The following is a 56972-nucleotide window of genomic DNA, read 5'->3' on the forward strand; positions in this document are numbered from 1 at the left end:
CGCACGAAGGCGTAGTTGTCGAGGATGTCCAGGATGCCGGCGATCGGGATCAGGACGTCGTCCTCGCCGATGACCGGCTCGTTGCTCTCGAAGCGGTCGCGCCCGCGGCGGCCGCGCTCGCGGAAGCGGCCACGGCGCCCGCGGCCGTCCTCGCCCTGCTGGTCGCCCTTGCCGTCGGCGCGGCTGTCCGTACGGCTGTCGCCGCGCCCGTCGGAGCGGCCGTCACGGCCGTCGGCGCGGTTGTCGCCGCGGCCCTGCTGGTCACGACGGCCCTGGCCGCCGTCCCCGGCGTCGGCGGCGCGCTGGTCGCCGCGCTGGTCGCCGCGGCCGTCGCGCTCGCGGCCCCTCTCGCCCCGCTCACCGCGCGTGCGGCGCTCGCGGCGGTCGCCGCGCTCGGGCCGCTCGGCGCGGGTCTCGGACTGGGCGGCCTCGGCCTGCGGCTCGGCGACGGCGGCGACGCCGTTCTGCGTGGCGTCGGCGGCCACGACGGGCGCTGCCTCGACCACGGGACGCTCCTCACGAGCCGCGACGACGGGCTCGGCAGCGGGCGTGGCGGCGGGCGCGGCCTCGGACGCGGGCGCCGCGGCGGCGCGGGAACGTTCCCGGCGGCCACGGGCGGGGCGCTCGGCGACGGCGGGCGCTTCGGCGGCGGCCTTCGGCTCGGCCGCGGCCTCTCCCGATCCGCCCTGCTTCTCCTGGATGGCCGCGATGAGCTGGCTCTTGCGCATCCGTCCGGTCCCCGTGATGCCGAGGCTGGTCGCCAGGGCCTGAAGCTCGGGGAGCACCATGCCAGCCAGGCCGGTGCCGGAGCGACGTCGCGGACGGGCCGGGGCGGAAGTGGGGGTGTCGCCGGCGGCCTGGCCGTCGGAGAGGAGTTCGGTGGTGTCGCTCAACTAAGGGTCCTTCCCAGGGGTCGGGCGCCAGAATCGTGCGTCCAGGCGTCCCGGTGATGCGACCCGGCGGGACAGACCGGGTCGGGCTTCGCGAATCTCATGTGTCGATGACCCTCGGGATTCGCGAGCGGTAGGTGCCCGGGGGCGATCCCCCGGATTGCCGCCACCGACCAGATGTCTTGGTGGTTCGAACGCGCATGTCTCCGAGAACGCCGCCTCCGGCCATGCCACCCGAGGGTGTGCCGACTGGAGGAAACGGTTTCGGGGAAATCGCCCTGCCCGCGTCGAAGGACGCGAGGCGAAGTGCAGCGATGTGCGAATGACAAGCACGCACCCAACACGGGGGCACCTGGTGCGGCTATCAGCCTAACATCACCAGCGCGCACAGCTATTCCCTGAAGGTCGAAGAAGCATCAGCGTGTCTCGGGAAACCGAACGTACGCACCAAGCGGGTCGACGTTCATTGGCTGGATGTGCCAGTCATTACCCACTTCTGGCGCGATCAAATCCTTGGTGTCCCGTGTCGTCAACGCGAGAACCGTCGGACCGGCCCCCGAGACGACGGCGGGCACCCCGGCCTCGCGGAGCCGTCGCACCAGTTCGGCGGTGCGGGGCATCGCGGGCGCGCGGTACCTCTGGTGCAGGCGGTCCTCGGTGGCGGCGAGCAGGAGATCCGGTTCCGGTCTCTGTGTCAGCGCCGCGACGAGCAGAGCCGCCCGCCCCGCGTTGGCCGCCGCGTCCGAATGCGGTACGTCCTTCGGCAGCAGCCCCCGAGCCTCCTCCGTGGACAACCGGAAATCCGGGATCAACGCCACCGGCCGGACGTCCTCGTGCGGAGTCAGTTTCACCATACTCGCCGCTCCGGACTGGTCCGTCCAGGCGATGGTGAGACCGCCCGCCAGGCACGGGGCCACGTTGTCGGGATGCCCCTCCAGCTCCGTGGCCAGCGCGAACACCTCGGCGTCCGGCAGGTCCCCCGCGCCCCGCGCGCGTACGAGGGCGCGGGCCGCGAGGATGCCGGCGCAGATCGCCGCCGACGACGAGCCGAGCCCCCGCGCGTGCGGAATCCGGTTGCGGCAGCGCAGCGCGATGCCGTCCGGCTGGGCGAATCCCATGCGGTCGAACGTCGCGCGCATGGTCCTGACGACGAGGTGGCCCTCGCCCTCGTCCAGCTCACCGGCACCCTGGCCCTCCACGGCGATCCGCACGCCGGGAGAGCCGGAGATCTCGGCCTCCACCTCGTCGTACAGGTCGAGCGCGAGACCGAGGCTGTCGAAACCGGGGCCGAGGTTGGCGCTCGTCGCCGGCACGCGGACGACGACGCCCTGACTGTCCGTCAATTCGTCACCTGAACCCTTTGATGGGCGGGAATGAGGGGGCCGGTCAGGCGAGTCCCAGCGCGGCCGCGGCGGCGTAGGCGTCGATCGGGATCGTCACGGGCGCCGGGGCGCCGGAGATGGCCCAGTCGGGGTCCTTCAGGCCGTTGCCGGTAACGGTGCACACGACCCGCTGCCCCGGCGTGAGCAGGCCCTGCTCGTGCGCCTGGAGCAGGCCGGCGACGCTCGCGGCGGAGGCGAGCTCGACGAACACGCCCTCCTCCTGCGCGAGCAGCTTGTACGCCGCGGCGATCTGGCGGTCGGTGACGGCCTGGATGTCGCCGCCGGACTCGTCGCGCGCGGCCTCGGCGAGCCGCCAGGAGGCGGGGTTGCCGATCCTGATCGCCGTGGCGATCGTCTGCGGGTGGGTCACGGGGCTGCCGCCGACCAGCGGCGCCGCGCCGCTCGCCTGGAATCCCAGCATTCGCGGCCGCTTGGTGGCCACGCCGTCGTCGGCGTACTCCTTGTAGCCCATCCAGTAGGCCGAGATGTTGCCGGCGTTGCCGACCGGGATGCAGTGGACGTCGGGCGCGTCGCCGAGCGCGTCGACGATCTCGAAGGCCGCCGTCTTCTGGCCCTGCAGGCGGTGCGGGTTCACGGAGTTGACCAGCGCGATCGGGTAGGTCTCCGCGAGCTTCCTGGTCATCTCCAGGCAGTCGTCGAACGAGCCCTCGACCTGCAGCAGCTTGGCGCCGTGCACCAGCGCCTGGGCGAGCTTGCCCATCGCGATCTTCCCGCGGGGCACGAGGACGGCGCAGGTCAGCCCGGCCCGTACGGCGTAGGCGGCGGCCGAGGCGCTGGTGTTGCCGGTGGACGCGCAGATGACCGCCTGGGCGCCCTCCTCGACGGCCTTGCTGATCGCGACGGTCATGCCGCGGTCCTTGAAGCTGCCGGTCGGGTTGAGGCCCTCGACCTTGAGATGGACGTCACAGCCCGTGATCTGGGACACCCGCTTGGCCGGGACGAGCGGCGTGCCGCCCTCGAGCAGGGTCACCACGGGCGTCGTCGTGGAGACCGGCAGACGGTCGCGGTACTCCTCGATCAGGCCACGCCAAGCCCTGAACATTGGTCGCTCCTCCCACGCGCGCATACGCGTGTCACCAGGGGTATCGGTCACCGAGTCTACGGCCAACCGTTTGACGTGCGGACTTCGTTGTCCACCAAATGGACATATTGGGCGCCACCTTAGGGAACTGTCAGCGGGTTTCGCTACTGTGGAGCGGCCCTTTGACCATCGCTGTAGAGGACGAGGATTGGCCCACCTGACGGGCGTGGAGCCCCGGCCGAGAATTCGCCACAACGACTACTCTCCGCTCACGCCGCCGCCCATCGGCGGCTGGACGCCCACGCTCAGCGCGAGTGTCGTCATCCCCGCGCACGGCGGACAGCACCGCCTCGATCTGACGCTGGCCGCACTGGCCGCGCAGACCTATCCCGCGCACCTCACCGAGGTGATCGTGGTGGACGACCGCAGCGACCCTCCGCTGCGCCTGCCCGATCTGCGGCCGGACAACACCCGCGTCGTCGTGGTCCCGCCCGGCGGATGGGGCGCCGGGCATGCGATGAACGCCGGCATCGCGGCGGCCGAGGGCGAGATCGTGCAGCGTCTCGACGCCGACATGGTGATCTCGCGGGAGCATCTGGAGGCGCTGTTCCGCTGGCACCACCTCACCGACTACCTCGTCACGATCGGCGGCAAGAAGTTCGCCGAGGAGCCGGCCCTCACTCCCGCGCAGGTCCACGAGGCCGTACGGCACGGCTCTCCCGAGGACCTGTTCGGCCCGTCGGCGCTGGTGTCCAGCTCGACCGAGGAGACCATCCGCCGCCTCGACGGCCTGCGGGCCAGCAAGAACCCCTACCAGGTGTGCACCGGTCCGACGGTCTCCCTGCGGCGGGCCCTGCTCGACGAGGTCCGGGGCTTCGATCCCGAGGTGGTGCGCGGCCAGGACACCGAGTTCGCCTACCGGCTCGCGCAGGCGGGGGCGGTGTTCGTCCCCGACATGGAGGCCCGCGCCGTGCATCTCGGCCTGCCCGCCCAGCGCGGTGAGCACGGCAAGTCGATCGTCCGTCTCGTCGAGGCCCATCTGGCCCACCGGGTCCCGCTCCGCCGCGACCTGCGCAAGGAGCCCGGCCGGCGCTGGCTCGTGCCGTACGTCGAGGTCGTCTTCGACGTGACGGGGGCGGACGAGCGGCGGATCGTCGCGGCGGTCGACGCGGTGCTGCGCGGCACGCTCACCGACGTCGCGGTGACGCTGGCCGGCCCCTGGTCGCCGCTGGAAGGCGGACGCAGGTGGGCGCCGGGGACCGAGGCGTTCGACCTCGCCCTGGTCAGGGCGGCGTTCGGGCACGACGCGCGCGTGCGGTTCGCGGAACAGGCGGCGCCGACCGCCGCGCCCGTCCCCTTCCGCTACACGGCGCCCGTCGACGCCCCTCCGGCTCCGGCGCTGCTCGAGCGAGCGGTCAAGGCGATGCTGGAGGAGCGGATCGGCCTGCTGATCCTGGACCTGCCCGGCGGGGGCACGGCCACCCTGGAGCGGACCGAGGCCGTCGCGCGTGCCCGCCGCCTCACCGCGCCGGGCGAGGACCCGGCCGACGTGATCGCGCAGACCCACGGCGTGCGGCACGCCGCGGCGAGCGAGTTCGAGGAGCTTCCCAAGGCTCCGGCGAGACCGGCCGCCCCCGCCGCGCCGCAGGGCGGCCGTAACCCGGACGTCGCACAAACCCCGGAACCGGCCACCGCGCGAACGCCGAAACCGGCCGCGGCGCAGGCCCCGGAGCCGGAGGCCGCGCCGCCGCGCCGCCGCGGCCTGTTCCGCCGCTCCTGACCATCCGACGGCCGGCCCCCGTCCCGCGACTCCTGTCGCGCGACGGCGGGCCCGGCCGGTCAGGTCTTCTTGCCCGTCAGGTCTTCTTGAACGTGAAGGGCCGGGTGATGCCCCGGGCGATGCCACGCAGGCCCCGGGCGCGATGCAGCGCCGAGACCTGACCGCGCAGCACCGAGACCTGCCGCCGCAGGGTGCCGATCTCCCGGCGGAACTCGACGGCGGACTTGCGCCACCGCGCCGCCTCGTCGCGCCATCTGGTCACCTGCCCGCGCAGCCGCTCGACCTCCTTGGTCAGCCGCTCGACCTCGGCCTGCGCCTGCACCCGCTTGCGATAGGCGGTGCGCGGATTCATGTAGGCCGGGGCGTCCGCGGCGGCCCGGAAGCCGAAGGTCTCGCCGTCGACCCAGTACGTGCCGAACATCTCGTCCACGGCGTCGTCGAGGTCCTCGCCCTCCTCCGCGACGAGGACGGCGCGGGAGAACGCCTCGGTGCGTTCCAGGCGGGCGGCGGTGACGCCTTCCGCGTCCTCGGCCAGGAGCACGCTCACCAGTCCGAGCTCCCGACCGCGCAGCACCTCGATCAGCCGGCCGAGGCTGTCCTCCTCCGGCACCCAGCCGGGCGGGATGCGCAGGCGGTACGGCGAGTGGGTGTCGGATGCCGCCGTGGCCAGCCGCACCCGGCCCTCGTGGGTGTAGTGGGCCCGCAGCAGCACGAGATCGAGACGCGGGTCCTTGAGCGGCGCGCGCTGCTCGGGCGCGAGCTCGTCCCACGGGCCGGTCAGCACCACGGCGAGGTCGGTCACCGTGCCGGCCAGCACGCCGTCCACGGTGGCCCTGACGTCGTCGTACGATCCCGCGGTGGCGTCCACGAGGACCTCCACCTGCGGGACCTTCCACTGCCGTGAGGGATGGGTGCGCAGCCACCGGTAGCCGGGGACCCGGTCGGTGACCAGGGCGTGACTGACCCGGCTGACCGGCGCGCTGTCGCGCATGCGCATGGACGGGCCGAGGTGGTAGGCCCTGGCCCGCGGGTCGGGGATGAAGACCGCGCCCGCCTGCGCGAGCCGGTAGCCCATCTCGGTGTCCTGGCCGAGGATCATGTCGGGGTCCATCGGCCCGGCCCGCTCGAACAGCCGGGCGGAGACCGACGACGCGCCGCCGATGTGGATGCTGAACGGCCGCGGCGAGTGGACCAGCCCGTCCGACCGCCGCACCAGGTCCTCGATCCAGGTGTGCGGCTCCGCCGGCTCGAAGAGCTTCGCCAGGTCGTCCGTTCCCGCGACGTCCGCGGGGTCGGGCAGCGGGGCGGTGGTGAAGCGCAGGTAGGAGGTGACCGACAGATAGGGCGCGAGGTGGTGCCAGCGCATGTGCGCCTCCACCTCCTCCGGTTCTGGGACGACGTCGGAGTCCATCCAGTGGATGACGTCGCCCGTCGCGGCGGCCAGCCCGGTGTTGCGCGCCCTGGCCCGGCCCGGCGCCGCGCACACCAGCAGCCGCGTGTCGCGGGGCCGGATCTCCGGCAGGCGCAGCGGCGGCTCGCTGCCGTTGTCGACCACGATCACTTCGAGCAGGTCGACCGGGTACGTCTGCCTGGCCAGCCCGGCGAGCGTGAGGTCGAGCTTGGCCTGGTTGGCGTACGCGGGGATGACCACGCTGACCCGCAGGCGGGGCGTCCACGACGACCCGATGGCGGGCGGCTGGAGGACGGTGTAGTCGTTTCCTCTGATGCGTGGCGTCATGGCGCTTCCAGAATCACACTCGGGCGAAAACCGCGCCATTGGTTCGCGGCGACTCGCAGGAAGTGGGCAAGAGGAAGGTTCCAGGTGTGGTCGGCGCTGACCGATCGCCGCAGGACGTAGCCCAGGCCGTGGGTGCGGTAGACGCGGCCGCCTGCCGCCTCGACCGCGTGCAGGAGGTGCGCGTCCTCCCCGCGGTCCAGTGGCCCGAAGCCGCCGACCTGCTCGAAGATCTCACGGCCGAGCAGGATCGTGCCACCCGCGACGTGGTCGGCCCACACCTCGCTGCTGTAGTCGACGCGGCGGATCGTCGCGTGGAGGGGCTGGAGGTAGAAGAACTCCGGCGCGGTCCCGACCAGCTCCGCCCCGGAATAGGCCATGGCCAGCAGCAGGTCGGCCAGGTGCTCGGGGCCGTACCAGTCGTCGTCGTCCCATTTGGCGACGATGCCGGTGGACGCCCGTGCCGCCGCCATGTTGAGCACCGTCCCGAGCGGCGCGCCCGGCTCGGCCTCGATCACCGTGATCGGGTGGGGGAACTCCTCGACCGCCTCGCGCACCCGCGCGGCCGGGAACCCGTGCAGGGCGACGACCGCCTCCAGGCCGACGCCGCGCTGGCGGGCGAGCTGCCGCAGCGCGTGGCCCACGTAGTGGGGCCGCCGCGTGGCCATGACGACGGTCACCGGGGCGAGGCCGGTGCCGACGCCCCCGGCCCGCAGCGCGTGCCTGCGCAGGCGCACGCTGTGCTCTTCCCTGCGCAGGTCGGCGACCGACTCGGGGGTGCCGTCGCCGGCCTCGGGAGTCCAGGCCGCGGCCAGGCCGGCGAGCACGGGATCGGCCTCGCGCACCCACCTCGGCGGGTCGTCGCAGGTGAGCGGCACCCCCGCGGCGGCCAGGGCGGTGACCGTGTCCAGTGCCCCGGCGTCGGGCTCCTCCGGCCACTCCACGCGAAGCCCGCGCAGCGGCCGGAGGGCGGCGACGTCGGCGGCCTGCGGGGGGACGGCCAGCGGCCGGCCTCCCACCGCCCACCGGCCGTCGCTCCAGGACAGCGCCGCGGTCTCCTCGGTGGGGCTGCGTGTGAAACCGTACGGCGAGCACATGCCGGTCGTCACCGTCACGGTGTCCCTCCCGCGCGTCCGTTTTACAGGCTGGTGAACTTCTATCAGCCGAACCTTGTGAATCCCTGTGACCGTCGTGGTCAACCTGACCACTCGCTGTGACCCGGCGCGACAGGCGGGATCACGACACGGGCGACACGTCCCCGCCGACGACGTCGCCCATCGTCTTCACCTCGATCTTCTTGGCTTTCCGCTGCTGGGCCAGCCAGTCGACGAAGGCCTCGAACTCCTTGGGCACCGTCGCGTACTGGTCCCGCGGGTCGTTCTTTATCTCGTGGAAGACGAAGGTCACCATGCCCGGGTCGTCCTCCCGCTGCGCGCGGGTGACGAACTCCCGCAGCGTGCGGGCCGTACGCGGCAGGCGGGTCTGGCTCGTGGCGCGCACGGCGGCGGGGTCCGCGGGCGGGATCGTCTCGGTGACCGGGCAGGCGCGGCAGCTGTCCGGCCGGTACAGGCCGTTGATGTCGCGGGCGCTGTTGTAGCCGCAGCTCATCGCGATCCGCTCGCCCGACTCGTCGAAGTCACCGAACGGGTAGGCGAACGAGCGCACGGCGAAGCCCATCTTCAGCAGCGCCCGCCTGTCGTCGCAGATCTCCGTCTGCTGCGTGGCGTCGAACGTCTGTGACAGATGCGGATGGTGAAGGGTGTGGCCGCCGATCTCGTGGCCCTCCTTCGCGATGGCACGCAGCGCGGCCACGCTCAGGAAGCCGCGCCTGCCGAGGCGGCCGCTGTTGACGTAGAAGGTGCCCTTGAGGCCGCGCCTGCTCAGCATTCCGGCGACGGCGAGGTGGTCGGCCGTGCCGTCGTCGAAGGTGAGGACCACGGTCGGCACCCCGGCCGCCCGCGCGGAGACCGAGCCGGCCGCCGCCGCGGCCGGGTGCTGGAGTGCCGCGATCGACGCCGCGGTTAGGAGACAGGCCGGCAGAAGTCTCTTCACCGTAAGTCGCATGAAGAGAGACTTTACTCAGAATTGGCAATTACTCTTGCGGGCGATGTCCAACCGTGATGAAACGGTCCATTCACCCCTTGCCGCGGACGCGCTCGAACAGCGCGACGGTCAGGCCCGGCAGCTCGGCGGAGTGCCAGGCCGTCGAGAGGCGGTATCCGGCCGCACGGACGGCGGCCACTTTGGGGATCTTCTTTCCCGTCAGCCCGGCCTGCTTCGTCCCGCGCCAGACCACCCAGACCCGGCGGTGCCCGGCCAGGGCCTCGGCGAGGTCGTTCCGCTCCACGTACTCGAAGGCCGGGCCCTGCCCCCTGAGAAGCACGTCCTCGGGGAGGCCCTCGCGGCCGTAGTAGACGAAGCCGGTGCGCAGCCGGCTCTGGCCGTACACGATGGCGTCGCCGGAGCGCTCCCGCGCCCGGATCACGCCGACCGCGCCGGGGAAGTCGTCGTAGTGGCCGTTGCGCTGCCGGTAGTCGGCCTGCGCGGGCGCCCCCAGCAGCGCCACGACCAGTACGACGGGCACGCAGACCAGCGCGAAGGGCACGGGAGCCAGGCGGACCGAGGCCAGGGCCACGCCTCCCGCCAGGGCCAGGGCGGGCGCCGTGACGAACACGTAACGGTCCACGTAGGCCGGGGTCACCAGTGCGTCGATCACGAGCAGCAGCACCGGCGGGAGGACGAGCCAGCCGCCCACGAGGACGCCCCAGGGAACCGACCTGCGCAGCAGGATCACCACGCCCACGACGGCGATAGCGAACAGCGGCGGCCCGGCGAGGTCGGAGCCCGCCGCGTGCTTGGGGAACTTCAGCAGCACGTCGGGCCCGTGCGGCTGGATCCAGCTGATCGCGTGGCGCTCGCCCCAGCCCACCAGGGCGAGCACCGCGAGGGGAACGCACCCCACCGCCGTCGCGGGAACGATCCTGGTCAGGAACGTACGGCGGGGCAGGGCGAGCAGGGCGGCCAGGAACTGGGCCGGAAGCACAAGAACCGAGAACAGATGCGTGCAGCCCAGCAGCGCCACCGACGCCGCGTACCACCGGACCTGTCTCCAGCCGACGGACCCTGTGGGCGCCTCGGCCACCCGGTGCAGCGCCCAGGCGGAGACGACGGCCGCCGCCGCCGCGAACGCGTACGGCCGGGCGTTCGCGCCGTGGTAGGACACCGACGGCAGGACGGCGAACAGCGCCGCGGCCAGCACGCCCGCGCGTGGACCGGCGAGCCTGCGGCCGAGGTCGGCCAGGAAGCCCGCCGCCACACCGGCCGCGAGGGCCGAGGGCAGGCGCAGCCACCACTCGGCCTCCCCCAGCCATGACCAGGCGTGGATGAGCAGGTAGTAGGGCAGGAAGTGGCCGTCGATCTGCTGCACGAGCCCCCACAGCCCGCTCAGCGGCCGGGCCACCGCGGCGCTGTAGGTCGCCACCTCGTCGGCCGACAGCGACGCCGTGGTGCCGGAGATGGCGACACAGGTGGTCAGCAGGCCCGCGAGCAGCGGCGTCCAGCGGGGCCAGTCCTTCGCGCCGGCATCCGTCCCCTGGCCGGACGTCCGGACCGCCTCGCCCGTAACCACGCTTCCCCCCACAGAACTGATCATTCGACCACACCAAGGACATCGAACACGCACGGACACGCGGATCGGCGGGGCGTTATCCGATCGAGTCGTTGCCCCACGGGCCTCACGAAGCCCCCCCGTTCCGGACATGCCGGGCTCCACCGTACAGAGATCTCAGTGGGGACTCCTCGCGGAACTGTTTGATTGTTATAGTGACATGCAAACAGTATGGGAGGTGGCTCGTGTACGACTCCCCCCTGCACGACGCCGGGCGGCCCGGCCGGCCGCGCCGCCTGGCCCTGACCGTCGCGCCGCCGCTTCTCACCCTCCTCTTGCTCCTGCTACTCTTCGCCGTCTTCCGGGACCGGCTGCCCGGCCGGGCCTACGTCTCCGATTGGGAGCCGCGGTACGCGCCTGGATGGGGTCAGTGGCTGAGGTCGGCCGCTCTCTCCATAGGGGTCTTCGAGGTGGTGTTCCTCGCCGCGTTCACGCACTACTGGCGCTGGCCGGAGCTGCAGCGCTGGTTGGTCACGTGCTCCGTCGCCATGAGCGTTTCGATGGCGGCGGGTAATGCTGTCGCGCTGACGGCATTGATCGACTCCGCCGGACCCACCGCCCCGCCGGCGTGGGAGGTTCCGGCCGAAATCGCCCTCACCGTTCTCGGAGGCGCCGCGGGCTGGTGGCTGACGGGTCCCCTGCCGCCCGCGCCCGGCGCGCGCACCGCACCGCCCCCGGGAGTGCCCCTGCTGCCGCTCGCGCCGGCCCAGCGGGCCGTCTACGCCGTGTCCGCCTGGTACCCGCGCTCGCTCCTGCAGGGGGCGGTGATGCTCGCCTTCGGCTGGTTCGGACTCTTCAACCTCTCACGCTCCTGGCAGGGGGCAACGCTGATGGCGCTGATGGGGCTCATCGCGGTCCTCTCGGCGCGCACCCGGCTCCGCGTGGACGGCAGGGGCGTCGAGGTGAGCCTGCCCTGGCTCGGCGGCCTGCGGCGGGTCGTGCCATACGACACGGTGCTCTTCGCCTCTGTGCTGCCGGAGGCGTCCGGCAGGGGGCTCGGCATGATCGGCAGTAGCAGGGGGTGGGGATACGTCAGCGGCCGCGGTCCGGTGCTGGCCCTCCGGCTCACCGACGGCCGGGAGTTCCTGTACTCGACCCGGGACGCCGATACGGCCGCCGCACTGGTGAACGCGTCCCTCGCCCGTGCCAGGGGTGCCGCCGGGTGCTGATCGTCGTCGACCCCTCCTCGGCTCAGCCCCTGGCCGACCAGGTGGCGGCCTCGGTGCGCGCGGCGGTCGCCAGGGGCGCGGCGGTCCCCGGCGACAAGCTGCCCTCGGCACGGGCCGTCGCCGCGGCGCTCGGCATCAACCTGCACACCGTGCTTCGCGGCTACCAGCAACTGCGCGACGAGGGCCTGGTCGAGCTGCGCAGGGGGCGCGCGGCGACGATCACAGAGCTCGCCGCCGAGGGCGGCCGCCTGCGCCTGCGCGAGGCCGCCGAGGAGTTCGCCGGCGCCGTACGGCACCTCGGGGCCTCCGAGGAGGAGGCCCTCGACGCGGTCCGCAGAGCTCTGGGTCGCGTCTGACGGCGTCCCCGACGCCGGGAGGCCGGTTCGGTCAGGCGGCTTCGCCGTCCAGGGGGCGGCGGCGGAACCGGCGCAGGTTCACGACCAGGAGGGCCGCGGCGGCGACGGCCGCCACGGCGCAGGCGGCGAGGACCGGCACGCTGGGGCCGTCCTCCGCCGCCGCCCGTTCTCCGGCCGCCGGGAAGGTGATCGTCCCGGTGGCCGTACGGCTGACGCGGCCGCTGCGCAGGGTGAGCCGGAACTTCCAGGGCCCGGCGGGCAGGTCGTCGCCCAGCAACACGGTCACCTGACCGTGGCCGCCGGGAGGCAGCGTGGTGGCGCGGGTGCTGCGGAACGGCCCGGCGCTGAGCGCGCTCGGTCCCTCCGACAGCCGCACCTCGCCCTCCAGGTCGACGGCGCGCTCCCCCGTGTTGCCGACCTCGGCCACCAGGCGCGGCCGCCCGTCGTCGGTGCGCCCGGCGGCCACCTCGCCGATCCGGAAGCTCGTCGGCGGTTCGCCGCCCGGGCCCACGTCAAGGTAGGTGCGGACGCCCACCCGGTTGACGAGCGCGACGTTGCCCGACGGGCCGGGCGAGGCCGAGGCGATCTCCGCCCAGATGACGGCGTAGCGCTCGCCCTTGGAAGCCGTGGGCGGCACCGCGACGGTGGCCGTCACCGGGACGCGGCCGTGCGGCGGCAGGTCCACCGCCGTCCGGTCGAGCGTGATCCAGGAGGTCAGCTCGTTGGCGGTACGCGCGGGGGCGAACGTGAAGCCCTCGTCGCCGACCCGGGCCGCGGCGGGATACACGTTCACGTGCTGCCGTCGCGGCGAGGTGCTGAAGACCTCGAGACGCCGGGTGAAGGTGGTGCCGGGATTCACGTGGTCGACGATGAACGCGTGCGAGCGCGGATCGTCCAGGCGGTTCTCGGGGATCTCCAGCAGCCGGATGCCGAACCTCTCCGGGCGGCGCCGCTGCGCGTCGCCTGCGGCCGCCGACGGCGCGGCGGCCATCACCTGCAGCACGATCGCGAGCAGGCCGGAGGCGACGACCCTGCGGGCTGAACGGTCAGGCAACGGAGTGGTTCACCGTGCCGGTGTAGGTGCCCGCCACGGCCTGGGCGGGGACGTTGACGACGATGGTCGGGTCCCAGGTGGCGGAGTTGTCGCCGGAGCCGCTCGTCTTGCTGAACGCGGTGCGCGACACGTTCAGCGACTGGGCGTCCGCGGCGGTCGCCTGTCCCGGACTGAAGTTGGCGGCGGTACCGCCGGTGTACGTCCCAGTGCCGGACCAGTAGAGGACCGCGGTGTTGGGCACGGTCTCGGCGGGGGTGCCGCCGCCGGTGGTGAAGCCCCCCGCGGCAGCGGACACCGTGGCCACCCACGTCGCGGTGAGCGCGGCGCGCTGGTCGGACACCGTGACCGGACCCAGCGCGCCGCTGATCTGGCCTCCCGGCGCGCCGCTGCCGATGTTCACGGGACCGTCGGGCACGTTGATCGTCAGGCCGTCGGGGGCGTTGACGGTGAAGGTGACCGTCGTGGGGCAGGTGGTCGACGCCGGGCAGGTGGCCGCTCCGGCGGGCGACGCCGTCGACACGAACGTAAGCGCCGCTACCAGCGCCAGTCCTGCGACACCCGCCGACGGCGCGGCGACACTCCTCTTGCCCATCTGCCGATCTCCTCCGTCGTTGCGAGGCCCCGTCCGGGCCGCGGTCGGTGACATCCTGGCCGGTCCGGGGCGTACGGCAGGGTTCTTCCGCCGGTGTCTGGAGACCCTTTGTGATCAGATGACGACCGGCGGAGACGCGCGGCCCGATGTCCACGGTTACGGCTGATCTCGGCGTGGCGACGACCGGGACGCCTCTTCGGCGCCCTAACCTGCCGTGGGTCGTTCACAGGCGCGCGGCGGCGGAACGACGGCACGGCGACGAGGAAGGCCACACATGCGGCGGTTCGGTGCGATCGTGACGGCGGCGCTGGCCGCGTCGATCGCTGCGCCGGCCGTGCTGCCCGCCACCTCGTGCCTCGCTCGGGTCGAGGCTGCCGCGGGCGACGACGCCCGGGGAGACAGGACCGGCTCGGGAAGGGCACTGGTCCCCCTGCGGGCCGACCCGCTGACGATCACCGTGCCCGGCTCGGTGAACCTCGGCAGCGGCGCACGAGGCGGCACGATCAGCGCCTCAATGGGCACGGTGACCGTGTCCGACTCCAGGGGAGGAATCCCTTCCTGGACGGCGACGGTGTCCGCCACGAACTTCACCACCGGCAGCGGCACACCCACGCAGACGATCACGACGGCGAACGTCTTCTACTGGTCGGGGCCGGTCACCGCGTCGTCCGGCGTGGGCACCCGCAACCCGGGTCAGCCCACCGCGGCCAACCGGGTGGCCCTCGCCTCGCCGGTCACCGCGTTCAGCGGGCGCAAGCAGGCGACGCCGATGTCCACGAGCTGGCAGCCCACCCTGGTCATCACCATCCCGTCCAACGCCACCGCCGGTGTCTACACCGGGACCATCACCCACTCGGTCGCCTGACCGATCCGTACAGGTCTCGTGACCCGCCACGGACGCGGCGGATCGGCGGCCGGCCAGGCGGGTCGGAAATAGTGAGGCCGCCGGCCCGGCGGCTCGGCTTCCGGCCCGGCTTCTCGTGTCGCTCCTCAGCCGAAGGGATGCCATGCCACGCTTCTCACGACACCTCCGCCGCCCGCTCGCGGCGATGGCGCTGGCCCTGGCGACGGCCGCGCCCCTGTTCACCGGCCTGCCCGCCGACGCCGCAGGGCCGGGCGAGCGCCCGAAGCCGCCGCCGCCGTGGGTGCGGATCTGCCAGAAGCTGAAGCGGATGCCGGAGCACCGGCACATGCGGTGTCCCGTCCACCCACCGCGCCCGCTCGTCGGGTCGTCCGGCTCCGGCCACGCGGCACGGGTCCCCACGGTCTCGGAGATGGACACCCCGACCCCTACGTCCGGCCCCATCGGCATCACCTCGGGTCCCGACGGAGCGCTGTGGTTCACCGAGAACTACGCCGGCAACATCGGACGCGTCACCACCGGCGGCGACTTCACCGAATACGCCGTGCCGACCGACGACGCCGAGCCCGGGCACATCACCACCGGGCCGGACGGCGCCCTGTGGTTCACGGAGGCGACCGGCGACAAGATCGGGCGGATCACCACCTCCGGTGTCGTCACCGAGTACGCGCTGCCCGACGCGGGGTCCTACCCCTGGGGCATCACCGCGGGCCCCGACGGCGCCCTGTGGTTCGTCGAGACGATCGGCAACAAGGTCGGCCGGATCACCACCTCGGGGACCATCACGGAGTACGCCCTGCCGACCGCCGACGCCTACCCGATGCGGATCACGTCCGGTCCCGACGGCAACCTGTGGTTCACCGAATCGTTCGCCGGCAAGATCGGCCAGATCACCCCGGACGGGGACATCACCGAGTTCGCCATCCCCTCCTCAGGGGCGACGCCCATAGGGATCACCACCGGGCCCGACGGCAACCTGTGGTACTCCGACGCCAACGGGAAGGTCGGCTCCGTCACCACGGACGGCGACTTCACCGAGTACTCACTCGACGACTCCAACGCCTTCCCCTGGGGCATCACCAGCGGTTCCGACGGCAGGCTGTGGGTGACCGAGCAACTCGGCAACGCCGCGGCCAGCGTCACCACCTCGGGAATCATCATCGAGTACAACATGCCGACCACCCTCGCCGGGCCCTTCGACATCACCAGCGGGCCCGACGACAACGTCTGGCTCACCGAGAACTACGTCGGCCAGATCGCGAAGATCACCCTTTGAAACCGGCGGCAGGCGGCGACAGGCACTCCCGGGTGCGGCACCCGGGAGTGCCTTCGATGTCGGACAAAGCCGCCGTCAGGGCGTGTCGTCGCCCTCGACCCGCATGACGCTCGCGACCGCGCGGACGATGTTCAGGTCGCGCAGGTCCTTTATCGTGCCCGACAGGGCGGCGTCGCTGGCCCGGTGGGTCACCAGCACGAGCTGGGCGTCGTCGCCGCGGCCCTCCTGTCGCACTGTCTGGATCGACACGTCGTGGCCGGCGAAGATCTCGGCCACCCGGGCGAGCACGCCGGGCTTGTCCGCCACGTCCAGCGACACGTGGTAGCGGGTGACGCTGTCGCCCATCGGGTGGACCTTGAGGTCGGCGTACGTCGACTCCTCCGGCCCGCGGGTGCCGGCGAGGCGGTTGCGCGCCACGGCGACGATGTCGCCCAGCACGGCGCTGGCGGTGGGCGCGCCGCCCGCGCCCGCGCCGTAGAACATTAGCCGCCCGGCCGACTCGGCCTCCACGAAGACGGCGTTGTACGCCTCGCGCACCCCGGCCAGCGGGTGCGACCTCGGGATCATGGCGGGGTGCACCCGGACCCCGACGGACCGGCCGTCGTCGGAGCGGGCGCAGATGGCCAGCAGCTTGATGACGTACCCCATGCCCTTGGCCGAGGCTACGTCGGCCGCGGTGATCTCCGTGATGCCCTCGCGGTGCACGTCGGCGGCCGTCACCCGGCTGTGGAAGGCGATGCCGGCCAGGATCGCCGCCTTGGCCGCGGCGTCGAAGCCTTCGACGTCGGCCGTGGGGTCCGCCTCCGCGTACCCGAGCGCCTGGGCCTCCTCCAGGGCGTCGTTGAACGAGGCGCCGGTGGAGTCCATCTTGTCGAGGATGTAGTTGGTGGTGCCGTTGACGATGCCCAGCACGCGGCGCACCCGGTCGCCGGCCAGCGACTCGCGCAGCGGGCGCAGCAGCGGGATCGCCCCGGCGACGCTCGCCTCGAAGTACAGGTCGGCGCCGTTCTCGCGGGCGGCCCGGTGGATCGTCGCGCCGTCCTCGGCCAGCAGCGCCTTGTTGGCGCTCACCACGGACTTGCCGTGCGCCATGGCGGCGAGGATCAGCGACCTGGCGGGCTCGATGCCGCCGATCACCTCGACGACGATGTCCACGTCGTCACGGGTGACCAGGGCCTCCGCGTCGGTCGTGAGCAGGGCGGGGTCCACATCGGCGTCCCGCTTGCGCCCCAGCCTGCGCACGGCGACGCCGGCCAGCTCGAGCGGGGCGCCGACACGGGCGGCCAGGTCGTCGGCCTGTTCGCGGAGCAAACGCACGACCTGCGACCCGACGACACCGCAGCCCAGCAGCGCGACCCTGAGCGCCGGTTTGGCTTTACTCACGACCCCTCCTCGCTTCGCCGCCGGACTGTCCGGGACGGCCGCTCACAGCTGCCCCCTGAGCAGGTCGTCCTCGGTCTCTCTGCGGATGATGACCCGCGCCTGGCCGTTGGACACCGCGACGACGGCGGGCTTGGGCAGATAGTTGTAGTTGTTGGCCAGCGACCGGCAGTAGGCGCCGGTGCCGGCGACGGCGATCAGGTCGCCGGGGGCCAGGTCGCCCGGCAGGTACAGGTCGCGCACGACCATGTCGCCGCTCTCACAGTGCTTGCCGACCAGGCGTGACAGCATCGGCGCCGCCTGGCTCACGCGGGAGGCGAGCACGGCCGTGTACTCGGCGCCGTAGAGGGCGGTGCGGATGTTGTCGCTCATGCCGCCGTCGACGCTCACGTAGGTGCGCAGACCCTCCACGTCCTTGACCGTACCGGCCTCGTACAGGGTCACGCCGGACACTCCGGCGATCGAGCGGCCCGGCTCGACCGTGAGGCGCGGCACCGGCAGTCCGGCCGACTCGCACACCTTCGTGACGATCTCCCGCAGGCCGTCCGCGATGACCTTGACGTCCAGGGTCTCGTCGCCCACGACGTACGGAATGCCGTATCCGCCGCCGAGGTCCAGCTCGGGGAGCACGACGTCGTGCTCCTCCTTGATCTCGACCAGCAGCCGGGCCAGGCGGCGGGCCGCGACCTCGAAACCGCCGGTGTCGGTGATCTGCGACCCGATGTGGGAGTGCAGGCCGACCAGTTCGAGCTGCGGCAGCGCGAGGATGCGCCGCACCGCCTCGGCGGCGGCGCCGCTGCTCAGCGACAGGCCGAACTTCTGGTCGTCGTGAGCGGTCGCGATGAACTCGTGGGTGTGCGCCTCGACGCCCACGGTCACCCGGATCATCACCTTCGGCCGCACGCCGTGCTCGTCGGCGAGGAAGCCGAGGCGGGCGATCTCCTCGAACGAGTCGACCACGATGTGGCCCACGCCGACCTGGACGGCCTTCTCCAGCTCGGCGAGCGACTTGTTGTTGCCGTGCAGCGTGATCCGCTCGGGCGGGAAGCCCACGCTGAGCGCCACGGCGAGCTCACCGGCGCTGCACACGTCGAGGCCGAGGCCCTCCTGGTCGATCCAGCGGGCGACCTCACGGCACAGGAACGCCTTGGCGGCGTAGTGGACCTCGCCGTCGTGGAAGGCGGACCGGTACTCACGGCAGCGTGAGCGGAAGTCCTCCTCGTCGATGACGTACAGAGGCGTGCCGAACTCCTTCGCCAGGTCACGCACGTCGATTCCGCCGATCGTGACGGCTCCGTCGGCCCGGCCGGACGTTCGCGGCCAGATGGCCGGTTCGAGCGCGTTGAGGTCGGCGGGCACCTGCCGCGGACGCTCCTCGGGGTGTCCGGCGGTCACGGCGACGATCGATGAAGCGGCGTGCAGGTCGCCGGCGGGGTGGGCGAATCGACTCACCCGAACGAGGCTAGCCGACCCTGCGATTCACTCGCGCCCGCTGTTCACCCTGCGAGACGGCCCGGACGGAAGATATTCAGATCCGCAGGTCATCGGCGACAGTACTTTCCGCCATCCGCTGGTTTTGTTCAGATTTTGCCGGGCGGGGCGACACCCAGCTCCGCCAGTCCCTCGCCGAGCACCCGGCGCACCGCCTCCCCCATCCGCACCCGGGCCGCGTGGACCTCCGACGGCGGCTCGTCGCCCCTGGGGATCGGGGACGCGTGCTCAACGGCGGCGTGGTAGACCTCGGCCAGCCGTTCGAGGTACGCCGCCCATCCCGGATCGCGGCTGTCCCTCCTGCTCGGCAGTTCGGCCAGGACCCGCAGCACGGCCCGGTCGCACGGGCCGTCGAGGAGGCCGGACCGCGCCGCCGCGCCGGTCGGCACGCCGAGGTCGCGCGCCCACCGCTGTACGGCTCCCGCCCGCACGTACGCGTACCGCACGGCGAAACCGGGGTTGTCCCAGGTGCGCGGGAAATCGGGCCACGGCGCCGTGGAGCCCGTTCTCCGAGGGGGCGCGGCGAGCGGGGCGGCCAGGATGTCCTGGACGATCTCTCCCGGCGCGGCGATCTCGACGACCAGGAATCCGTTCGGCCGGACGTCCACGTGCCGCACCCCGGGCACTTCGCGTAGCCGTACGGCCAGCCGCTCCGCCGCCTCGGCCGGGGGCTCCGCCGTCCCCCGCAGCGCGGCGGTGGAGACGAACCGCGCCTCCCGCTCCCACGACCCCTGCGGCACGGGCGGCGCGCCGAGGACCTCACGCAGCGCCTCCATGATCACGGCGCGCCCGGGCCGTCCTTGGGCGCGGCGGTCAGCGTGAGGCACCCGGGGATCGCGGCGAACGCCTCCCGCAGGCACTCGGCCAGATCCGCGGCCCCGGGCTCGCCCGGCATGGACGTCCAGGACTCCAGAGCGGCGTGCCAGGCCGCGATGAGCATGTCGAGCACGAGTCTCGCCCGCAGGTCGTCCGCGCCGCCCAGATCGAAACGGCGGCGCAGGATCGCGAGCGCCTCACGGGTGGTGCGCTCGCAGAAGTGCAGGCCGTACGCCCCCACCGAGGGAATCCGCGCGGCCAGCCGCTCGCCGAGCCGGACCTGGCGCGCCCATCCGTCGTCGGTCATCCGTGCGACGGCGACGAGCAGGCAGTCCTGCGCCAGCGCGATGACGGGGCGCCCGGCGCCGGGCTCGCACCGCTCCAGTTCGTCGAGGAACGTCGCCCACATGTCCTGGGCGGGCGTCAGCGCGACGTCTTCCTTGCTGCCGAAGTTGCGGAAGAAGGTGCGCTTGGAGACCTCCACGGCCGCGCACAGGTCGTCGAGGGTCGTCGCCTCGAAACCCCGCTCGGTGAACAGTTCCAGGGCCGCGTCGACCAGCGCCCGGCGGGTGCGCAGCTTCTTGCGCTCACGCAGCGGGAGCTCGTCGGCCGGAACGGCGGTGGTGGTCATCGCGGCCAGTCTAGCCTCGCCGCAAAGTGCCGCTTGATGGCAAATGCCACCGAGTGACATAGTGGGCCGCGCAGCGCTTCTGCCACCGAGTGGCACTTTCGGGAAGGGACGACTCATGCGCGCTCTGCTCGTCGACAGGTCCGCGCCCGCCGGCCTGCGGCTCGGCGAGGCTCCGGACCCCGAGCCCGCCCCGCATCAGGCGCTGGTCCGGGTGACCGCGACCTCGCTCAACTACGGCGAGGTCAGGTTCGGCATCGAGAACGCCTCCGACGGCGCCGTACCGGGATGGGACGCGGCCGGGGTGGTCGAACGGGCCGCCGCCGACGGGTCCGGCCCCGCCGCGGGAACCCCCGTGGTGACGCTCGGCGTCGACGGCGCGTGGGCGGAGTACCGGGCCGTGGACACCTCTCACATCGGCACGCTTCCGGAGAACGCCGACCTCGGCGCGATCAGCACGATCCCGGTGGCCGCCGGCAGCGCGCTGCGCGCCCTGCACCGGCTCGGCCCCATCCTCGGCAGGAGGGTGCTGGTCACCGGCGCCACCGGCGGGGTCGGCAGGTACGCCGTGCAGCTGGCCCGGCTCGGCGGGGCCCACGTGATCGCGTCCACCGGCGATCCCGGGGCGCACGGCGACGGCCTGCGGGCACTCGGCGCGCACGAGGTGGTCGACCGGCCGTCCGCCCTCGGCGGCCCGGTGCACGGCGTGCTCGACATGGTGGGCGGGCCCACCCTCGTGGAGGCGTACGACAGGCTAACCGAGGGCGGCACCCTGGTGGCCGTGGGACATGTGACCGGCGAGCCGGAGACCTTCCCGTTCGGCGCGTTCTTCGGCGACCAGGCCCGTCATGACCGTTCGGTGGTCACGTTCTTCCTGCTCGCCTGCGGCGGGCTTGCTCCCGACCTCACCTGGCTCGCCGGGCAGGTCGCGTCCGGCCGTCTCGATCCGGGGATCTCCTGGCGCGGCGGCTGGGAGAAGGCGCAGGAGGCGGTGGCGCTCCTGCTCGGCCGCCGCCTCCACGGCAAGGCCGTGCTCGACCTCGGGTGAGGCCGGTGGGCTAGAACAGGGCGAGAGGCTCGGCGGGGACGTATCCCTCCATGCGCGCCGAGCCGAGCAGCGAACCCTCCGCCGAGTCGCGGACGCAGACGTAGGAGTAGCGGTCGGCCGAGTAGACCCGCACCCCGTCCGTACGGCACTGCCGCATCAGGACCTCGCCCCACTCCTCGGAGACGTCGGCGAAGCCGAGGCCGGTAAGGACCTGGCGGCGGCCCAGGACGGTGCCGCCGGCCACCTCCGGCAGGAACCGGTGCTCGGCCCCCGGCTGGCGCAGCAGGGTCGCGCCGGTTCCCGGCAGGTGGGCGTAGAACGACGCCTTCCCCAGCACCTCGGCGTCCGTGGAGGCGAAGTGCCGGACGAGGTCGGCCAGGTAGTGCTCGCCGTACAGGTCCCTGGCGTCGAGCACGGCCACGTAGTCGCCGTCGGCGAGCCTGATCGCGCGGTCGAGGGCGGCGCCCCGGGTGACCGGCTCCTCGGTGGCGCGAACCACGACGTCGAGGTCCGGGCACGCCTGGCGGACCGTCTTGTCCACCAGGCCCGCGTCCAGGCCGTCGGCCACGATCACGATCTGGCCGGGCCGTTCGATCTGACGGGTGACCTGGGCGAGCAGGCGGTCCAGCTCGGCCGGGTCGGACACGGCGGTGATCGCGGTGATCACGCCGCTGCCCCGTACGCTCGGCACGCCGAGGGTGTCGAGGATCGGGTCGAGCAGCGGGGTGACGCTCGTGCGGGCCCGCCAGGCGAGGTGGGCCTCCCTGTCCAGCCGTCCGGCGTCGGCCATGAGGATCTCGGCCGCCGCGAGGATCTCCTCGCCCTTGGCCCCGGCCCGCACCTGGAGCACCGGGGTGCCGCAGGCCGCGACCTCCCCTATCACCCTCGGCTCGGCGTCGGCGCCCGCGATCACCAGGGCCGGCTGCCGGTAGGCCGTCAGCACGTCGTCGTACGCCGTGGGGTCGTCGCCCTGCCCGGCCAGTGGCTGCCAGGCCGCACCGCCGGCCGGAGGGGTGACCGTGCCGAGGGTGACGATCTCCCCGGTCCTGCCGCCCTCGGCGGGGATGGGGTTATGCACGCGGGGCTGGATCGCGTGCGGGAGCACGCCGACCCGGTCGTGCCGCAGCGCCGAGCGCCACTCGCGGGCCCGGGCCTCGGTGGTGGCCAGCACGTACTCGAAGTGCTCGGCCGCCGGCACCGCTCGCGACACCGCGCCGCCCGAGTGCCAGAAGACCGTCTTGACCCCCCGCTTGTGGCAGGCCGCCACCAGGTCGCGCAGCGCCCGCGTCTCCCCTGCCAGCGCCTCCAGCCAGCGCCCGCCGTTGCCCTGCCGGGGGCCGGGCCGTACGGACTCGACGAACAGCACGTGCGGCCGCTGCTGGTCGAGCATGGCCTCCCAGTTGTCCGGGCCGAAGTTGGTCACCAGCCGCCACTCGTACCGCAGCAGCGCCTCGGTCTGCCGGTCCACGATCGCGGCGACCGTCATGTACGGCCTGGCCGTCGGGCCCTTGGGGACCACGAACGACTCGGCGAGCGGCGCGGAGACCTGCGGGGCCTTGGGCTCGGGTGCGGCGGGAGCCGCCTTCACCTCGGGGACGGCGGGGACCTCGGGCTTGAAGTCCGAGCGCTTGGGCGCGGGGCGCTTCCTGACCGGCGCCTTGAGTGTCCTGGCCACCGTGCCGGGCTTCTTGCTGTGGATCGCGTCGCCGAGTTTGATCCACCGGCTCTCCTGGAGCGAGGCGAGCTTCCAGTTGGCGACCTCGGTCTGGTACTTCTGCTCCGCGAGTTGCTTGGCGAGCTGCGCGTTCTGCCGCTCGACCGTCTTCAGCCGCGCCTCGGCCTCACGCATCCTGGTCAGGGCCTCGGCCTCCGAGCGCGCCACCTCCTCCAGCCGCCGCTGGTAGTCGGTGATCAGCCGGGCGAGCTCCGCCGCGCCGGAGGCTCGCTCCACCGCCTCCGCCAGCGCCTGCCGCAGCGCCGCCGGGTCGCTCCGCTCGGGCTGTCCGGCTGCCGGCTCGCTTACCTCGCTCATAGGGGGTGACTCCGCGGTAGACCTTCAGGACCAGAGTCACAATATTCGCAGAACGCCCTGATCGCTCTCAGCCAGAGCCGAGACCTCGTCCACCTCGTCAGTCACATCCCCCGCTGACCGACACCCTGCCACTCCGCGACCAGATCGCCACGAGACCAGCGACCAGGCACCCCCGAAGTCGCCTTCGTCGACTCGGACATCGCCGCCCCTTGGGCGGCCGGGAGGTCCGTAGACTCGGCTGCGGTTCAAGGGAGGGCAAACCGTGCGCAAGGGTGAGTGGCCGCGATTCCAGGCCAGGCCGTACGTCTGCGGGGCCGTCGGGCCCTTCGAGCAGGCAACGCTCGACCTGCTGGCGCGGTCGGGCCCCGCCGTCCAGGCCGTGCACACCGCACCGGAGGCCGCGCTGCTCGCGTCGGCCCCCCTGGCGCCGTACGCCACGGGAGCCCGGGCGACCGCGTACGCGTGGGGCGGCCTGCGGCCGGAGACCGGGGGCGAGCCCCAGGCGAACGCGTGGCTGCGGGTCGCGGAGACGTACGAGACCCCGGGCCTGGTGGACGAGCCCGACACGGTGAGCCTGCACACGGGCGGTCTCGGCCTGGTCGACGTCTACTACCTCCAGGACGGCGACGCCGTCTACTTCTCCTCGCTGATCGAGCCGCTCCTCGCGCTGGCCCGGCGGCCGTACGAGGTGAACTGGGAGGCGTGGGCGGCGATCCTCACGCTGACCTACCCGCTGCTCGAGGACACGCCGTATCGCCAGATCCGGCGCCTGCCCGGCGCGACCGCGCTGACCTGGTCGCGGCGCGAGCGCAGGCTGCGGGCCGACCGGCGGGCCCCGCGCTGGGTGCGGGAGGAGCCCGTGGACCGGGGCGTGACGGGTCACGACCTGGTCGCGCTGCTGCACGACGCGCTCAAGCCGTACGAGCGGGTGCTGGTGCCGGTGAGCGGCGGGTACGACTCGCGGCTGCTGGCCAGCGTGGCGGTGGCCAGGAAGATGGACGTCGAGTCGTGGACCACCAGCCCCGACGACGGGCTGGACAACGACATCGACTTCGCCCGCTACATCACCCGCGAGCTGGGCATCCCGCATCGGATCATGCCGCAGGACCCGGCCGCCTACCCGCAGGAGGCGCTGTGGGCGGCCCGGCGCCTGGAGTTCCTCACCAGCCACCACGCGTGGTACTCCCCCTTCGCCCGTGAGGTGCACGGCGCGGGCCGGGCGCTGGTGGACGGCCTGGCGGGCGGCCCGCTGATGAAGAACTTCCTGATCACGGCGGACGCCGTCGGGGCGGGGACGGGCGCGACCCGCCGCGAGGCGCTGCTCAAGGCGCTGGCGACCGGCGACGCCCACATCCCCGTGCTCGGCGAGGCCGCCGCCGCGTGGATGGACGACCGGGTCCGTACGGCGTTCACCCGGGCGACCTCCATGCTGCACGGGCACCGGGCGGAGCTGCCGTTGAGCGTGCTCCACACCCGGACCGTGCGGGGCATCGCCCGGTCCCCGGTCAACCTCGTCGGCCCCGAGGCGACCCCGGTCTTCCCGTTCCTGCACCCGGAGTTCTTCGACGCGGCGCTGTCGGTGCCGGTCGCCCGCAAGGAGGGCGGCAGGTTCTACCGGGAGGTCCTGCGGGCCGCCAACCCCCGGGTGGCGGCGCTGCCCTCGACCAACACCCCGCTGATGCCGAACCGCCGGGTGCCGCTGCGCTCGAACGGGCCGGTCGCCCGCGAGTGGAACCACCGGATGCTGGTCAGGGCCGCGGAGATCCCCGGGCTGATGTCGCCCCAGATGCTGGACGCGATCGCCGGCGGGCCCGACGCGCTGACCGCCTTCGGGTCGTGGAACTCGCGGTTCTGGCTGCGCGCCCTGGTGGCGTTCGGGGCCTGGCTGGCCGACTACGAGGACGTGCTCGGCGACCTCACCCCGCCCTGGCCTGCGCCGTCGGGCGGGTGACCCGCACAGTTCTGGGGCGCGTCTGTGCGGTAGCAGTACGTGATCACCTGAAAACAGGTAAAAACTGCATGTCAGACCGGCGTCAGCCTTTTCGGTCAGGCCACTTCTAGTGGTAGTTTTGGTCAAATAGAGCCAAACATCGTGGCGAGAGCTTCAAAGCTCGGGTGTGACCTGACAACACGCTCCTTCTTTCCTCAAGCGAGAACCAGATGAACGCTGCTGCGCCCTGCCCTGACCCGGTTCCCGGGTCGTTCGGCGCCTCCACCGGCGATCTCCCGGAGATCACCGACTTCACCTCGCAAGACCCCCGCTGGTACAAGCGCGCGGTCTTCTACGAGGTACTGGTCCGCGGCTTCAAGGATTCCAACGGCGACGGCACCGGCGACCTGCGCGGGCTGATCGAGAAGCTCGACTACCTCCAGTGGCTCGGGGTCGACTGCCTCTGGCTGCTGCCGCTCTACGAGTCCCCGCTCAGGGACGGCGGCTACGACATCTCCGACTACCTCAAGATCCTTCCGGAGTTCGGCGACCTCGGCGACTTCGTGAAGCTGATCGAGGCCGCGCACGAGCGCGGCCTGCGGGTCATCACCGACCTGGTCATGAACCACACCAGCGACCAGCACCCGTGGTTCCAGGCGTCCCGCACCGACCCGGACGGCCCGTACGGAGACTTCTACGTCTGGTCGGACGACCCCGACAAGTACTCCGGCGTCCCCATCGTCTTCGTGGGCTCCGAGGAGTCGAACTGGACGTACGACCCGGTGCGCAAGCAGTACTACTGGCACCGGTTCTTCCACCACCAGCCCGACCTGAACTACGACAACCCGGCCGTCCAGGAAGCGATGATGGAGGTCATCCGCTTCTGGCTCGACCTCGGTGTGGACGGGTTCCGGCTGGACGCGGTGCCCTACCTGTTCGAGCGCGAGGGCACCTCCTGCGCCGGGCTGCCCGAGACGCACGACTACCTCAAGAAGATCAGGGCCGAGGTGGACCGGCTCTACCCCGACCGGGTGCTGCTCGCCGAGGCCAACGGCTGGCCCGAGGACGTGGTCGAGTACTTCGGCGACCCCACCGTGGGCGGCGACGAGTGCCACATGGCCTTCCACTTCCCGCTGATGCCGCGCATCTTCATGGCCGTGCGCCGGCAGAGCCGCGAGCCGATCTCCGAGATCATGTCGCGCACCCCCAAGCTGCCGGAAAGCGCCCAGTGGGGCATCTTCCTCCGCAACCACGACGAGCTGACGCTCGAGACCGTGACAGAGGAGGAGCGCGACTACATGCACGCGGAGTACGCCAAGGACCCGCGCATGCGCGCCTACCTCGGCATCCGGCGGCGCCTGGCCCCCCTGCTGGAGAACGACAGGGACCAGATCGAGCTGTTCACCGCGCTGCTGCTCAGCATGCCGGGCTCGCCGGTCATGTACTACGGCGACGAGATCGGCATGGGCGACAACATCTGGCTGGAGGACCGCGACTCGGTCCGCACGCCGATGCAGTGGACCCCGGACCGCAACGCCGGGTTCTCCGACGCCGACCCCGGCCGGCTCTACCTGCCCGTGGTCATGGACCCGGTGTACGGCTACCAGTCGGTCAACGTCGAGGCGCAGACCAAGAGCGAGTCGTCGCTGCTGCACTTCACCCGGCGGATGCTGCAGATCAGGCGGGAGCACCCGATCTTCGGCACCGGCAGCTACAACGAGCTGTGGTCGCCGAACCCGAGCGTGCTGGCCTTCCTGCGGGAGGAGGGCGACGACGTGGTCCTGTGCGTCAACAACCTCTCGCGCTTCGCCCAGCCGGTCGAGCTCGACCTGCGGCGCTTCGCCGGGGTCACCCCGGTCGAGTGCCGCGGCGGGGTCTCCTTCCCGACGGTCGGCGACCTGCCCTACCTGCTCACGCTGCCGGGCTACGGCTTCTACTGGCTGTCCCTGCGCAGGTCCCCGGACGCCTGAGAGGGCGTCTGAGGGGGCCGCGCCTCAGCGGGCGGTGACGGGCACCTGCGCCCGCGCCGCCCGCCTGGCGGGGATCAGCGCCACCAGCAACGCCGCGCCGACCGCGATCAGGAGGGTCGCGGCGAGCATGCCGGGCGTCGGGGCGCGGCCGATGCCGGCGCCGACACCGCTGCCCCGGCCCTCCAGGTCGATCAGCCAGCGCGACCAGGACGCCCCCGCCGCGGCCCCCAGCACGACCCCCACCGCGGCGGGCAGGCCGGTGGCGGTGACCAGCGTGGCCATCACCTGGCGAGGGGTCAGCCCCATGGCCTTGAGCACGGCCAGGTCGAAGACGTGGTCGCGCAGCCCGAGCGCGCTGGCCGTCAGCAGGCTGGCCAGCCCGATCAGGGCCAGCACGGCGACCAGCGCGACGATGATCACGCGGATGACCGAGAGCCGGTCGGCCGGGTTCACGGCCTGGGCCACCTCCAGCCCCTGCCCCTGCAGGCGGGCGCGCACCTGGGCCGGGTCGGCGCCGGGCCGCAGCACCAGGGCGTAGAACTGGGGCGGCAGCGCGTCCTTGGCCGCCAGGCTGTCCACCCCGAACGACAGCACCTCGCCGTCCTGCTCGGGCTCCACCACCCGGCCCACGATGCGCACGATCAGCGGGGTGCCCCCGATCGTCATGCGGACCCGGTCGCCGATCCGTACGCCGAGGAGGTCGAGCAGGCCCTGCCCGGCGACCGCCTCGCCCTGGTCGGCGAACATCCGGCCCTCCACGACCGGGAAGGGGTACGGGTCGGAGGACAGGCCGAGGGCCCTGGTCCGCACGGTCCTCGTCTGCCAGGGGACGAGCGCGTCGAGTTCGGCGCCCGGGTAGGCCGCGACCACGTCCTGGTCGGCCATCGCGCGCTGGCGCGCCTCCTCGGCGGTCAGCTCGCCGGGCCGCACCGTCAGGGCCGCGGCCTGGCCCACGCTCTCCGGGTGGCGGATGAAGTCGTCCAGGGTCGTCCAGCAGCCGAGCCCGATCGTGATCATCATCATGGGGATGGCGACCCCGCACACCGTGAGCGCGGCGGGCGTCCTGCGGGTGAAGGCGTCCCTGGCGCCGAGGACGAGCGCGGGCGGCAGCCGTACGAGCAGGGCGACCCGGGCCAGCCGCGACAGGTGCCCGCGCGGCGGCGCCGCCGGGGCGGCCGGGATCGGCGGGGTGCGCCCGCCGCGCCAGGCCGGGACCAGCACGGCGACCAGCACAGTCAGCGAGGTCCCCACGATGATCGCGGCGAGCGGTCCGGCCGACAGCGGCACGACGACCGTCTCCCCCATCGCGTACGCCGTGATCAGCCGGGCGAGGACCGCACCGATGGCGATGCCGAGCAATCCGAGCGTGCCGTGCTCGGCGACGAGCATCCGGACCACCTGCCCCCGGGTGAACCCGAGCGACTTGAGCGTGGCGATGTCGCGCAACTGCATCAGCACCCGGCCTCCGGCGGCGTTGGCGAGCGCCAGCGCGGCGGCGATCAGGCCCGCGCCGCCGAACAGCGCGAGCAGCAGGCCGAGCAGCCGGTTGTCCAGCTCCATCGAGGCCCGCACCTCGCGCCAGGTCGTCACCCGCTGCACCTGGTTGCGCAGCGTGAAGACGGCCCTCTGGACGACGAGATCGGTGCCGGCGGGATCGGCCAGCCGCAGCCCGGTCACGGTCTCGGTGCGGCCGGGCGCGGGCTCGACCACGTTCAGCGTCTGCGCGAGCGTCCAGGCCAGGCCAGGGGTCCACTCCGGATAGAACCCCTGGTCACCGCTTTCCGCCAGCCCGGCGACGGTCAGCGTGTGGGTCGCGCCGTTCAGTCCTGTGACGGTGAACGAACCGCCCGGCCGCAGGCCGAGAGCGCGGGCGAACGACCGTTCGACGACCACGCCGTTCGGGGTGCGCACGTCGAGCCAGCGGCCCTCGCGCAGGAGCGGGCGGGCCACGGCGGGGAAGGCCGCCGGCGTCTCCTGCAGGGTGATCGGCACCCGCCGGCCGCGGGTCACCAGCGTGGCGGGCGCGCTGCGGTAGGGCCCGGCGACGTCGGTCACGCCGTTCAGGCGGCGCAGCGCGGACACGTCGGGGACGTCCTTGCTGTGGATCCAGATGTGCGCGCTGTTGCTGCGCTCGAACAGGCCGCGCCAGGGGTTGGTGCCGTCCTCCAGCAGCGTGGCCGCGATGATCAGGGCGGTGACGATCCCCGCCACCGCGAGGACCGTCAGCGCGGCCTGGCCCCGGCGTGCCCGCAGGTCCGCGCGGATCCACCGCAGCTCCGCGGTCCTCGTCGTGATCAAGCCGCCCCCTCGTGCCGGTCCCGTGCGCCCCCGGACGATCTCAACTGCGCAGCTCCACGACGTCTCCCGCCGCTCCCAGGGGGCGCCGGCGCGACTTCGGGATCGCCCCGTCGTCGACGATCTGGCCGTCCAGCAGGCTGACGACGCGGTCGGCCATGCTCGCCACCCGGGCGTCGTGGGTGACCAGCACGATCGTCTGGCCCTGCCCGTGCACCTTGCCGAGCAGGCGCAGCACGTCGCGGGTGTTGCGGCTGTCGAGGTTGCCGGTCGGCTCGTCGGCCAGCAGCAGCCGGGGCTGGTTCGCGAGCGCGCGGGCCAGCGCGACCCGCTGCTGCTCGCCCCCGCTGAGCTGCGCGGGCGACGCCTCGGCGCGGTCGGCCAGGCCGAGCTCGCCGAGGAGGTACTCGCGCCGTTCCCTGGCCTGCCGGGGCGAGACGCCGCCCAGCAGGGCGGGAAGCTCGACGTTGTCGGCCACGGTCATGTTGGCGACCAGGTTGAAGAACTGGAAGACGAAGCCGATCTTCTCCCGGCGGAGCACCGCCCATCCGCTCTCGGAGAGCGTGTCGGCTCGCCTGCCGTCCAGCCAGATCTCGCCGCTGGTGCGCGTGTCCAGGCCGCCGAGCATGTGGACGAGGGTGGACTTGCCCGACCCGGACGGGCCCATGACGGCGACGAACTCCCCCGCCTCGACGGTCAGGTCGACCCCGCGTACGGCGGGCACGGGCAGCCCGCCGGTCTGGTAGATCTTCACCAGGTTGACGGCCCGTACGACGGGAGCGTCGGCGGTCATGGCAGGTCCTCCTGGCAGCGTTCGAGCCAGTCGAGGTCGGCCTGCAGGTGGAGCATGGCTCCCTCGATGAGCAGCAGCGCGACGCGGTTGGCCGGGTCGGTGCGCTCGGCCAGCTCGCGGAGGTCTCTCATGAGCGCAAGGTAGTGCCGTCGCTGCCGGTTCACCAAGGCCATGCGGTCGGACAGCCCGGTCATCGGAGCCAGCACGAGCTTCATGAAGAACTCGTCACGCACCCGGGGGCCCTCGGTGGGCTCCTCGACCCAGGTCTCCAGCGCCTCCCGGCCGGTGGCGGTGATGTAGTAGACCTTCTTGTTCGGCCGGTTGGCCTGCTCGACGTCGACCGACCGGACGTACCCGTCCTTCTCCAGCCGGCCCAGGGTCACGTAGATCTGGCCGATGTTCGGTGACGGATAGGCGTCGCCGAAGATCGTTTCGAGTGCCTGTTTCAGCTCGTATCCGTGGGCAGGTTCCTTCGCAAGGAGCGCCAGCAGCGACTGCCGCACGCGCCCACCCCCAAGCCGTATCGAGCAGTTATCGGAGCGTTACGGGCTGATCCGTTGACGCTCACATTATCGCTATGCATAACATGCATGCACCTACCTAACACGTATGTAACCCGCTTTTCATACGGAGGCCACATGGTTCGCCGAGCCGTCGCCGTTCTGGCCACCTTCCTGGTGGCCGGGTGCGCGGGGCTCGCCGACACCGGCGCCGAGTCCGCCGTGGGCAGCGACGGCACCGGGCCGATCACACTGGCGATCGGCAGGGACACCACCGCGTACCTCCGCCCACTGCTGGACCGGTGGAACCAGGCGCACCCGGACGAGCCGGTGTCGCTGCTCGAACTGCCCGAGGCGGCCGACGAGCAGCGCGCCCAGATGGTGGCCAACCTGCAGGCGCACAACGACGTCTACGACGTGCTCGCGCTCGACGTGATATGGACGGCGGAGTTCGCCGACGCCGGCTGGATCGCGCCGCTCGACCGCAGCCTGTTCCCCCTGGACAAGCTGCTCAAGGGCGTCGCGGACACCGCCATCTACCGCGACAAACTGTGGGCCGCGCCGTACACCAGCAACGCGGGCCTGCTCTACTACCGGTCGGACATCCTGAAGAAGGAGCACCTGAAGCCGCCCAAGACCTGGGCGGAGCTACGCGAGCAGGCCTCCCGCCTGAGCGCGAAGTATCACATCGGAGGATATGCCGGGCAGTTCCTGCCGTACGAGGGGCTGACCGTCAACTTCGCCGAGGCCGTCCAGTCGGCGGGCGGGTCGATCCTCAGTCCGGACGCCCGCACGGTCACGATGGACCTCGGCAGCGCGCGGGCCGCGCTCGACTTCCTGGTCGGCGGCGTCAAGGAGGGGTGGATCCCCCGCGAGGCGCTGACGTACAAGGAGGAGGAGTCCCGGCTCGCCTTCCAGGAGGGGCGGCTGCTGTTCGCCCGCAACTGGCCGCACGCGTACGGACCGGCCGCCCATTCGAAACTGGCCGGGAAGTTCTCGGTGACCCGGCTGCCCGGCCTGAACGGGCCGGGGTCCAGCTCGCTGGGCGGCTACAACCTGGCGATCAGCGCCTTCTCGAAGCGGCAGAAGTCGGCGCTCGACTTCATCCGCTACTTCACCGGCAGGGACAACGAGCGGCTCGTGCTCACCGAGGGCTCGTTCCCCCCGGTGTGGGCGGACCTGTACGACGACCCCGAGCTCATCGAGCGGTTCCCCTACCTGCCCGCGCTCAAGGAGGCGATCGTCTCGGCCCGGCCCAGGCCGGTCACCGCCGACTACAACCAGATCAGCCTGCTGATCTCCAGCGCCGTCTCCAGCGCGCTCACTCTTGCCAAACCCGTAGACGAGACCGTCGCCGACCTGAAACAGGGGCTCGGCGAGGTCATCCAGTTCGGAGGATAGATATGCGGAAACTCCCCCCCGTCATGGTCGCGTGCCTCGCTCTCGCCGCCGCCGCCGCGTGCGGCAGCGACTCCGGCAGCACGCCCGCGGCCTCGGGCAGCGCCTCGGCCGCCGGAGGCGCCGCCAAGCCCCTGGAGGGCGTGAAGGTCGAGGTCGCCGCGAAGTGGACCGGCGACGAGCAGGCCAACTTCGAGAAGGTGCTCAAGGCGTTCGAGGAGAAGACCGGCGCCAAGGTCACCTACGCCTCCACCGGTGAGGACACCGGCGCCTACCTCGGCCCCCGCATCCAGGGCGGCAACCCTCCGGACGTCGCGATCCTGCCGCAGCCGGGCCTGGTGCAGCAGTACGCCGACGAGAACGCCCTCAAGCCGCTGTCCGCCGAGGTGCAGGCGCAGATCGACCAGAACTACACCCCGTACTGGAAGGAGCTCGGCTCCGCCAAGGGCCAGGTGTACGGCGTGCTCGTCAAGGCGGCGCACAAGTCGCTCGTCTGGTACCGCCAGTCGGCCTACGACGACGCCGGCGCCCAGCCCGCGTCGACCTGGGACGACCTGATCAAGAACGCGCAGACGCTGTCCGACTCCGGCGTCTCGCCGTTCGCGCTGTGCGCCGCCTCCGGCTGGACGCTGACCGACCTGTTCGAGAACGTCTACCTCTCCACGGCGGGCCCGGAGAACTACGACAAGCTCTCCAAGCACGAGATCCCGTGGACCGACGCCTCGGTCAAGACCGCCCTGGAGAAGCTGGCGCAGATCTTCGGCAAGAAGGAGTTCATGCTCGGCGGCTCGTCCGGCGCGCTGCAGACCGACTTCCCGACCTGCGTCACCCAGGTGTACGCCCAGAAGAAGGCCGCGATGGTCATCGAGGCCGACTTCGTCGCCGCCTCCCTGGGCCAGTCGGGCGCCAAGGTCGGCGAGGAAGCCAAGATCATGCCGTTCCCGAAGGCGGGCGACACCGCTCCGGTCATCCTCGGCGGCGACGTCGCGGTGGTGATGAAGGACAACAAGGGCGCGCAGGCGCTGGTGGAGTACCTGGCGTCCAAGGAGGGCGGCGAGGTCTGGGCCAAGCAGCCCGGCTACCTGTCCCCCAACCGCAACGTCTCCCCCGACAACTACCCCGACGACCTGACCAAGCAGCTCGCCCAGACGATCATCTCGGCCGGTGAGTCCGTGCGGTACGACATGTCCGACCTCGCGCCCAGCGCCTTCGGCGGCACCGACGGCAAGGGCGAGTGGAAGGACCTGCAGGACTTCCTCCGCGACCCCTCCGACGTGAAGGGCACGCAGGAGAAGCTCGAGGCGGACGCCGCCAAGGCCTTCAAGAAGTAAAGGAAGACGGCCGTGACCGAACGGTTGGACGGCCCGCAGGCCGCCGGCGGCGGAGACTCCGCCGCCGGGGCCTCCTCCGGCCCGAGCGAACCCCCCGCAGAACCTTCCTCCGAATCCCCCCAGCCGGGAGCGGCCCTCTCCGGCTCCGGCGCCGACACCCCGGCCGCCTCGGACTCCCTGACCGCTTCCGAGGAGCCACCGGCGGGCCCGGCGGCGGGGTACGCGACGGCGGCCCCGCCCGGCGCGGTCGCCACGGCGGGCGCGGCGAAGGCGCCCGTGCGTCTCGGCCCGCCGCCGAGACTGGCGGTGATGTTCCTGCTGCCGGCGCTGCTGCTGCTCGCCGCGTGGGTGATCTATCCGATCGTCTACTCGATCTGGCGCAGCCTGTACGACGCGGCCGGCGACCGCTTCGTCGGACTGGGCAACTACCTCTCGATCTTCACCGACTCCTCGACGCTCACCACGATCAGGAACAACATCATCTGGGTCGTGGTGGCCCCGATCATCGTCACCGCGCTCGGCCTGATCTTCGCGGTGCTCACCGAGCGCATCCGCTGGGCCACGGCGTTCAAGCTGGTGCTGTTCATGCCGATGGCCGTCTCCCTGCTCGCCGCCGGGGTCATCTTCCGCCTGGTGTACGAGCAGGACCCGGACAAGGGCGTGGCCAACGCCATCATCACGACCGTCCACGACGCCTTCTCCTCCAGCGCGGGCTATCCCGGCGCACGGCCACGGGAGAACGACCAGGCGCCCGCGGTCGTGCAGGGCGGCGCGGTGGTGACGAAGCAGCAGGTGCAGGCGGGCACGCCGGTGCTGATCCCGCTCGTCGGCCTGAGCCAGGACGTGGTGAAGGACGCCGCGCCCGCGAAGGCCGCCCCCGCTGGCGACGGCCTGAGCGGCACGGTCTGGCTCGACGTCGTCCGCGGCGGCGGAGGCACCCTGAACCAGATCGACCCGCAGGAGAAGGGCCTGGGCGGCATCACCGTCGAGGCGGTCTCCGGCGGCGCGGTCAAGGCGACGACCGAGACGGCCGCCGACGGCACGTTCCGCTTCTCCGGTCTTCCGGCCGGCTCCTACGTCGTACGGCTGCCGCAGTCGAACTTCACGGCGCCGTTCAACGGGCTCACCTGGCTGGGGCCGTCGCTGATCACTCCCGCGATCATCGGCGCGTACATCTGGGTGTGGGCCGGGTTCGCGATGGTGCTGATCGCGGCCGGGTTGTCGGCGATCCCCCGTGACGCCCTGGAGGCGGCCAGGATCGACGGCGCGACCGAGTGGCAGGTGTTCCGCCGGATCACCGTGCCGCTGCTGTCGCCGGTGCTGCTCGTCGTCTTCGTCACCATGATCATCAATGTGCTCAAGGTCTTCGACCTGGTGTTCATCATCGCCCCCGGCTCGGTGCAGCCGCAGGCCAACGTGATCGCACTGGAGATGTGGCGCGTGTCGTTCGGCGGCGGCGGCAACCAGGGCCTGGGCAGCGCGCTTTCGATCTTCCTGCTCGTGCTGGTGGTGCCGTTCATGATCTTCAACATCCGCCGGTTCAGGAGGGACGAGGGATGACCACCCTGGCCGAACCCCGGCACGCGCAGCCGATCGAGCGCGGCCTGTTCTCTCGGGCTGTCGACCGTCTCGGCGGCGGCCTGGTCCAGGTCTTCATGATCCTGGTCGCGCTCTTCTGGCTGATCCCGACTCTCGGGCTGCTCGTCGTCTCGCTGCGCGGCGAGACCGACAACAACTCCTCCGGCTGGTGGACGCTGTTCACCAAACCCGCGCAGCTCACGTTCGACAACTACTCGAACCTGCTCGCGTCGGGCTTCGGCTCGTCGTTCTGGAACACCGTCCTCATCACGGTGCCGGCGACGCTGCTGGTGATCGGCATCGCGGCCATGGCGGCGTACGCGTTCGCCTGGATCGAGTTCCCCGGCAGGGACGCGGTGTTCCTCGTGGTCATCGCCCTGCTGGTCGTCCCGGTGCAGATCGCGCTGATCCCCATCGCCAAGCTGTACGGATTCCTCGGGATCTTCGGCTCGATTCTCGGAGTCGTGCTGTTCCACGTGGCGTTCGGCCTGCCGTTCGCCATCTTCCTGCTGCGCAACTTCTTCGTGGGCATTCCGCGCGAGCTGCTCGAGGCGGCGCGGATGGACGGCGCGCCGGAGTGGCGGATCTTCGCCACCGTGGTGTTCCCGCTGGCCAAGCCCGCGATCGCGTCGCTCGGCATCTTCCAGTTCCTGTGGGTGTGGAACGACCTGCTCGTCGCGCTGGTGTTCGCCGACACCGAGAACCAGCCGATGACGAAGGCACTGCAATCCCAGATGCGGCAGTTCGGCACCAACGTGGACATCCTCGCACCGGGCGCGTTCCTGTCGCTGATCATCCCGCTGGTGCTGTTCTTCGCCTTCCAGCGGTATTTCGTGCAGGGCATGCTCGCGGGCTCGGTCAAGTGACCGGCCGGAGGCCCCGGATCGTCCGGGGCCTCCGGCATCACCGCAGCGACACGGGAAATGTCCCGTGTGTGGCGAGCCGTGCCGGAAGGGCGTCGGATGCCCGCTTCACGGGGGTAAGCGGGCATCCGATCTTTCCGCCGCCGGGCCGTACGGGGACCGAAAAGCCGATAGAGTGCGCGGACATGTCAGGACGTCCGTTGCACGAACTCGTGGAAGCCGGGTGGGCCGAGGCCCTCGCACCCGTGGCCGGGCGGATCGCCGCCATGGGCGACTTCCTCAGGCAGGAGATCGCGGAAGGCCGCCAGTACCTCCCGGCGGGGGACAACGTCCTCCGCGCGTTCCGGCAGCCGCTGAGCGAGGTCCGGGTGCTGATCGTCGGCCAGGATCCCTACCCCACCCCCGGGCACCCCGTCGGGCTGAGCTTCTCCGTGGCCCCCGACGTACGGCCGCTTCCGGGCAGCCTGGTCAACATCTTCAAGGAGTACATGGCCGACCTCGGCCACCCCACGCCGCCCTCGAACGGCGACCTCACCCCGTGGACCGAGCAGGGCGTGCTCCTGCTCAACAGGGTGCTGACGGTGATGCCGGGCAAGCCCGCCTCCCACCGGGGCAAGGGCTGGGAAGAGGTGACCGAGCAGGCCATCAAGGCGCTGGTCGAGCGGGGCGGGCCGCTGGTGGCGATCCTGTGGGGCCGCGACGCCCGCAACCTGCGGCCCATGCTGGGGGACGTGCCGTGCATCGAGTCGGCCCACCCCAGCCCGCTGTCGGCGCGCAGCGGATTCTTCGGCTCCCGTCCGTTCAGCCGGGCCAACGCCCTGCTGGAGCAGCAGGGCGGGGCGCCGGTCGAGTGGAAACTGCCGTGACGGCTTGCCGATAGGATCACCACCATGAGCGATGGAACGGACACCGGTCGCTACCTGCGGCTCACCGTCGACCTGGTGGTCGAGGTCCTCGATGTCGACGCGCTGCAGGCGGCGGCGCTCGCCGAGATCCGCGACCCCCAGGCCGAGCTGGACGACGCCGAGCGGCAGGAGCAGATCGAGCTGGTCAACTCCGACGAGACGGGCGCGGCGGCCCTGCAGTGGCTGATCGAGCCCGACCACGTGCTCGGCCTGGTCGAGCACGTCGCCGAGGTCGAGCCGCGGGAGGCGATGCTCGGCGTGGAGCCGTCAGAGGGCGTCCTGGAGGACGAGGACGAACACGACCACGATCACGATCACGACGAGCCGGGCCACATCCACTGAGACCGGTCCACGAGAGGGCGCCCGGCCGGCCGTCGGCCGGACCGGCGCGTCCCTGCCGAGCCCCTCACGCGGGGCGGCCGCCCGTGCGCTGTTAGACCGCCCGCTGTTGGACCGTGCGCTGGTAGTGCGCGGCGATCTCGTCGCTGGTGGTGAGCCAGACGTCGGGCTGCGCGGCGAGGAAGGCCAGCGCCTGATCGAGATACTTGGCCCGGAACGCCTGGCCGATGACGAAGGGGTGCAGGGCCAGCGCCATGACCCTGCCGCTGTGTGCGGCGTCGGCGTGCAACTGCTCGTACTGGTCCCTGACGATCTGGACGAACTCCGGCCCCGTGACGCCCCTGTCGAACAGGAGCAGGTCGTTGAGCTCGACCGAGTAAGGGACGCTGATCATCCCGGGGACGTTCAACGGGTAGGGCTGGTCGTCGTTGGTCCAGTCCAGCACGTAGCCGAATCCCAGCTCGGCGAGCAGGGCCGGCGTGTTGAAGGTCTCGGTCAGGCCGGGGCCCATCCAACCACGCGGCCGCCGGCCGGTGGCCTCGGCGACGGTGCCGGCCATCTCCGTGAGGAGACGGCGTTCCTCCTCCAGGGACAAGCCGGCGTGCAGGATCGAGTTGGTCCGGCCGTGCAGGAGCCAGGCCCAGTCGCGGTCGAGGCCGGCCTTGATGATCTGCGGGTAGTGCTCGGCGACGGCGGAGTTGAGCAGGACGCTGGCCCTGATGCCGTGCCGGTCCAGGATGTCGGCGACCCGCCAGATGCCGACCCTGGCCCCGTAATCGCGCCAGCCGTAGTTGAGGGCGTCAGGGACGAGGTCGGCCGTACCGGCCCAGATGCTGGTGGACGGGCGGTCGACCAGGAAGTGCTCGACGTTGAGGCCGATGTAGACGGCGACCCTGGCGCCGCCGGGCCAGCTGATCGCCGGGCGTTCGGTGATCGGGCTGTAGTCGAAGAGCGTGTTCTCCATGCCCCCGACGGTAGAAGCTAACATTGATGTCAAGTTCAAGTCCGCAGGGGGTGACGTGATGCGCATCGGCGAGCTGGCGCGGCGCACCGGAGTGAGCGAGCGGTCGTTGCGCTACTACGAGCAGCAGGGGCTGCTGGTGGCCGAGCGTACGCCCGGTGGCCAGCGGGAGTTTCCCGAGCAGGCGGTCGACCGCGTCATCCGGATCCAGGAGCTGTTCGCGGCGGGCCTGCACAGCAAGAAGATCGCGCAGTTGCTGCCCTGCATGCGCGACGCCGACGGCGGCCCCTCCGCGATCGCCACCCCTCGGCTGGTCGCCGACCTGGTCGCGGAGCGGGAGCGCATCGACCGCATGATCACGGAGCTGGTCAACTCGCGTGGCGTCCTCGACGACGTGATCAACGCGGCGTCACAGGACCGCGGGTAGGCAACCCCTGGCAAGGCGACGTAGGCGACCGCGAGCAGGCAACCCGCCGGCAGGCGACGGCGGGTGGGCGCCCTAGACCCCCAGGCCTCGCCGCAACCCGTCTCGTCATGACTCGGCTTCCGTGTGCTTCCTGCTGCGTTCCCCGATGACGCGGTGCGCGAACAACACTCCACAGAGGACGATGACGGCGAACGTTCCGTACAACCACTGTGCGGAATGACCGATCTCGGTCGCGTTTCCGCCGACTCCGGTCAGATTGGTGACCGTTCCGGCCAGAGCCGCGCCCAGCGACGTGGCCACCAACTGGACGGTCGTGATGGACGAGGCGGCGGTGTTCTTCTCCTGCGGGGTCTCACCGACGGTCATGGCGGCCGCGCTCATGTGCGGCCACGCGATGCCTACTCCGCTGCCCGCGACGAACAGCAGCACCGCCCATAGGAGGACCGTCACGAGCGAGGCCGACGGCCACGACATCACCGCCATGCCGGTCAGTCCGACGGCGCTGACCACCGGTCCGATACCGACGAGCAGCCGTGCCTTGTCCGTCCACGCGGCGCTGGCCATCGAGCCCACCGTCCAGCCCGCCGCGATCGCCGCCCCGAGGAAACCCGCCGCCAGAGGGGCGGCGCCACCCAACTCCTGGCCGTAGAACGGCACGAAGATCTCGGTGGTGCTGGCGACGACCAACACCGCGAGCGTCGCGTACAACAGTCGCAGCGGCGAACCGGGCGTGAAGGCCGTCGGGGGCAGCAGCCGCCGCGAGCGGGTCCGCTCGCGATGAATGAACAGCCCGAGCAGCAGCGCGGCGGCGACGAGTCCGCCGAAGTTGACCAAAGCCTGGCGGGACAGGCTCGTCACGCTCACAGCCAGCACCGCGGCGGCGACGAGCGCGAGGTTCCCGTACGCCACCGGCGCTGTTTCGTTGCCCGCCCGGGCACCCGGCATCGTCGACCGAAGCAGCAGGGCCACCGCGATGGCGAAGGGCACGAGGAGCAGGAAGGCGATCCGCCACTGCCCCCACTGGGCGAAGGCGCCGCCGAGCGCGGGGCCGACGAGCGTGCCGACGCCCCACATCGCGGACAGGATCCCGGCCGCACGAGTCCACAGCGGAGCAGGCAGCGTCGCGCTGATCATGGCGTAGGACAGGCCGACCAGCAGCCCGCCGCCGACGCCTTGCACGGTGCGGCCGACGAGCAGCACGGCCATGTCGGGAGCCGCCGCGCACGCGAACGTGCCGAGGGCGAACGCGGCAAACGCGAGCCGGTAGGAGTTGCGCGGACCGAACGAGGCGAGGCACTTCGGCACCAACGCGGACATCACCACGGAGGCGAACATGAACAACGTCGTGTTCCACGCGTAGAAGCGGAGACCGCCGAGGTCTGCCACTACCGACGGCAGCATCGCGGTGACCAGGTAGATGTTGATCGCGTGCAGGGCGGTGCCGCCCGCGAGCACGGTCGTCACCGCCAGGTGCGGTGGTCTCAGCAGCGTCGTCCAGTTGCCCAGGTCGCGGGCGACAGGGGATTGCGCGTCTTCTCGGATTTCCGTCATCGGAGGCTTGCTCATCCTCAGGGATAGTTCCATTACTTTACGGATCGTATTGTAAGTAGCCCATGGATCTCCAGGGGACTGAAACCACAAGTCACGCGCCCGTATGCTTTCCGGCATGGCATCGCGCGAGCGCCCTGCAACCGGTCGGCCCAGGGATCCGGCGATCGACCGGGCCGTCCTCGAGGCGACCCTCGAGGTGTTGAGGGAGAGCGGCTATTCGGGCTTCAGCCTGGAAGCGGTCGCCACCAGGGCCGGCACGACCAAACCGTCCATACTGCGACGCTGGCCGAAGCGGCAGCAGCTCATCATCTGCGCGCTGGTCACCGTGCTGGTCACGCCGCCAGTGCCGGACACCGGCTGCACCAGGTGTGATCTCATCGTCAGTCTCGAGTCGCTGGCCGACGCGTTGCTGCGGCGGGTGCCGCCGGGTGTGCTCGCCCCCCTGATGGCCGACTGCTCGGCCGATCCCGGGCTTCGGCAGCACCTGACGTCGACGCTCATCCAGCCTGCCCGCGACGCGGTGGCCGCGACGGTGGCGCGCGCGATCGACCGCGGGCATTTGCGGCCCGGCCTCGATGCCGACCTCGTCGTCGACATGCTGGCGTCCGTGGTGTTCCAGGGCAACATGTTCGGCGATTCCCGATTCCCCGTCGAGCTCGCCGCCCACGTCGTCGACGTACTCCTGCAAGGCGTCGCGGTCGACTTCGACGAACTTCTCGCGATCAGCCGCGCTACGCCGAAGTCGCACCGGCACTGTGACGACACCTGACGAACCCCGCTGCCCGCGACCTCTGGAGTGCGGAGCTCACCGGACGACTCCGTTCCCGCCCAAGCCGTCCTCGGTCGTGAGCTCGACGTCGTAGTCCAGAGCCTGCGAGAACTCGGCCGCCTTCGATGCCGTCAGCCGTCATGCCCGCTTTCCCTTCGAGATTCCTTCTCGGGGGCGGTGAGATACGCGCGCAACGCCTCGGCCACCAGGGCTGAGAGCGACAGCTCGTTCTCGATGGCGTGGTGCTTGACCTGCCGGATGAGGTCCACCGGCAGGTAGACGTTGAATTGCTTGACTTCCGGGTTGCCCATGCTAGCAGACTAGCATGCTAGCATCATGCCTCAGCCGGCCGAGCATCGCGTCTGCTCCTTCTCTTCGGGTTAGCTTGCTAGGATGCTAGCATCGCTGCGCCCACGGGGAGCGACGGCAACCATCCGGAAAGGAGTCGTGACATGGCGACCGAGGGGTTCGAGGCGGTTTTCGTGGAGACCCACAACTGGGGGAAGACCGCGAAGTTCTTCCAGGCACTGGGTTTCGAGCTGGAGATCTCCAACGGCGAGGGCTCCGGTGTGTTCCGCAACGGCGAGGGGCCTTATCTCGTCGTCGTTGAGGTTCCCGAGGACCGAGAGCCCGGGCTGCAAGTCGCGCTAAAGGTGGTTGATGCGGACCGGCTCCGTCCCGACCCGATCGTCGAGGTGGTCACCCCGTTCGAGGACACCCACTACGGGACCCGGGAGATGACCGTCCGTGATCCCGACGGGCGGCTGTGGAGCCTTCAGGCCCCCACCAAGAGCTGACATCTGCCTGTCGTCCGGCCGGCGATTCGAGAATCACGCGGAGAGATACCAATGAGCAGATGGCGGGGCAACCCTTGGGTGGTGCTGCTGACCCTCAGTCTGGGATTCTTCATGACGCTGCTGGACATCACGGTCGTCAATGTCGCGATCCCCAGCATGATCGACAAGCTGCACGCGTCGCTCGACGAGATGCTGTGGGTGATCAATGTCTACATCCTCGTCCTCGCCGCGTTGCTGATCACCTCCGGGCGACTGGGCGATGTACGCGGGCCACGCACCATGTTCATCGGGGGCGTCGCGCTGTTCACGGTGGCGTCCGTGCTCTGCGGCCTGTCGCAGGATCCGGCCCAGCTCATCACCGCCCGCGTTGTGCAGGGGCTGGGCGCCGCGGCGCTGGCGCCGCAGACGATGACGATCATCATCGGCACGTTCCCGGCCGAGCGCCGGGGCGCGGCGCTCGGCGTCTGGGGCGCGGTCGCGGGCGTGGCCACGATCGCCGGGCCCACACTCGGCGGGTTTCTCGTCAGCGCGACCGACTGGCGCTGGATCTTCTTCCTGAACGTCCCGATCGGCGCGGTCGTGCTCGCGATGGCCGTCGTGCTCGTGCCTGACGTCCGGCACGGCGGCCGCCGCAAGCTGGACATGCCAGGCGTCGTGCTCGCCACGGCGACGCTGTTCTGCCTGACCTTCGCGCTCACCGAGGGTGAGCGGTATGACTGGAGCGCCGGAATCTGGGCGTTGCTGGGCGGGGCCGCGCTGTTGCTGGCGGCGTTCTTGGCCTACCAGCGCAGCCGGCAGGGCGACGAACCGTTGCTGCCCTTCGTGCTCTTCCGTGACCGCAGCTACGCGGTCATGAGTTTCGTGTCCGCGACCGTCCAGGTCGGGATGATCGGCCTGTTCCTGCCGGTGATGATCTACCTGCAGTCGGTGCTGCACTTCAGCGCGTTCAAGGCCGGTCTGGTGATGGCGCCGGCGATGGTGGTATCGGCGCTCCTGTCGCCGGTCGCGGGCCGGATGTCGGACCGGATCGGCGGCACGTGGATCCTGATGACCGGCCTGATCCTGTTCGCGGCCGGCATGGCCTGGCTCACCTGGGTCACCGATGTCCGCCGCGCGTGGTGGGAGTTCCAGCCCGCCCTGATCGTAGCCGGGTTCGGCATCGGCTGTGTGTTCGGCCCGATGGTCACGGTCGCGATGCACAACGTGGAGCCCAGGCTGGCCGGGGCCGCCTCCGGGGTGCTGAACACGATCCGGCAGATCGGTACGATCTGCGGCAGCGCCGCGGTCGGCGCGGTGCTGCAGAGCCGCCTCGCCGCCTCACTCCACACCGAGGCGGCCAAGCAGGCAGCCGACCTTCCGGCGAGCGTCCGCGACCAGTTCGTGGCCGGCTTCGCCGAGGCCGGGAAGGGCGGCATGGAAGTCGGCGCCGGGCAGACCGGCGCGGCGCTGAAACTGCCGCCGGGAACGCCGGCGAGCCTCGCCCAGCACATTCACCAGACGGCGGAGTCGGTGTTCGAGCACGGGTTCGTCCAGGCGATGCGGCCGGCCCTGGCACTGCCCATCGCCGTGATCGCGGTCGGCGCCGTCTCGTGCATGCTGGTGCGACGACGCCGACCAGCCGGCCACCAGCCCGGCGTTCCGGACGCCGTCGACATCGGCTCATCTGCGTGAACCGAGATCCGGTGGGCAGGCCGCGAGCCCCGCGGCCTGCCCTTTTGCTGTCGCCGCGGGGTAATCGCCGAGCCCGAGGGCCTGGAAGCAGCCCTGGCTGAAGAACCGCACGACCGTGTGGCCATCTGCTCGGGTGGTCGGCCACGGTCACCCGGGCGAACCCCTTCTCCTCCACCAGTTCGGCGAGCGCCTGGCGGATCAGCCCGCGGGTCCGCTCCGCCTGCCGGCTCTGCGACATCTGCCCCCCTCTGTTGCACGCCGCGACAGTCCCGCGCGGGAGGCCCCCGCGGTTACTTCTTCGCGGCAGGAGGCGACGGCAGGCCACGGCCGACCGTGGTGATCTCGGGAGGGGGCGACCGGCACGGTGAGGAGTTGTACTTCCTCGCCGGGGTGCCCGCCGCTCTCGCGCGCGGGCTCAACGTCCTGCTGTTCCACGGCCCGGGCCAGCGGGGGTTCCTCCACCACCATCCCGATCAGGTCTTCCGCGCGGACGCCGAGGTGCCCTTCGGGGCCGTCGTCGACTACGTCCGCGCGCGGCCCGGGGTCAGGGCCGACCGCGTCGCGCTGTACGGCCTGAGCTTCGGCGGGTACCTCGCTCCGCGCGGCCGCCCACGACGACCGGATCGCCGCCCTCGTGGTGAACGCGCCGATCCTCGATTTCCACGAAGGGATCATGGACGCCCTGACCTCCGCACTGCCCGTCCCGCCGCCGCCGGACGCTCCGGGGGAGTTCTGGAACGCGGTGTATCAGAGGGTGTCCGCACTGGACTGGGCGCTGTAGGCGACCATGGACAACTACATGATGTGGACCACGGGGGCCGCGTCCTTCGCCGAGTTCCTGGAGATCAGCCGCGCCTTCGCGCTGGGCGACCTGGTCGGGAGGATCCGCGTGCCCACTCTCACGCTGTCGGCGGACGGCGAGAGCGCCGTCCAGCGCGCCCAGGCCCGGGCGTTCCACGAGCGGGTGAACGTGCCCCGCAAGGAGTTCCGGCGCCTGACGGTCGCGGATGGGGCCGACAGCCACTGCGGGCTCGGCAACGTCGCCCTCACCTCGGCGTTCGTGTACGACTGGCTCGCCGGTGTGCTCGAGACTAGACGTGGTCGTCTTCCCTGTCGGAGTCACCGCCGAGACCGCTCACGGTCATCGAGCCCAGCAGGGCGAGCACCCGTCGGCCCGTCTGGGCGTTCCGGTGGTGCCGATCCCCAGCACCAAGCGGGTCATGTGGCGCGAACAGAACGTGTCCGCCCTCGACGGCGTCCTGTCCGCCGAGGATCTGGCGGCTCTGGACGCGCTGGGCGGGCGGGGTCGTCGGCGCCCGTGACCAGACGATCCGCCCGGCCGCCAAGTCGCGATTAAGCGGCTCCAGGTCGGCGAGGGAGTCCGCACCTAACCGCTCATACCGGCCGGAGAGGCTGGTGGGGCCCGGCCGGCGGCTCGACCCGTATCGGGTCCCCGGGCCGGACCTCGCCGCCCGCGACGACGATGCCCATGACCCCGGCCTTGCGCACCAGGTTGCCCTCCTCGTCCCGGTCCAGCACGGCCTTCATCAGCCCGTGCTGGAAACCGTCGAGTTGCACGCAGGGGTTGCGCAGGCCGGTCACCTCGACGACGGCCGTCTCACCGAGGTGCAGCAGGGTCCCGGTGGGCAACGCGAGCAGATCCACGCCCCTGGTGGTGACGTTCTCCCCCATGTCCCCCTCCCGTACGGCGAAGCCCGCCTCGCGCAGTTCGTCGTGCAGCTCCGCGTGGACCAGGTGCACCTGGCGCAGGTTCGGCTGACTGGGATCGCGGGCGACCCGCGACCGGTGCTTCACGGTCACCCCGGCGTGCGCGTCCCCCTCGACGCCCAGGCCGGCCAGCAGCCGGATCGACTCCAGCGGGGTCTTGCTGAAGGTGTGGGTGGCGCTGCGGCTCACCGCCGTCACTCTGCTCGTCATGTCTTCTCCTCCTGGGCCTGTGACTCCATTCCGCGCACGAGAGCGAGGAGGCGGTCAAGCAGATATTCGTCACACGGGGCCTGCTCACTGACCCACGCGATCGCGTTGACCAGCGTGAGGAGATCGGCGATCTCGATGTCGCCGGGCACCGCGCCGTCCCGTTGCGCACGTTCGAGCAGGGCGGCGCCGGTGGCCCGGATCCGCTCGTGGCACGCCGCGAGCGCCGCGTCCGCGTCCGGCGCGGGCGGTACGGCCATCCGGGCGGCCACCAGGCCGCGCATCACGGTCGCGTGCTCGGCCACGGCCCGCAGCCAGGTGCGCAGTGCCTCCGCCGGCGACACGTGGTCGAGCAGGTCACGTCCCTTCTCGCACAGCGCCGCCACGTCGTCCCCGATGATCGCCACGAGCAGGGCTCCGAGGGTGGGGAAATGGCGATACAACGTGCCCGGGCCCACCCCCGCGCTCTGCGCGATCTTGTTGAGCGACGCCTGGGCTCCATGCTCGGCGAAGGCGGCCCTGGCGGCGCGGAGCACACGTTCGCGGTTGTCCCGCGCGTTGGAGGCGTGAAGGTGAGGTGTCCGATGAGGATCGGTGTTCTCGTCGGGGAGGTACGTGGAGCCGTGACGGCCGAGGAGTTCGCCGGCCAGGTGCGCGCGGCGGCGGATGCCGGTTTCGCCACCGCCTGGTCGGCCCAGGCGCTCGGGTGGGACGCGCTGACCGCGCTGGCCGTGGCGGGCGCCCAGGTGCCGGGCATCGCGCTGGGCTCTTCTGTGGTTCCCGTGCCCGCCCGTCATCCGCTGATGCTGGCGAGCCAGGCCCTGAGCGTCCAGGCGGCGACCGGGAACCGGCTCACCCTCGGCATCGGCGTGGGGATCGCGATGATGACGCGGACGATGTTCGGCCTTTCCGCCGAACGGCCCGTCGCCCGGATGCGCGAATACCTGTCGGTGCTCCGTCCCCTGCTCAGGGGCGAGCAGGTGAGCCATCGAGGCGAGACGTTGACAGCGGAGGGCGCGGTGAACGTTCCCGGCGCCGCGCCGCCGCCCGTACTGCTGGCCGCGCTCGGCCCCGCCATGCTGCGCCTGGCGGGCGAGCACGCGGACGGCGTGGTGACCTGGATGACCGGCCCCCGCACCCTGGCCGGTCACATCGTCCCGGCGGTCACGCGGGCGGCCCACGCCGCCGGGCGCCCCTCCCCCCGCGTCGTCGCCGGGCTGATCGTCTGCGTGACGGACGACGAAGAGGGCGTCCGGCGGCGGATCGCCGGGGAGTTCGGGCTGGCGGGCCAGGTGCCCGAATATCGGGCCGTGCTCGACCGGGAGGGCGTGGACGGCCCGGAGGACGTCGTGATCGCCGGCGACGAACAGGCGGTCGTCCGGCGGATCCGGCGGCTCGCCGAGGCGGGGGTCACCGAGTTCGCGGCGTCGCCGTACGGTGACGCGCGCGAGCAGGAACGCACCCTCGCCGTGCTCGCCGGCCTCGCCCGATCAGCCCAGTATTCGGGGCCGGCCTGACGGGCGGGGACCGGTCAGGAGCTCAGGACCTCCTCGCGCCGCCGGACGAGGGACTCCTGCTGACGGGTCAGCTCGCCACAGCGGGCGGAAACCTGATTGACCATCGCCGCGACCCACTCGGCGACCTCGCGCACCGCCTCCGCCGTACGGGCGATCCGCTGGTGCTTGATGGCGTCGGTGATGATGTTGTCGAAGAAGACGTCGGCGAACCAGCGGGTGTCCACCTTCGGCAACTGGGGCGCGGCGTTGACGCCGATGTCGGCCAGCTCGCGGGAGAACCGGTCGAGCGCGCCCTGCGCGTGCCAGGCCGCCTCGTCGGCCTGACGCAGGTGCCCGTGCTCGACCATGTCGGCGAACCCACCGCCGTTGCTGAACATGTCCCACGTCGAGGCGCCGCGGGCACTGCCCAGATGCCGCAGGACGTAGCCGACCGCCTGACCCGCGGCGGCCCCGGCCTGCTGCGCCTCCTGGTGCTCGCGCAGGTCGGCGCTCACGTTCGACAGCCGTGCGGCGATGTCGGCCAATTCCCGCCCGCGTGGATCGCCCGACTCGACCAGCATCCGTTCCTTGCGGGCGAGCAGCACCTCCAGCTCGTGATGCGGGTTGCCGAGCTCCGCGAGGGCCTGGTCGGTCGTACGCAGGTCGCCGTTGAGCCACTCCAGGCGGGTGCGCTGACCGGTGACCCGCTGGCGGGCCGCCGCCGCCTCGGCCCGTTCCCGCGCCAGGCGCTCCTCCTTGCCTCCGGTCAGACCCGCCAGGAAGGCGGTGAAACCGCCCTGTTCCAGCTTGGCGACGTCGCGATCCTCCTTGACGAGCTGCCGCTCCAGGTCCGCGAGCATGCCACGGACCTCCTCGATCTGAGTCAGGAGAGTGGCACGCTGCCGGGTGAGCTGGTCCCGGCGTCTGGCGCGGTCCCGCGCGTCCCGGATCTCGTCGTCGATAGCAGCGAAAAGGGTCACACTTCACAGACGTGCAATAGACGCCCAAACGTTCCCGCTCCGCTGCCCGGTCGCCGCGACCCTCGGCAGCCGGGCGGCCGAGAGCTCCGAGACGCCGTCAGAAGCCGGCTCAGGCGACCAACAGTCCCGGGGCATGACGGGGATGGGGGTTTCCGTCGTGGCCACCCGGCAGGCGGAGCCTGAGACAGGAACGGGCGGCTGCGGCCGGCGTGAGACGTACGCGCAGGAGCCCGCTCTCCTCGTCCGGCATACCGGGCGGGGACCCGTACTCGGCGCCGGGAACGGGAAAGGGCCCGCTTTCCAGGTCCGCTCCGCCCGACAGCACGGCGTAGTCCATCCCCGCCACCCGGAGGCGGCGGGCGACAGCGCGGCGGGGCGCCAGGAGGCCGGTGGACAGCCAGGTGAGGTGGCCCCCGAGCAGCGACTCGGCCACGGTGCGCAGGACCGTGACCGCGCACAGGCTGTGCGCGCAGGCGAGGCCGGTCAGCGTGATCTCCGGCAGACCGAAACGCCGCAGGCCGCGCGAGGTCGTGACGAGGCACGAGCAGCCCCCGTCGACATCGGCTCCCGTAGGTGCGGCAGCGCCGAGGCCGAGGGCACAGGCGTGTTCCTCGTCGGCGCACGACACCCTCCAGCCCAGCCAGTCGTCGCCGAGGTGGAAATCCCGCCGCTCCCCCGGGCACTCGGCGCAGTGGTAGACGGCCGCTCCCGTGAGCGGGTCGTACAACCCGCCGTGGTAGGCCTCTGCGATCCCGCGCGCGGCCGCCCGGGCGACCTGGGCGGCCTCGGGTTGTTCCTCGACGGGAGCGGTGCTCGTCACCACCACGTGATGGCGGGCCCGTCTCACCCGTCTGAGGTCCTCGGCGTTCAGATCCATCCGCCGCCAGGGGGACCGCGCCGACCGGAACGCCTCCAGCGTCAGCCGGGGCGTGCCGAGGGCGTCCCTGGCGGCGCGCCGATGGGACGGTCCCATCCGCCAGGGGACGATCGACGAGAGATCGGTCGGCGTACGGTCCGTGGCGACGACGAAGACCGACGAGGTCTGCGCGGGCACGGGATAGGTGATTCGCATGGCTCCTCCTCCGCGACGTGCTGCACCTACAACCGCCGAAGCGGCCGCGGGAAGTGCCGCAGGAGCAGCCGGCCCCGCACCCACCGCTCCTCGCACTGCCGCAGGGCCACAGCCTGCGCGAATCCGCCGCCGCCCGTCCCACCCGAACGCCGCTCTGTGGACAACCGGCGAACAGAACGGGCGAATCTCCCCGCCACATCGCACTGGTCCACAGGTCGCCGGTCGACGGCCTGTCCGGCGACCGCCTAACCGGCCTTGCCGAGGATCAGGAGCCGATGGGACTCCAGCGTCCCTTCCGGCAGGTCGTCCGGCGCGCACCACCGCGCCTCCAGGATCTCCTTGGGGTCGATCCTCATCGTGCCGCCCGCGAACTCGGCCTCGTACGCCACCTCGACCCGCAGCCGGTAGCCGCTCTTGAGCTGCACGAGCTCACCGACACGCACCGTCAAGCCGGTCTCTTCCCGCACCTCCCTGACGACCGTCTCCTGGAACGTCTCCCCCTTGATGGCGCAGCCGGTGGGCAGCCCCCACTGCCGGCCTTCCGGCCACAACCGATGCCGGAGCAACAGCACCCGCCCGTCTCCGTCGCGAACGATGCCCGTCACGCCGACCATGAACTTCGCCTGCGAGATCCACAGCAGTCGCCACTGCACCGAACCGCCGATGCTCCGCCACAGCCGGGCGACCAGATCGTTCACGATGAGTCCCTTCGTCCACGGTGACCCCAGGAGTGAGAAGGACATCATCACAGGCCCGGCCGCCGGCGCCGCGTCACTTCCTGCCAGAGGGACGCCCACTGTCCGGCGGTCAGGTCCTTGGGCAGCGCGTGCGGCGTCACCCGCGCGTCACGCGCCCAGGCGCGTACGGCCTGGCGGTCCAGGTGTCCCGTGCGTTCGAGGATCTCGGTGAGGCCGCGCCCGCGCCCGGTGAAGACCCGGCGCACGAGGTCCTGGTACGGCCCCCGCTCGGCGACGAGGGGTACGGCCCTGCGCGTCATGGTGAGCAGGCCGCCGTCGACCGAGGGGGCGGGCCGGAACGAGCGAGCGGGCACCCGCGCGTGCACCTCGAACGCGTACCACGGCCACCAGGCCGCGGTCAGCATGCTGGCGCCGCCGACGCCGGCCCGACGCCGGGCGACCTCCCACTGGACCAGCAGCACCGCCGTCCTCCAGCCGGGGGCCGCGAGGAGCCGCCGCATGATCGAGGTCGTCAGGTGAAACGGCAGGTTTCCGACGACCACGTGAGGGTGCCGGGGCAACCGAAACCGCAGGATGTCGGCGTTGACGACGGTGACGTTGGCCGGGACGCGCCGGGCCAGCCGGCGTGCCCGCCCGGAATCGACCTCGACCGCCGTCACCGGCCTGCCGTACCGGCTCAGGGGAAGCGTCAGCGCCCCGTCCCCCGCGCCGACCTCGACGATCGGACCGGTCGTCCCGGCGACGAGTTCCCCGATGCGGGCGATGACCGTGCGGTCGACGAGGAAGTTCTGGCCGAGCTCGTGCCGTCCGCTCTGATGAACCATGGAAGTGCTCCGCGAGTGCGCGATCGGAGCCGGGCAGCGCGAAGCGCCGCACCGGCGAGGACACCGATGGCGGCGGAGCCGTACAAGAGGAAGGGATCCGCCGCTACGAGCGGCGGATCCTCGTGAAGCATGCGAAGCAGCACATGGGCGTCACCCTAGCGAGCACGACGGGAGGAGCCGCAAACCATTTTCCGCGTGTGTCCTCCACCGCGACTCTCGTCCGCCGCCGCTCTCGCGGGAGCGACCGCCCTACCGTGACCCGTCTTCACTCCAGGTCATGTCGATCCGCTGGCCGATGACCTCGTATCCGGCACGGAGGAACGCCCGGGCCATCGGGACGTTCCCGACATCCGTGGCGGCGCGGATTCGCGGGACGCCCTGCCCGGCGAGGATCCGGGTTCCCTCGGCCAGCAGGTCGTCGATGTAGCCGTTGCCGCGGCGGGCCGGGACGACCCCGATGTACGCGATCACCGGGTTGTATTCGTTGCGGGCAGGGATGACGAATCCCACCGGTTCGCCCTCGGGTGACATGCCGATCCGCCACCATTCCCGTGGGCTCGGGTAGTGGACGAGTTCGTCGTCGTAGTGCTGGGCCGCGGCCCGCTCGGCGGGCATTCGAGTGAGGTCGGCGCGGCCGTGGGCGTCGAGCGTGCCGTCGAGGACGAGGGTCATCAGGGCGAGCAGTTCCTCCCTGCCGGCCACGGGCCGGAAGGTCAGCCGCCCGCTCGGTGCCGCCATGGGAGTGCCTGGACGCCACTCCAGCCGCAGCCGTTCGACGAGCAGCCGGGCGCCGGTCCGCTCCAGCACGGCCATGCGGTTCTCGACGGCTGGCCTCGCCTTGGCGTCGTCACGCCATCGCGGGGGGACGAACGCGTTGTATTCCGGCGGGCGCACGCCGGCCGGCAGCACCGCGGCGCTCGCGGTTTCGAACAATCGGACCCCGGCCTCGATGCTCGCCGGTCCGGGCATGGTGTCGTCGAGGTCGAGGATGTCCAGCAGCGCCGGCGCCTCGCCCGCGCGCGGGGCCCACCAGGCCAGCCTGGCGACGAGGCGATCGCCGCGCAGCGCCATCCACATCCACTCCGGCCGCCGGCGGCCGGAGGCGAGGTCGTCGTCCAGCTCGTCGTTCAGCAGGTAGGGCAGGCGGCGGAAAAGGTCGAGCTCCTCGCGCCCCGTGACGGGGCGCGTGATCACATCGTTGGGGTTCACTGCACTTCCTCAGGTGAGGTGTGCCCGCTCACGCCCAGGGGTCAGCGTCCGGCCGTACCCCCGGAAGGAACCGGCACGACGTTCTTGGCACACATCGGCTCGTCCCTCCTCTCGTCGTCGTAGGTCTGCGCCTGTTCTATCGGACGTGCCACTCGGCCGGCCAATCCTTTTCCGCCGCGAAACCGGCGGGCCGGTGGCCCTCCCGCTCCTCGCCGGAGGGCCGCCGGGGCGCCGCCAGGGCGGCCAGCGCGGTGGTCACGGGGACGGCCGCGATCAGTCCCAGCGTGCCGACGATGCTGCGGATGATCTCCTGGGCGAGGACGGGGTTGCGCAGCACGTCTCCGAGCGGCTGGTCGCCGACGCTGAACAGCAGCAGCAACGGCAGCGCGGCCCCGGCGTACGCGAGGACGATCGTGTTGATCACGGAGGCGATGTGGGCCCGGCCGACGCGGGCGGCGGCGCGGTAGAGGCGCCCGAAGGTGTAGCCGGGGTTGGCCACGGCCAGTTCCCCCACGGTGGCGGCCTGGGTCACGGTGACGTCGTCGAGGACGCCGAGCGCACCGATGATGATCCCCGCGAGCAGCAGGCCCTGCCCGTTGATCCGGTAGTTGCTGTCGAGCAGGAACGAGCTGTCGTCGGTGACCCCCGCGAGGTGCGCGACGTCGATGGCGAACGCGGACAGCAGGCCGGTGAGGGTGAGGCTGACCAGCGTGCCCAGCACCGCCATCGAGGTCGCGATCGTGAAGCCGTGGGTGAGGTAGAGGACCGCCAGCATGATCGCGGCAGAGCCCACGATCGCCACCAGGGTGGGCGGCTCACCGGCGAGGATCGCGGGGACGACGAAGGTCAGCAGCAGGACGAAGGTCACGGCCAGCCCGACCAGCGCGGTCAGTCCGCGCCAGCGCCCGAAGGCGACCACCGCGAGGGCGAACGCGGCGACGAACAGCCACAGCGGAGCGGACCGGTCGTGGTCCGACAGCAGATACTCGGGTGCGTCGAGCGCGCCGTCCGGCACGTGGACCAGCACGACGTCCTCACCCACCGCGAACCGCTGCGCGCCGGGACCGGTGGGCAGGCCGGTGGTGACGGTCCGGCCCTCCTCGGACCCGCTCGTGATCGTGACCCGGACGTTCCCGCAGGCGTCGGAGCCCGGCGCCGCGGCCGGTCCGGCCGCCTGCTCGTCCGGTGCGGCGGGGCACGGTTCGGGGACGATCTCGACGATCGTCCCGTCGACCTGCCGCAGCGAGGACGAGGACGAACCCGATGGCCGGCCGTCGCCCGGCCACAGCCATATCAGGGCGGCCACCGTCACCAGAGCGACGGGAACGATGACGGCCAGCGTCGCCACCACGGTCCGGCGGGAAACGGGCAGGGCGGTCGTGCCGTGGCTGTGATTGGCGCCCATCTGGACGTACGTCTCCTCGCATCCGGGTCTGCCGCACCGATGCTAGGGGGTCCAGCGGGGAGGCTCACCAGGCTGCGGGGCGGCGAATCCGAGAGAGGCGGGCCCGGGCCTGCTCCCGGTGGGACCTGCCCGCACCGGGAGCGTGCCGTACGGCGGCCGTCCGCCGGAGGCGCCGCCCGACGCCGGCCGGGCGGCGCCTGCGTCCGGCCCTACCGGGCCGTGGTGGGGATGTCCGGGATCACTTGCAGTTGCCCCACGACAGGCGGCCACCGCTCGCGATCTCCCCGTCGACGCGCGTGTCGGCGATCGTGCCGTAGTACTTCACGCACTTGCCCTTGGCGTTCAGCTTCACCGGGCCGGCGTAGTACTTGTACTTCTTCAGGTGGTCGATCTTCTCGACCGTCCTCCCGTTGGGCTGTCGCACCATGAGCTGGGCGGAGGTCCTGGTGGGCGTGCCGACGTACGCCGACTTGATGGTGACGACGCAGTTCTGCCCGGTCGAGCGGTTGTAGAGCAGGTAGACGCGCCCGAAGACCTGCCCCGAAGCGGTCTTCACCGCCCGGCTGCCGTCGTGCTTGACCTGGCTGAAGCCGGAGCCGCACACCCCTTCGGGGGTGTAGCCGGCGGAGATCGCGTATGCCGGGTTGGCGACGAGCCCTCCGACGGCCAGCGCCGCTGCGACGACGACCGTACTCGCGGACCTGCGCATACGTTGTCCTTTCCCAACCGCCGCCCTCCGTCCGGGCGGCGTCCTGGCGATCATCCTTGCGGATCGTCAACCAGGAGATGACCGAAACAGTCAAATTTGGGCAAGGCGAATCACTTCGGCGCTGCGAGTACGGCCTCCGCCAGGGCCCGCGCGGCCAGGGCGGGGCGGGCGCCGGGCCGAGTGACGGCGTGAGCCAGCACGCCGTCGATGAGCACGAGGAGCTGGTCGGCGCCCGCGTCGGGATCGGGGTGCCCGTGGCGGGTCAGTTCCGCCGCCATCAGCCGGTGCAGTCCCTCCTTGAAGGCCCGCACCTCGGCGTGCGCCGGATGCGCGGGGTCGGTGAGCGCGAGCTCGGCCGCCGTGTACCGGCACCCGCGGAACGCCGGCCGTGAGGTGATCACGTCGAGCTCGTCGAACACGGCCAGCACCCGCTCGCGCGGATCGTCCCCGGCCTCGTTCATGACCTGGCGGTAGCGGTCCAGGCCGCCGTCGCTGCGCAGCACCTCGGCCACGAGGCCGTCCTTGCCGCCGAAGTGCTGGTAGAGCGAGCGCCTCGCGACATCGGCCCGCTTGAGGATCGCGTCGACGCCCACCTGCACACCCTGGCTGTAGGTGAGCTCCCTGGCGGCGTCGAGCAGCCGCTCGCGGGGGCCGGGTCTCGTCGTCACACGACGATTGTGGCACGGGCTTGACAGTAGATCAACCAGTCTATCTAATTGGCGCATCGTATACCGATCGTTCTATCTATTTCGGGAGTGCCAATGACCCGCGCGGGGACTCTCCCCACCGTGCTGACCGGCGTCTTCGTCGCGATCCTCGACTTCTTCATCGTCAACGTGGCGATCCCCACCACGCAGCGGGATCTGCACGCCGGACCGGCCGCCGTCGAATGGGTGGTCGCCGGATACGCCCTGGCGTACGGCTCGGGGCTGGTCCTGGGCGGACGCCTCGGCGACGTGTTCGGCCGGCGCCGGATGTTCGCTCTCGGCCTCGCCCTGTTCACACTCGCGTCGGTCGCCTGCGGGCTGGCCCCCGACGCGGGTTCGCTGGTGGCCGCCCGCGTCGTCCAGGGGGCGGCGGCCGCCGTCCTCGCCCCGCAGGTGCTCGCCGTCATCCGCACCGCCTACAGCGGCGCCGCCCAGGCCAGAGCCGTCAACGCGTACGCGCTGACCATGGGGCTTGCGGCGGTGTTCGGCCAGTTGGTGGGAGGCCTGCTCATCCAGGCCGACCTGTTCGGGCTCGGCTGGCGGGCCTGCTTCCTGATCAACGTCCCGATCGGCGCCGCCGCTCTCGCGGTGACCTGGCGGACGGTTCCGGAGAGCCGCGCGGCCGGTGCCGTACGGCTCGATCTCGGCGGGGCCGCCCTGGTCACGCTCGCGCTGGCGGCCACGCTGCTGCCGCTGATCGAGGGCCGCGAGCAGGGGTGGCCGGCGTGGACCTGGGTGTCGTTCGCCCTGGCCGTCGCGCTGCTGCTGGCCTACGCCCGGCGGCGGCACGACTCGCCGCTGATCGACCTCGCCCTGTTCCGTGAGCGCGCCGTCACGGCGGGGCTGCTCACCAACCTCGCGTTCTCGATGGGCATGGCGGCGTACTTCTTGATCTTCGCGATGTACTCCCAGGAGGGCCGGGGCCTGGACGCGCTGCACGCCGGCCTGGTCTTCACGCCGATCGGCGCGGGCTACCTCGCGGCGTCGCTGCTGGCGCCGCGCCTGGCCGGGCGCTTCGGCCGTCAGATCATCGCGTTCGGCGGCCTGACCAGGGCGATCAGCCTGACCGTCCTTCTGGCCGCGGTCGCCGGAAACGCGCCGATCGGCTGGCTGGTGCCCGTGCTGGCCGTCGACGGGGCCGGCATGGGGCTGGTGCTGGCGCCCATCATGGGCACCGTCCTGTCGAGGGTCGCCCCGCACCACGCCGGCGGCGCCGCGGGCGCCCTCACTACCGCCCAGCAGGTCGGCGGCGCCCTCGGCGTCGGCATCATCGGCATCGTCTTCTACAGCGCCCTGTCCGGCGGCGTCACCGTGGCGTTCCAGCACGGACTCGTCTATCTCATCGTCATCACCCTGGCCATCGCCGCTCTCGTCCAGTGGCTTCCCCGCGCCAGGGCCGCGGCCTGACCACCTCACCTCCTGGGTCGCCGGACTCATCGATGTGTGTCAGGGGAAATCTCAGGGTGATCCCGGACGACACGGTGATCGATCTGACTAGAGTTACGAAGCATTGATCGCGAAGCAGACCACTCCGACGGCTCCGGCTTCCGCGCCGGTCAACAACCGATCACGGCAGTACGTGAGCATCACAACGCGCTTTCAGGAGTAAGGGTGGCCAGGTCAGAACGCAAATTCAGCCACTTCGCCAATACGCGGCACAGGAACTGGACGATCATCGGAGTCGCCGATGCGCCGGATCACAGGGAGGTGCGGTCGGTCGAGATATTCCAGGGCCCGGACGGCAACGAACCGCGACTGGTGCTGGCCCCCGAGGAGGTGCCCCAGTTCGTCGCGGGCCTCATCGCGACGGTCATGCCCGGCGACCTGACAGCGGAAGAAGACTGAGCCACCCGGCTCTCACCGTTGGTGCATCTCGACGCCTAGGCACCGCGCGATGGCGAGTCGTGCCAGTCGTCGACGACCGAGCGCTACCGGGAAGCGTTTGCCGACGGCGCAGCGACCACCGGCTGCGCCGTCCGACCACCGGCGCACTCGACCTGCACGGCCGGGGACTCACGATCGTCCAGGCCTTTCCCACCACTGGGGCTGGGCCATCACCCCGTACGGCAAGTCCGTCTGGTTCCAGCTCCTCGCCTGGCTCTGACCGGGCGACGCCGGGGTCGTCACGGGGTCAGCGGAGGAGCCTTCCTGGCGGAACCGCGATAGGTCTCGGGGTCGTACCGGCGCTCGTTGTCGTCCAGCTTGGCGTTCGCGGCCTCGGCGAGGTCGACGCCCAGCGCGTCGGCCAGCCTGACCAGATACAACGTCACGTCCCCGAGCTCGGCGCGAACTCTGCGCATCGCCTCCTCGTCGAGTTCGCCCGACTCCTCGGCCGTCAGCCACTGGAACTCCGCGACCAGCTCCCCCACCTCGCCGGCGAGGGCCATGGCGAGATTCTTGGGCGTGTGGAACCTCTCCCAGTCCCGCACGCGTACGAACTCGCGCAGCCGGGCGGCCAGATGTTCCAGTTCACCGGTCACGGCACCCGACCCTACTCGTGCGGCCGTACCGCACCGTGGGTGAGGCCCTCGGCCACCAGACCGGCCAGGTCCTCGCCGAGCGCGGCCGCCTCGCGCAGGGCCGACCGGAACTCGGCCAGGCGCCGGAACGCCTCGCCGTACCTGCGTTGCTCCTCCAACGGCAGCAGCGGCAGCTCCGC

General features: G+C 71.6%; 55 protein-coding genes (2 of these 55 cut by a window edge). 22 read left to right on the plus strand and 33 right to left on the minus strand.

The window, feature by feature from the left end; genetic code table 11:
* The 3 genes from rho to thrC all read right to left on the minus strand — a co-directional run.
* Positions 1-893, minus strand: the 5' end (the start) of a protein-coding gene (rho, locus tag Msi02_RS09045) for a transcription termination factor Rho (RefSeq protein WP_204047914.1). Its footprint begins 1078 nt before the window's first position; the window shows 893 of its 1971 coding nt (coding positions 1-893); its start codon is at positions 891-893; its stop codon lies beyond the left edge, outside the window.
* Positions 894-1306: 413 nt separating this feature from the next.
* Complete coding sequence (thrB, locus tag Msi02_RS09050; protein ID WP_079317147.1) at positions 1307-2233, minus strand: homoserine kinase; 927 nt, start codon at positions 2231-2233, stop codon at positions 1307-1309.
* Between the two features lie 43 nt (positions 2234-2276).
* Positions 2277-3335: a threonine synthase gene (thrC, locus tag Msi02_RS09055; RefSeq protein ID WP_204047915.1), complete on the minus strand. Its 1059-nt coding sequence runs from the start codon at positions 3333-3335 to the stop codon at positions 2277-2279.
* A gap of 187 nt (positions 3336-3522) precedes the next feature.
* Between thrC and Msi02_RS09060 the strand changes: the two genes are divergently transcribed.
* Positions 3523-5094 carry a glycosyltransferase family 2 protein gene (locus tag Msi02_RS09060; protein WP_239108246.1) on the plus strand — a complete coding sequence of 524 codons (1572 nt, stop codon included), beginning with the start codon at positions 3523-3525 and terminating at the stop codon, positions 5092-5094.
* 76 nt (positions 5095-5170) lie between these two features.
* Here the strand turns inward: Msi02_RS09060 and Msi02_RS09065 are convergent, their stop codons facing one another.
* From Msi02_RS09065 to Msi02_RS09080, 4 genes are all read right to left on the minus strand, one after another.
* The gene (locus Msi02_RS09065) at positions 5171-6832 is read right to left on the minus strand and encodes a glycosyltransferase family 2 protein (RefSeq protein ID WP_204047916.1); all 1662 of its coding nucleotides are present in this window, start codon (positions 6830-6832) and stop codon (positions 5171-5173) included.
* The gene (locus Msi02_RS09070) at positions 6829-7944 is read right to left on the minus strand and encodes a glycosyltransferase (protein WP_239108247.1); all 1116 of its coding nucleotides are present in this window, start codon (positions 7942-7944) and stop codon (positions 6829-6831) included. The genes Msi02_RS09065 and Msi02_RS09070 overlap by 4 nt, the downstream gene beginning before the upstream one ends.
* 121 nt (positions 7945-8065) lie before the next feature.
* The gene (locus Msi02_RS09075; RefSeq protein ID WP_204047917.1) at positions 8066-8893 is read right to left on the minus strand and encodes a polysaccharide deacetylase family protein; all 828 of its coding nucleotides are present in this window, start codon (positions 8891-8893) and stop codon (positions 8066-8068) included.
* Between the two features lie 70 nt (positions 8894-8963).
* On the minus strand, positions 8964-10457 hold the full coding sequence (locus Msi02_RS09080; RefSeq protein WP_239108248.1) for a glycosyltransferase family 39 protein: 1494 nt from the start codon (positions 10455-10457) through the stop codon (positions 8964-8966).
* A 224-nt stretch (positions 10458-10681) separates the two neighbouring features.
* Between Msi02_RS09080 and Msi02_RS09085 the strand changes: the two genes are divergently transcribed.
* On the plus strand, positions 10682-11665 hold the full coding sequence (locus tag Msi02_RS09085; protein WP_204047919.1) for a hypothetical protein: 984 nt from the start codon (positions 10682-10684) through the stop codon (positions 11663-11665).
* The gene (locus Msi02_RS09090) at positions 11659-12021 is read left to right on the plus strand and encodes a GntR family transcriptional regulator (RefSeq protein ID WP_079317135.1); all 363 of its coding nucleotides are present in this window, start codon (positions 11659-11661) and stop codon (positions 12019-12021) included. Before Msi02_RS09085 ends, Msi02_RS09090 begins: the two co-directional genes overlap by 7 nt.
* 31 nt (positions 12022-12052) lie before the next feature.
* On the opposite strand, the gene Msi02_RS09095 is transcribed toward Msi02_RS09090, so the two are convergent.
* Together Msi02_RS09095 and Msi02_RS09100 are read right to left on the minus strand one after the other, a co-directional pair.
* A complete protein-coding gene (locus Msi02_RS09095; protein WP_239108249.1) occupies positions 12053-13075 on the minus strand; it encodes a hypothetical protein in 1023 nt (340 codons plus the stop codon).
* Positions 13068-13667 (minus strand): hypothetical protein, encoded by a 600-nt coding sequence (locus Msi02_RS09100; RefSeq protein WP_204047920.1) that lies wholly within the window; start codon positions 13665-13667, stop codon positions 13068-13070. Before Msi02_RS09100 ends, Msi02_RS09095 begins: the two co-directional genes overlap by 8 nt.
* A 274-nt stretch (positions 13668-13941) precedes the next feature.
* Between Msi02_RS09100 and Msi02_RS09105 the strand changes: the two genes are divergently transcribed.
* Together Msi02_RS09105 and Msi02_RS09110 are read left to right on the plus strand one after the other, a co-directional pair.
* Positions 13942-14532: a hypothetical protein gene (locus tag Msi02_RS09105; protein WP_204047921.1), complete on the plus strand. Its 591-nt coding sequence runs from the start codon at positions 13942-13944 to the stop codon at positions 14530-14532.
* Positions 14533-14674: 142 nt separating this feature from the next.
* Complete coding sequence (locus Msi02_RS09110; protein WP_204047922.1) at positions 14675-15805, plus strand: Vgb family protein; 1131 nt, start codon at positions 14675-14677, stop codon at positions 15803-15805.
* Positions 15806-15880: 75 nt separating this feature from the next.
* On the opposite strand, the gene Msi02_RS09115 is transcribed toward Msi02_RS09110, so the two are convergent.
* The 4 genes from Msi02_RS09115 to Msi02_RS09130 all read right to left on the minus strand — a co-directional run bounded on the left by Msi02_RS09115 (position 15881) and on the right by Msi02_RS09130 (position 20123).
* Positions 15881-17188 (minus strand): homoserine dehydrogenase, encoded by a 1308-nt coding sequence (locus tag Msi02_RS09115; RefSeq protein WP_079317125.1) that lies wholly within the window; start codon positions 17186-17188, stop codon positions 15881-15883.
* A gap of 42 nt (positions 17189-17230) precedes the next feature.
* Positions 17231-18637 (minus strand): diaminopimelate decarboxylase, encoded by a 1407-nt coding sequence (gene lysA / locus Msi02_RS09120; protein WP_079317123.1) that lies wholly within the window; start codon positions 18635-18637, stop codon positions 17231-17233.
* 128 nt (positions 18638-18765) lie between these two features.
* Positions 18766-19452, minus strand: coding sequence for a DALR anticodon-binding domain-containing protein (locus Msi02_RS09125; RefSeq protein ID WP_204048000.1), 687 nt, complete (start codon positions 19450-19452; stop codon positions 18766-18768).
* Positions 19453-19454: 2 nt separating this feature from the next.
* The gene (locus tag Msi02_RS09130) at positions 19455-20123 is read right to left on the minus strand and encodes a TetR/AcrR family transcriptional regulator (protein WP_204047923.1); all 669 of its coding nucleotides are present in this window, start codon (positions 20121-20123) and stop codon (positions 19455-19457) included.
* A gap of 115 nt (positions 20124-20238) precedes the next feature.
* On the opposite strand from Msi02_RS09130, the gene Msi02_RS09135 reads away from it, so the two are divergent.
* Positions 20239-21168, plus strand: a complete 930-nt coding sequence (locus tag Msi02_RS09135) for a zinc-binding dehydrogenase (RefSeq protein WP_204047924.1) — start codon at positions 20239-20241, stop codon at positions 21166-21168.
* A gap of 10 nt (positions 21169-21178) precedes the next feature.
* Here Msi02_RS09135 and Msi02_RS09140 read toward each other — a convergent pair whose 3' ends face one another.
* Entirely contained in the window at positions 21179-23200 is a 2022-nt protein-coding gene (locus tag Msi02_RS09140; RefSeq protein WP_204047925.1) for a glycosyltransferase, read from the minus strand.
* Between the two features lie 262 nt (positions 23201-23462).
* Between Msi02_RS09140 and Msi02_RS09145 the strand changes: the two genes are divergently transcribed.
* Together Msi02_RS09145 and treS are read left to right on the plus strand one after the other, a co-directional pair.
* Positions 23463-25151 (plus strand): asparagine synthetase B family protein, encoded by a 1689-nt coding sequence (locus Msi02_RS09145; RefSeq protein WP_204047926.1) that lies wholly within the window; start codon positions 23463-23465, stop codon positions 25149-25151.
* Positions 25152-25360: 209 nt separating this feature from the next.
* Positions 25361-27100, plus strand: a complete 1740-nt coding sequence (gene treS, locus Msi02_RS09150) for a maltose alpha-D-glucosyltransferase (RefSeq protein ID WP_204047927.1) — start codon at positions 25361-25363, stop codon at positions 27098-27100.
* Positions 27101-27124: 24 nt separating this feature from the next.
* Here treS and Msi02_RS09155 read toward each other — a convergent pair whose 3' ends face one another.
* The 3 genes from Msi02_RS09155 to Msi02_RS09165 are packed head-to-tail and all read right to left on the minus strand — an operon-like array spanning position 27125 to position 30691.
* The gene (locus Msi02_RS09155) at positions 27125-29398 is read right to left on the minus strand and encodes an FtsX-like permease family protein (protein ID WP_239108250.1); all 2274 of its coding nucleotides are present in this window, start codon (positions 29396-29398) and stop codon (positions 27125-27127) included.
* A 40-nt stretch (positions 29399-29438) separates the two neighbouring features.
* Positions 29439-30188 (minus strand): ABC transporter ATP-binding protein, encoded by a 750-nt coding sequence (locus Msi02_RS09160; RefSeq protein WP_079317113.1) that lies wholly within the window; start codon positions 30186-30188, stop codon positions 29439-29441.
* The gene (locus Msi02_RS09165) at positions 30185-30691 is read right to left on the minus strand and encodes a PadR family transcriptional regulator (protein ID WP_079317111.1); all 507 of its coding nucleotides are present in this window, start codon (positions 30689-30691) and stop codon (positions 30185-30187) included. The genes Msi02_RS09160 and Msi02_RS09165 overlap by 4 nt, the downstream gene beginning before the upstream one ends.
* 135 nt (positions 30692-30826) lie before the next feature.
* Here Msi02_RS09165 and Msi02_RS09170 point away from each other — a divergent pair, with 135 nt between their 5' ends.
* The 6 genes from Msi02_RS09170 (at position 30827) to Msi02_RS09195 (ending at position 37105) form a co-directional block, all read left to right on the plus strand.
* Positions 30827-32089 carry an ABC transporter substrate-binding protein gene (locus Msi02_RS09170; RefSeq protein WP_204047928.1) on the plus strand — a complete coding sequence of 421 codons (1263 nt, stop codon included), beginning with the start codon at positions 30827-30829 and terminating at the stop codon, positions 32087-32089.
* A 2-nt stretch (positions 32090-32091) separates the two neighbouring features.
* Complete coding sequence (locus tag Msi02_RS09175; protein ID WP_204047929.1) at positions 32092-33417, plus strand: ABC transporter substrate-binding protein; 1326 nt, start codon at positions 32092-32094, stop codon at positions 33415-33417.
* 309 nt (positions 33418-33726) lie between these two features.
* Complete coding sequence (locus tag Msi02_RS09180; protein ID WP_204048002.1) at positions 33727-34977, plus strand: ABC transporter permease; 1251 nt, start codon at positions 33727-33729, stop codon at positions 34975-34977.
* Positions 34974-35861, plus strand: coding sequence for a carbohydrate ABC transporter permease (locus Msi02_RS09185; protein ID WP_204047930.1), 888 nt, complete (start codon positions 34974-34976; stop codon positions 35859-35861). The genes Msi02_RS09180 and Msi02_RS09185 overlap by 4 nt, the downstream gene beginning before the upstream one ends.
* Before the next feature lie 182 nt (positions 35862-36043).
* Complete coding sequence (locus Msi02_RS09190; RefSeq protein ID WP_079317103.1) at positions 36044-36724, plus strand: uracil-DNA glycosylase; 681 nt, start codon at positions 36044-36046, stop codon at positions 36722-36724.
* Positions 36725-36748: 24 nt separating this feature from the next.
* The gene (locus tag Msi02_RS09195; RefSeq protein WP_204047931.1) at positions 36749-37105 is read left to right on the plus strand and encodes a hypothetical protein; all 357 of its coding nucleotides are present in this window, start codon (positions 36749-36751) and stop codon (positions 37103-37105) included.
* A 91-nt stretch (positions 37106-37196) separates the two neighbouring features.
* On the opposite strand, the gene Msi02_RS09200 is transcribed toward Msi02_RS09195, so the two are convergent.
* A complete protein-coding gene (locus Msi02_RS09200; protein ID WP_204047932.1) occupies positions 37197-38066 on the minus strand; it encodes a polysaccharide deacetylase family protein in 870 nt (289 codons plus the stop codon).
* 58 nt (positions 38067-38124) lie between these two features.
* Here Msi02_RS09200 and Msi02_RS09205 point away from each other — a divergent pair, with 58 nt between their 5' ends.
* Positions 38125-38490 (plus strand): MerR family transcriptional regulator, encoded by a 366-nt coding sequence (locus Msi02_RS09205; protein ID WP_204047933.1) that lies wholly within the window; start codon positions 38125-38127, stop codon positions 38488-38490.
* Positions 38491-38595: 105 nt separating this feature from the next.
* Here Msi02_RS09205 and Msi02_RS09210 read toward each other — a convergent pair whose 3' ends face one another.
* Positions 38596-40041, minus strand: coding sequence for an MFS transporter (locus tag Msi02_RS09210; RefSeq protein ID WP_204047934.1), 1446 nt, complete (start codon positions 40039-40041; stop codon positions 38596-38598).
* Positions 40042-40156: 115 nt separating this feature from the next.
* Between Msi02_RS09210 and Msi02_RS09215 the strand changes: the two genes are divergently transcribed.
* Positions 40157-40810: a TetR/AcrR family transcriptional regulator gene (locus Msi02_RS09215; protein WP_204047935.1), complete on the plus strand. Its 654-nt coding sequence runs from the start codon at positions 40157-40159 to the stop codon at positions 40808-40810.
* A gap of 131 nt (positions 40811-40941) precedes the next feature.
* Here the strand turns inward: Msi02_RS09215 and Msi02_RS09220 are convergent, their stop codons facing one another.
* Positions 40942-41121: a ribbon-helix-helix domain-containing protein gene (locus Msi02_RS09220; protein WP_193206764.1), complete on the minus strand. Its 180-nt coding sequence runs from the start codon at positions 41119-41121 to the stop codon at positions 40942-40944.
* Positions 41122-41262: 141 nt separating this feature from the next.
* On the opposite strand from Msi02_RS09220, the gene Msi02_RS09225 reads away from it, so the two are divergent.
* Together Msi02_RS09225 and Msi02_RS09230 are read left to right on the plus strand one after the other, a co-directional pair.
* Positions 41263-41607: a VOC family protein gene (locus Msi02_RS09225; protein WP_204047936.1), complete on the plus strand. Its 345-nt coding sequence runs from the start codon at positions 41263-41265 to the stop codon at positions 41605-41607.
* Positions 41608-41658: 51 nt separating this feature from the next.
* Positions 41659-43278 carry an MDR family MFS transporter gene (locus Msi02_RS09230; protein WP_204047937.1) on the plus strand — a complete coding sequence of 540 codons (1620 nt, stop codon included), beginning with the start codon at positions 41659-41661 and terminating at the stop codon, positions 43276-43278.
* Positions 43279-44073: 795 nt separating this feature from the next.
* Here the strand turns inward: Msi02_RS09230 and Msi02_RS09235 are convergent.
* A complete protein-coding gene (locus Msi02_RS09235; RefSeq protein ID WP_204047938.1) occupies positions 44074-44328 on the minus strand; it encodes a hypothetical protein in 255 nt (84 codons plus the stop codon).
* Positions 44329-44375: 47 nt separating this feature from the next.
* On the opposite strand from Msi02_RS09235, the gene Msi02_RS09240 reads away from it, so the two are divergent.
* Positions 44376-44600 (plus strand): hypothetical protein, encoded by a 225-nt coding sequence (locus tag Msi02_RS09240; protein WP_204047939.1) that lies wholly within the window; start codon positions 44376-44378, stop codon positions 44598-44600.
* Positions 44601-44673: 73 nt separating this feature from the next.
* Here the strand turns inward: Msi02_RS09240 and Msi02_RS09245 are convergent, their stop codons facing one another.
* Together Msi02_RS09245 and Msi02_RS09250 are read right to left on the minus strand one after the other, a co-directional pair.
* Positions 44674-45216: an MOSC domain-containing protein gene (locus Msi02_RS09245; RefSeq protein WP_204047940.1), complete on the minus strand. Its 543-nt coding sequence runs from the start codon at positions 45214-45216 to the stop codon at positions 44674-44676.
* Positions 45213-45749, minus strand: a complete 537-nt coding sequence (locus Msi02_RS09250; RefSeq protein ID WP_239108251.1) for a TetR/AcrR family transcriptional regulator — start codon at positions 45747-45749, stop codon at positions 45213-45215. Before Msi02_RS09250 ends, Msi02_RS09245 begins: the two co-directional genes overlap by 4 nt.
* A gap of 48 nt (positions 45750-45797) precedes the next feature.
* On the opposite strand from Msi02_RS09250, the gene Msi02_RS09255 reads away from it, so the two are divergent.
* Entirely contained in the window at positions 45798-46730 is a 933-nt protein-coding gene (locus Msi02_RS09255; protein ID WP_204047941.1) for a TIGR03564 family F420-dependent LLM class oxidoreductase, read from the plus strand.
* 14 nt (positions 46731-46744) lie between these two features.
* Here Msi02_RS09255 and Msi02_RS09260 read toward each other — a convergent pair whose 3' ends face one another.
* From Msi02_RS09260 to Msi02_RS09295, 8 genes are all read right to left on the minus strand, one after another.
* Positions 46745-47689 (minus strand): hypothetical protein, encoded by a 945-nt coding sequence (locus tag Msi02_RS09260; protein ID WP_204047942.1) that lies wholly within the window; start codon positions 47687-47689, stop codon positions 46745-46747.
* Between the two features lie 109 nt (positions 47690-47798).
* Complete coding sequence (locus tag Msi02_RS09265; RefSeq protein ID WP_204047943.1) at positions 47799-48761, minus strand: hypothetical protein; 963 nt, start codon at positions 48759-48761, stop codon at positions 47799-47801.
* A gap of 245 nt (positions 48762-49006) precedes the next feature.
* Positions 49007-49459 carry an NUDIX domain-containing protein gene (locus tag Msi02_RS09270; RefSeq protein ID WP_204047944.1) on the minus strand — a complete coding sequence of 151 codons (453 nt, stop codon included), beginning with the start codon at positions 49457-49459 and terminating at the stop codon, positions 49007-49009.
* A 47-nt stretch (positions 49460-49506) separates the two neighbouring features.
* The gene (gene erm / locus Msi02_RS09275; RefSeq protein ID WP_204047945.1) at positions 49507-50283 is read right to left on the minus strand and encodes a 23S ribosomal RNA methyltransferase Erm; all 777 of its coding nucleotides are present in this window, start codon (positions 50281-50283) and stop codon (positions 49507-49509) included.
* A 249-nt stretch (positions 50284-50532) separates the two neighbouring features.
* The gene (locus Msi02_RS09280; RefSeq protein WP_204047946.1) at positions 50533-51492 is read right to left on the minus strand and encodes a GNAT family N-acetyltransferase; all 960 of its coding nucleotides are present in this window, start codon (positions 51490-51492) and stop codon (positions 50533-50535) included.
* Positions 51493-51628: 136 nt separating this feature from the next.
* Positions 51629-52897 (minus strand): YibE/F family protein, encoded by a 1269-nt coding sequence (locus Msi02_RS09285; RefSeq protein WP_204047947.1) that lies wholly within the window; start codon positions 52895-52897, stop codon positions 51629-51631.
* Positions 52898-53135: 238 nt separating this feature from the next.
* Entirely contained in the window at positions 53136-53606 is a 471-nt protein-coding gene (locus tag Msi02_RS09290; RefSeq protein WP_204047948.1) for a hypothetical protein, read from the minus strand.
* A 110-nt stretch (positions 53607-53716) separates the two neighbouring features.
* The gene (locus tag Msi02_RS09295; RefSeq protein WP_204047949.1) at positions 53717-54274 is read right to left on the minus strand and encodes a TetR/AcrR family transcriptional regulator; all 558 of its coding nucleotides are present in this window, start codon (positions 54272-54274) and stop codon (positions 53717-53719) included.
* A gap of 93 nt (positions 54275-54367) precedes the next feature.
* On the opposite strand from Msi02_RS09295, the gene Msi02_RS09300 reads away from it, so the two are divergent.
* Complete coding sequence (locus tag Msi02_RS09300) at positions 54368-55720, plus strand: MFS transporter (RefSeq protein WP_204047950.1); 1353 nt, start codon at positions 54368-54370, stop codon at positions 55718-55720.
* A gap of 204 nt (positions 55721-55924) precedes the next feature.
* Positions 55925-56158, plus strand: coding sequence for a hypothetical protein (locus Msi02_RS09305; protein ID WP_204047951.1), 234 nt, complete (start codon positions 55925-55927; stop codon positions 56156-56158).
* Positions 56159-56436: 278 nt separating this feature from the next.
* Here Msi02_RS09305 and Msi02_RS09310 read toward each other — a convergent pair whose 3' ends face one another.
* Positions 56437-56793 (minus strand): nucleotide pyrophosphohydrolase, encoded by a 357-nt coding sequence (locus Msi02_RS09310; protein WP_204047952.1) that lies wholly within the window; start codon positions 56791-56793, stop codon positions 56437-56439.
* A gap of 11 nt (positions 56794-56804) precedes the next feature.
* A protein-coding gene (locus tag Msi02_RS09315) for an N-6 DNA methylase (protein ID WP_239108252.1) crosses the window boundary here: on the minus strand, positions 56805-56972 show its end. The gene runs 1827 nt beyond the window's last position; only the last 168 of its 1995 coding nucleotides appear in the window; its start codon lies beyond the right edge, outside the window; the stop codon is at positions 56805-56807.

Origin of the sequence: Microbispora siamensis (assembly GCF_016863095.1) — a bacterium.
In the GTDB taxonomy this organism is placed as follows: Bacteria; Actinomycetota; Actinomycetes; order Streptosporangiales; family Streptosporangiaceae; genus Microbispora; species Microbispora siamensis.

Coding starts and splice junctions, on each gene's coding strand:
- Msi02_RS09245 (WP_204047940.1), bottom strand. CDS start 45,216: ATGACGAGCAGAGTGACGGCGGTGAGCCGCAGCGCCACCCACACCTTC.
- Msi02_RS09140 (WP_204047925.1), bottom strand. CDS start 23,200: ATGAGCGAGGTAAGCGAGCCGGCAGCCGGACAGCCCGAGCGGAGCGAC.
- Msi02_RS09220 (WP_193206764.1), bottom strand. CDS start 41,121: ATGGGCAACCCGGAAGTCAAGCAATTCAACGTCTACCTGCCGGTGGAC.
- Msi02_RS09170 (WP_204047928.1), top strand. CDS start 30,827: ATGGTTCGCCGAGCCGTCGCCGTTCTGGCCACCTTCCTGGTGGCCGGG.
- Msi02_RS09175 (WP_204047929.1), top strand. CDS start 32,092: ATGCGGAAACTCCCCCCCGTCATGGTCGCGTGCCTCGCTCTCGCCGCC.
- Msi02_RS09135 (WP_204047924.1), top strand. CDS start 20,239: ATGCGCGCTCTGCTCGTCGACAGGTCCGCGCCCGCCGGCCTGCGGCTC.
- Msi02_RS09290 (WP_204047948.1), bottom strand. CDS start 53,606: ATGCGCAGGTCCGCGAGTACGGTCGTCGTCGCAGCGGCGCTGGCCGTC.
- Msi02_RS09265 (WP_204047943.1), bottom strand. CDS start 48,761: ATGCGAATCACCTATCCCGTGCCCGCGCAGACCTCGTCGGTCTTCGTC.
- Msi02_RS09215 (WP_204047935.1), top strand. CDS start 40,157: ATGGCATCGCGCGAGCGCCCTGCAACCGGTCGGCCCAGGGATCCGGCG.
- Msi02_RS09110 (WP_204047922.1), top strand. CDS start 14,675: ATGCCACGCTTCTCACGACACCTCCGCCGCCCGCTCGCGGCGATGGCG.
- Msi02_RS09075 (WP_204047917.1), bottom strand. CDS start 8,893: ATGCGACTTACGGTGAAGAGACTTCTGCCGGCCTGTCTCCTAACCGCG.
- Msi02_RS09300 (WP_204047950.1), top strand. CDS start 54,368: ATGACCCGCGCGGGGACTCTCCCCACCGTGCTGACCGGCGTCTTCGTC.
- thrC (WP_204047915.1), bottom strand. CDS start 3,335: ATGTTCAGGGCTTGGCGTGGCCTGATCGAGGAGTACCGCGACCGTCTG.
- Msi02_RS09125 (WP_204048000.1), bottom strand. CDS start 19,452: ATGGAGGCGCTGCGTGAGGTCCTCGGCGCGCCGCCCGTGCCGCAGGGG.
- Msi02_RS09255 (WP_204047941.1), top strand. CDS start 45,798: ATGAGGATCGGTGTTCTCGTCGGGGAGGTACGTGGAGCCGTGACGGCC.
- Msi02_RS09180 (WP_204048002.1), top strand. CDS start 33,727: ATGTTCCTGCTGCCGGCGCTGCTGCTGCTCGCCGCGTGGGTGATCTAT.
- Msi02_RS09205 (WP_204047933.1), top strand. CDS start 38,125: ATGCGCATCGGCGAGCTGGCGCGGCGCACCGGAGTGAGCGAGCGGTCG.
- Msi02_RS09105 (WP_204047921.1), top strand. CDS start 13,942: ATGCGGCGGTTCGGTGCGATCGTGACGGCGGCGCTGGCCGCGTCGATC.
- Msi02_RS09195 (WP_204047931.1), top strand. CDS start 36,749: ATGAGCGATGGAACGGACACCGGTCGCTACCTGCGGCTCACCGTCGAC.
- Msi02_RS09225 (WP_204047936.1), top strand. CDS start 41,263: ATGGCGACCGAGGGGTTCGAGGCGGTTTTCGTGGAGACCCACAACTGG.
- erm (WP_204047945.1), bottom strand. CDS start 50,283: ATGGTTCATCAGAGCGGACGGCACGAGCTCGGCCAGAACTTCCTCGTC.
- Msi02_RS09190 (WP_079317103.1), top strand. CDS start 36,044: ATGTCAGGACGTCCGTTGCACGAACTCGTGGAAGCCGGGTGGGCCGAG.
- Msi02_RS09230 (WP_204047937.1), top strand. CDS start 41,659: ATGAGCAGATGGCGGGGCAACCCTTGGGTGGTGCTGCTGACCCTCAGT.
- Msi02_RS09185 (WP_204047930.1), top strand. CDS start 34,974: ATGACCACCCTGGCCGAACCCCGGCACGCGCAGCCGATCGAGCGCGGC.
- Msi02_RS09210 (WP_204047934.1), bottom strand. CDS start 40,041: ATGACGGAAATCCGAGAAGACGCGCAATCCCCTGTCGCCCGCGACCTG.
- Msi02_RS09130 (WP_204047923.1), bottom strand. CDS start 20,123: ATGACCACCACCGCCGTTCCGGCCGACGAGCTCCCGCTGCGTGAGCGC.
- Msi02_RS09065 (WP_204047916.1), bottom strand. CDS start 6,832: ATGACGCCACGCATCAGAGGAAACGACTACACCGTCCTCCAGCCGCCC.
- treS (WP_204047927.1), top strand. CDS start 25,361: ATGAACGCTGCTGCGCCCTGCCCTGACCCGGTTCCCGGGTCGTTCGGC.
- Msi02_RS09100 (WP_204047920.1), bottom strand. CDS start 13,667: ATGGGCAAGAGGAGTGTCGCCGCGCCGTCGGCGGGTGTCGCAGGACTG.
- Msi02_RS09160 (WP_079317113.1), bottom strand. CDS start 30,188: ATGACCGCCGACGCTCCCGTCGTACGGGCCGTCAACCTGGTGAAGATC.
- Msi02_RS09285 (WP_204047947.1), bottom strand. CDS start 52,897: ATGGGCGCCAATCACAGCCACGGCACGACCGCCCTGCCCGTTTCCCGC.
- Msi02_RS09200 (WP_204047932.1), bottom strand. CDS start 38,066: ATGGAGAACACGCTCTTCGACTACAGCCCGATCACCGAACGCCCGGCG.